Source organism: Maledivibacter sp., from assembly GCA_025210375.1.
GTDB lineage: Bacteria > Bacillota > Clostridia > Peptostreptococcales > Caminicellaceae > JAOASB01.
The window spans coordinates 115,343-160,124 of record JAOASB010000022.1 but is presented as its reverse complement, the minus strand read 5'-3'; the positions used below and the strand labels follow the sequence as shown (position 1 = coordinate 160,124).

At 32.1% G+C, this 44,782-nt stretch carries 55 protein-coding genes and 1 riboswitch (1 of these 56 only partly in view); of the genes, 19 read left to right on the top strand and 36 right to left on the bottom strand.

The features are described 5' to 3' along the window. Positions 1-265 precede the first annotated feature (265 nt). Positions 266-643: a DUF1292 domain-containing protein gene (locus N4A68_07685; protein MCT4564190.1), complete on the top strand. Its 378-nt coding sequence runs from the start codon at positions 266-268 to the stop codon at positions 641-643. A 213-nt stretch (positions 644-856) separates the two neighbouring features. Here N4A68_07685 and N4A68_07680 read toward each other — a convergent pair whose 3' ends face one another. The 3 genes from N4A68_07680 to N4A68_07670 all read right to left on the bottom strand — a co-directional run bounded on the left by N4A68_07680 (position 857) and on the right by N4A68_07670 (position 3,743). Beyond that, on the bottom strand, positions 857-1,804 hold the full coding sequence (locus tag N4A68_07680; protein MCT4564189.1) for a copper oxidase: 948 nt from the start codon (positions 1,802-1,804) through the stop codon (positions 857-859). Positions 1,805-1,888: 84 nt separating this feature from the next. Further along, positions 1,889-3,118, bottom strand: coding sequence for an MFS transporter (locus tag N4A68_07675; GenBank protein MCT4564188.1), 1,230 nt, complete (start codon positions 3,116-3,118; stop codon positions 1,889-1,891). 13 nt (positions 3,119-3,131) lie between these two features. Then, positions 3,132-3,743, bottom strand: a complete 612-nt coding sequence (locus tag N4A68_07670) for a glycerol-3-phosphate acyltransferase (protein ID MCT4564187.1) — start codon at positions 3,741-3,743, stop codon at positions 3,132-3,134. 388 nt (positions 3,744-4,131) lie between these two features. On the opposite strand from N4A68_07670, the gene N4A68_07665 reads away from it, so the two are divergent. The 3 genes from N4A68_07665 to N4A68_07655 all read left to right on the top strand — a co-directional run bounded on the left by N4A68_07665 (position 4,132) and on the right by N4A68_07655 (position 7,296). Beyond that, positions 4,132-5,259, top strand: coding sequence for a hypothetical protein (locus N4A68_07665; protein ID MCT4564186.1), 1,128 nt, complete (start codon positions 4,132-4,134; stop codon positions 5,257-5,259). 299 nt (positions 5,260-5,558) lie between these two features. Then, complete coding sequence (locus N4A68_07660; GenBank protein MCT4564185.1) at positions 5,559-6,866, top strand: phenylacetate--CoA ligase; 1,308 nt, start codon at positions 5,559-5,561, stop codon at positions 6,864-6,866. Between the two features lie 4 nt (positions 6,867-6,870). Next, positions 6,871-7,296, top strand: coding sequence for an acetolactate synthase (locus tag N4A68_07655; protein ID MCT4564184.1), 426 nt, complete (start codon positions 6,871-6,873; stop codon positions 7,294-7,296). Positions 7,297-7,425: 129 nt separating this feature from the next. Here N4A68_07655 and N4A68_07650 read toward each other — a convergent pair whose 3' ends face one another. Then, positions 7,426-8,250 carry an MBL fold metallo-hydrolase gene (locus N4A68_07650; protein MCT4564183.1) on the bottom strand — a complete coding sequence of 275 codons (825 nt, stop codon included), beginning with the start codon at positions 8,248-8,250 and terminating at the stop codon, positions 7,426-7,428. 206 nt (positions 8,251-8,456) lie between these two features. On the opposite strand from N4A68_07650, the gene N4A68_07645 reads away from it, so the two are divergent. The 14 genes from N4A68_07645 (at position 8,457) to N4A68_07580 (ending at position 23,549) form a co-directional block, all read left to right on the top strand. After that, positions 8,457-10,385: a hypothetical protein gene (locus N4A68_07645; protein MCT4564182.1), complete on the top strand. Its 1,929-nt coding sequence runs from the start codon at positions 8,457-8,459 to the stop codon at positions 10,383-10,385. Positions 10,386-10,520: 135 nt separating this feature from the next. After that, complete coding sequence (locus N4A68_07640) at positions 10,521-10,757, top strand: helix-turn-helix transcriptional regulator (protein ID MCT4564181.1); 237 nt, start codon at positions 10,521-10,523, stop codon at positions 10,755-10,757. Beyond that, positions 10,758-11,207, top strand: a complete 450-nt coding sequence (gene def / locus N4A68_07635; GenBank protein MCT4564180.1) for a peptide deformylase — start codon at positions 10,758-10,760, stop codon at positions 11,205-11,207. 110 nt (positions 11,208-11,317) lie between these two features. Beyond that, complete coding sequence (locus N4A68_07630) at positions 11,318-12,298, top strand: AraC family transcriptional regulator (protein MCT4564179.1); 981 nt, start codon at positions 11,318-11,320, stop codon at positions 12,296-12,298. 169 nt (positions 12,299-12,467) lie between these two features. After that, positions 12,468-12,617 carry a hypothetical protein gene (locus N4A68_07625; GenBank protein ID MCT4564178.1) on the top strand — a complete coding sequence of 50 codons (150 nt, stop codon included), beginning with the start codon at positions 12,468-12,470 and terminating at the stop codon, positions 12,615-12,617. Beyond that, positions 12,610-13,965 carry an MATE family efflux transporter gene (locus tag N4A68_07620; GenBank protein ID MCT4564177.1) on the top strand — a complete coding sequence of 452 codons (1,356 nt, stop codon included), beginning with the start codon at positions 12,610-12,612 and terminating at the stop codon, positions 13,963-13,965. Before N4A68_07625 ends, N4A68_07620 begins: the two co-directional genes overlap by 8 nt. Positions 13,966-14,177: 212 nt before the next feature. Continuing rightward, the gene (locus N4A68_07615) at positions 14,178-15,479 is read left to right on the top strand and encodes a hypothetical protein (protein MCT4564176.1); all 1,302 of its coding nucleotides are present in this window, start codon (positions 14,178-14,180) and stop codon (positions 15,477-15,479) included. 285 nt (positions 15,480-15,764) lie between these two features. Next, complete coding sequence (locus N4A68_07610; GenBank protein ID MCT4564175.1) at positions 15,765-17,294, top strand: AbgT family transporter; 1,530 nt, start codon at positions 15,765-15,767, stop codon at positions 17,292-17,294. Between the two features lie 35 nt (positions 17,295-17,329). Beyond that, complete coding sequence (locus tag N4A68_07605) at positions 17,330-18,523, top strand: amidohydrolase (GenBank protein MCT4564174.1); 1,194 nt, start codon at positions 17,330-17,332, stop codon at positions 18,521-18,523. Then, a complete protein-coding gene (locus N4A68_07600; GenBank protein ID MCT4564173.1) occupies positions 18,523-19,830 on the top strand; it encodes an amidohydrolase in 1,308 nt (435 codons plus the stop codon). Before N4A68_07605 ends, N4A68_07600 begins: the two co-directional genes overlap by 1 nt. A 101-nt stretch (positions 19,831-19,931) precedes the next feature. Then, positions 19,932-20,107: riboswitch (Lysine riboswitch) on the top strand. A 132-nt stretch (positions 20,108-20,239) separates the two neighbouring features. Continuing rightward, positions 20,240-21,961, top strand: coding sequence for a Na+/H+ antiporter NhaC family protein (locus N4A68_07595; GenBank protein MCT4564172.1), 1,722 nt, complete (start codon positions 20,240-20,242; stop codon positions 21,959-21,961). Positions 21,962-22,360: 399 nt separating this feature from the next. Beyond that, a complete protein-coding gene (locus tag N4A68_07590; protein MCT4564171.1) occupies positions 22,361-22,861 on the top strand; it encodes an AAA family ATPase in 501 nt (166 codons plus the stop codon). A gap of 79 nt (positions 22,862-22,940) precedes the next feature. Next, positions 22,941-23,411: an NUDIX domain-containing protein gene (locus tag N4A68_07585; GenBank protein MCT4564170.1), complete on the top strand. Its 471-nt coding sequence runs from the start codon at positions 22,941-22,943 to the stop codon at positions 23,409-23,411. A gap of 3 nt (positions 23,412-23,414) precedes the next feature. Continuing rightward, a complete protein-coding gene (locus tag N4A68_07580; protein MCT4564169.1) occupies positions 23,415-23,549 on the top strand; it encodes a hypothetical protein in 135 nt (44 codons plus the stop codon). 435 nt (positions 23,550-23,984) lie between these two features. On the opposite strand, the gene N4A68_07575 is transcribed toward N4A68_07580, so the two are convergent. From N4A68_07575 to N4A68_07440, 28 genes are all read right to left on the bottom strand, one after another. Beyond that, entirely contained in the window at positions 23,985-24,596 is a 612-nt protein-coding gene (locus N4A68_07575; GenBank protein MCT4564168.1) for a glucosaminidase domain-containing protein, read from the bottom strand. After that, a complete protein-coding gene (locus N4A68_07570) occupies positions 24,596-24,748 on the bottom strand; it encodes a YvrJ family protein (protein MCT4564167.1) in 153 nt (50 codons plus the stop codon). Before N4A68_07570 ends, N4A68_07575 begins: the two co-directional genes overlap by 1 nt. Positions 24,749-24,921: 173 nt before the next feature. Then, positions 24,922-25,182, bottom strand: a complete 261-nt coding sequence (locus N4A68_07565) for a hypothetical protein (protein MCT4564166.1) — start codon at positions 25,180-25,182, stop codon at positions 24,922-24,924. Positions 25,183-25,184: 2 nt separating this feature from the next. Then, positions 25,185-25,574 carry a hypothetical protein gene (locus N4A68_07560; GenBank protein MCT4564165.1) on the bottom strand — a complete coding sequence of 130 codons (390 nt, stop codon included), beginning with the start codon at positions 25,572-25,574 and terminating at the stop codon, positions 25,185-25,187. Positions 25,575-25,640: 66 nt separating this feature from the next. Further along, positions 25,641-26,168 (bottom strand): hypothetical protein, encoded by a 528-nt coding sequence (locus tag N4A68_07555; protein ID MCT4564164.1) that lies wholly within the window; start codon positions 26,166-26,168, stop codon positions 25,641-25,643. 13 nt (positions 26,169-26,181) lie between these two features. Then, positions 26,182-26,355: a hypothetical protein gene (locus tag N4A68_07550; protein ID MCT4564163.1), complete on the bottom strand. Its 174-nt coding sequence runs from the start codon at positions 26,353-26,355 to the stop codon at positions 26,182-26,184. Positions 26,356-26,391: 36 nt separating this feature from the next. Then, positions 26,392-26,868 carry a hypothetical protein gene (locus N4A68_07545; protein MCT4564162.1) on the bottom strand — a complete coding sequence of 159 codons (477 nt, stop codon included), beginning with the start codon at positions 26,866-26,868 and terminating at the stop codon, positions 26,392-26,394. Next, positions 26,869-27,258 carry a hypothetical protein gene (locus N4A68_07540; GenBank protein ID MCT4564161.1) on the bottom strand — a complete coding sequence of 130 codons (390 nt, stop codon included), beginning with the start codon at positions 27,256-27,258 and terminating at the stop codon, positions 26,869-26,871. It abuts the gene before it with no gap. A gap of 41 nt (positions 27,259-27,299) precedes the next feature. Then, positions 27,300-27,758 carry a hypothetical protein gene (locus N4A68_07535; GenBank protein ID MCT4564160.1) on the bottom strand — a complete coding sequence of 153 codons (459 nt, stop codon included), beginning with the start codon at positions 27,756-27,758 and terminating at the stop codon, positions 27,300-27,302. A gap of 14 nt (positions 27,759-27,772) precedes the next feature. After that, a complete protein-coding gene (locus N4A68_07530; protein MCT4564159.1) occupies positions 27,773-27,997 on the bottom strand; it encodes a hypothetical protein in 225 nt (74 codons plus the stop codon). A gap of 94 nt (positions 27,998-28,091) precedes the next feature. Further along, positions 28,092-29,111, bottom strand: a complete 1,020-nt coding sequence (locus N4A68_07525) for a hypothetical protein (protein MCT4564158.1) — start codon at positions 29,109-29,111, stop codon at positions 28,092-28,094. A gap of 143 nt (positions 29,112-29,254) precedes the next feature. Next, positions 29,255-29,500: a hypothetical protein gene (locus tag N4A68_07520; GenBank protein MCT4564157.1), complete on the bottom strand. Its 246-nt coding sequence runs from the start codon at positions 29,498-29,500 to the stop codon at positions 29,255-29,257. Continuing rightward, positions 29,497-29,682 (bottom strand): hypothetical protein, encoded by a 186-nt coding sequence (locus N4A68_07515; protein ID MCT4564156.1) that lies wholly within the window; start codon positions 29,680-29,682, stop codon positions 29,497-29,499. The genes N4A68_07520 and N4A68_07515 overlap by 4 nt, the downstream gene beginning before the upstream one ends. Continuing rightward, on the bottom strand, positions 29,675-29,893 hold the full coding sequence (locus N4A68_07510) for a hypothetical protein (protein ID MCT4564155.1): 219 nt from the start codon (positions 29,891-29,893) through the stop codon (positions 29,675-29,677). The genes N4A68_07515 and N4A68_07510 overlap by 8 nt, the downstream gene beginning before the upstream one ends. Next, entirely contained in the window at positions 29,894-30,538 is a 645-nt protein-coding gene (locus N4A68_07505) for a type IV secretory system conjugative DNA transfer family protein (protein MCT4564154.1), read from the bottom strand. Continuing rightward, positions 30,531-30,842 carry a hypothetical protein gene (locus N4A68_07500; GenBank protein MCT4564153.1) on the bottom strand — a complete coding sequence of 104 codons (312 nt, stop codon included), beginning with the start codon at positions 30,840-30,842 and terminating at the stop codon, positions 30,531-30,533. The genes N4A68_07505 and N4A68_07500 overlap by 8 nt, the downstream gene beginning before the upstream one ends. A gap of 11 nt (positions 30,843-30,853) precedes the next feature. Then, a complete protein-coding gene (locus N4A68_07495) occupies positions 30,854-31,126 on the bottom strand; it encodes a hypothetical protein (protein ID MCT4564152.1) in 273 nt (90 codons plus the stop codon). Then, positions 31,127-31,366 (bottom strand): hypothetical protein, encoded by a 240-nt coding sequence (locus N4A68_07490; protein MCT4564151.1) that lies wholly within the window; start codon positions 31,364-31,366, stop codon positions 31,127-31,129. A gap of 14 nt (positions 31,367-31,380) precedes the next feature. After that, positions 31,381-31,545 carry a hypothetical protein gene (locus tag N4A68_07485; protein ID MCT4564150.1) on the bottom strand — a complete coding sequence of 55 codons (165 nt, stop codon included), beginning with the start codon at positions 31,543-31,545 and terminating at the stop codon, positions 31,381-31,383. 755 nt (positions 31,546-32,300) lie between these two features. Further along, positions 32,301-33,215: a hypothetical protein gene (locus tag N4A68_07480; protein ID MCT4564149.1), complete on the bottom strand. Its 915-nt coding sequence runs from the start codon at positions 33,213-33,215 to the stop codon at positions 32,301-32,303. A gap of 35 nt (positions 33,216-33,250) precedes the next feature. After that, positions 33,251-34,018 (bottom strand): hypothetical protein, encoded by a 768-nt coding sequence (locus N4A68_07475; protein MCT4564148.1) that lies wholly within the window; start codon positions 34,016-34,018, stop codon positions 33,251-33,253. Between the two features lie 50 nt (positions 34,019-34,068). Then, on the bottom strand, positions 34,069-34,854 hold the full coding sequence (locus N4A68_07470) for a YdcF family protein (GenBank protein ID MCT4564147.1): 786 nt from the start codon (positions 34,852-34,854) through the stop codon (positions 34,069-34,071). A 23-nt stretch (positions 34,855-34,877) separates the two neighbouring features. Further along, the gene (locus tag N4A68_07465; protein ID MCT4564146.1) at positions 34,878-35,483 is read right to left on the bottom strand and encodes a pentapeptide repeat-containing protein; all 606 of its coding nucleotides are present in this window, start codon (positions 35,481-35,483) and stop codon (positions 34,878-34,880) included. A gap of 558 nt (positions 35,484-36,041) precedes the next feature. Beyond that, a complete protein-coding gene (locus N4A68_07460) occupies positions 36,042-36,761 on the bottom strand; it encodes a hypothetical protein (GenBank protein ID MCT4564145.1) in 720 nt (239 codons plus the stop codon). A gap of 151 nt (positions 36,762-36,912) precedes the next feature. Then, positions 36,913-37,290, bottom strand: a complete 378-nt coding sequence (locus tag N4A68_07455; GenBank protein MCT4564144.1) for a PH domain-containing protein — start codon at positions 37,288-37,290, stop codon at positions 36,913-36,915. 135 nt (positions 37,291-37,425) lie between these two features. Next, entirely contained in the window at positions 37,426-37,971 is a 546-nt protein-coding gene (locus N4A68_07450) for a hypothetical protein (GenBank protein MCT4564143.1), read from the bottom strand. A gap of 187 nt (positions 37,972-38,158) precedes the next feature. Further along, positions 38,159-38,452, bottom strand: coding sequence for a hypothetical protein (locus N4A68_07445; protein ID MCT4564142.1), 294 nt, complete (start codon positions 38,450-38,452; stop codon positions 38,159-38,161). 147 nt (positions 38,453-38,599) lie between these two features. Next, complete coding sequence (locus N4A68_07440) at positions 38,600-39,733, bottom strand: tyrosine-type recombinase/integrase (protein ID MCT4564141.1); 1,134 nt, start codon at positions 39,731-39,733, stop codon at positions 38,600-38,602. A 614-nt stretch (positions 39,734-40,347) separates the two neighbouring features. Here N4A68_07440 and N4A68_07435 point away from each other — a divergent pair. Then, on the top strand, positions 40,348-41,067 hold the full coding sequence (locus N4A68_07435) for a hypothetical protein (protein ID MCT4564140.1): 720 nt from the start codon (positions 40,348-40,350) through the stop codon (positions 41,065-41,067). Between the two features lie 291 nt (positions 41,068-41,358). On the opposite strand, the gene N4A68_07430 is transcribed toward N4A68_07435, so the two are convergent. From N4A68_07430 to N4A68_07415, 4 genes are all read right to left on the bottom strand, one after another. Next, positions 41,359-43,320, bottom strand: a complete 1,962-nt coding sequence (locus N4A68_07430; protein ID MCT4564139.1) for a DUF2075 domain-containing protein — start codon at positions 43,318-43,320, stop codon at positions 41,359-41,361. 115 nt (positions 43,321-43,435) lie between these two features. Continuing rightward, positions 43,436-43,903, bottom strand: a complete 468-nt coding sequence (locus tag N4A68_07425) for a hypothetical protein (GenBank protein ID MCT4564138.1) — start codon at positions 43,901-43,903, stop codon at positions 43,436-43,438. Between the two features lie 262 nt (positions 43,904-44,165). Continuing rightward, on the bottom strand, positions 44,166-44,483 hold the full coding sequence (locus N4A68_07420) for an iron-containing alcohol dehydrogenase (protein ID MCT4564137.1): 318 nt from the start codon (positions 44,481-44,483) through the stop codon (positions 44,166-44,168). 40 nt (positions 44,484-44,523) lie between these two features. Continuing rightward, positions 44,524-44,782, bottom strand: partial view of an MBL fold metallo-hydrolase gene (locus N4A68_07415; GenBank protein ID MCT4564136.1) — the final stretch only. 563 nt of this gene lie beyond the right edge of the window; only the last 259 of its 822 coding nucleotides appear in the window; the start codon falls outside the window, past its right edge; its stop codon occupies positions 44,524-44,526.

The following is a 44,782-nucleotide window of genomic DNA, read 5'->3' as shown; positions in this document are numbered from 1 at the left end:
TACTTGGCTAAGCCTGATATGCGAATATCATCCTATATTTAATTGCTTAAGATATAAGCATATTTGATGGTATAGTTCTTAAGGTTTTTTAACTATATATAGTAGATAGTTTTTGCAGAAGGTAATTATGCAATTTGCTCACCTGTTATTATATCTTAGAAGGATATACAATAATTATGAATTATGATAAAATATATTAATCATGGATATGTAATAAAAATAATTATGGAGTTATTGAGTAAATTATATTTGCAGGAGGGTTATAATGAATAAAGAAAAAAATCATAATTGTAATTGTGGACATGATCATCAACATGATGAAAAACATGGTTGTGGATGTCAGGGTAACCATCAACATGATGAGGAACATGAATGCGAATGTGGAGGTAGTTGCTCAGGACATTCCCATGAAGATGTAGAAATGATATATTTAACACTAGGGGATGGGGAAGAGTTAGCTTGTCAAGTATTAGCTGTATTTGAAGTAGGGGAAAAAGAGTACATTGCTTTACTTCCACAGGGCCAAGAGGATGTATACTTATATGGATATAAAGAAACTGAGGAAGGCCCTATGTTATCACAAATTGAAGAGGATAAAGAGTATGCTATGGTATCAGAGGCATTTTTAAGCTTCTGTGAATAAAGTATACTGAAAAAAGCTAGGGGAATCTCCTCTAGCTTTTTATATTATATATGCTTTTCAAAGGGAAATAACACCGAAATATAATATGATTATGGAATTAATACCGTATTTAAATTAACTGTAATTATATTATGTAAATTTATACAAATGAATTCTGGATAAGTGGGTATAAAGATTCCAGTCAAACCTTTAATTTAGTTGCCTATTTATAATTTAAGGTTTTTGATAAGGGCATGTTGCTTTTTTAATATGCTTTTCTATATCATAATCTTCATATACTACTGCCGTAGACATACCTCCGAAGGGAAGTGTTTTATTATTACTTACATGGTGGGGGAAATGACAATGAAGTGGCCAAACCCCTGGATTATTTGCCTCAAACTCTATATCCCTTGTTGTGCCCGATGAAATCAATATGGTATTTTTAATGAGTCTATTTTTCATAGGTATGCTATTTCCATCGGCAGCTGCTTCTGAAAACTGGTGACCATGGAAATGAATAGGATGATTTTTTATACCTATATTGCCGAATCTTATCCTCACTTTATCACCTTGATTTATTATTAAAGGAGCTGTATGGGGGAAAGAGACGCCATTCATCATAAAGAAGTTTGCATCCATAGAAAATGGATTGGTATCATAGGTGCCCTTTGGTAATGTAAAGGGTTTGATGTTTTCAAGTGTATAGGTGCTAAGCATAATAAAGAAATCCTTCTGAATATCATCAGCTTTTTCACAGGGATCTAAAATGATGAATCCCCCTTCAAGTCCCATCATATCTTGAACTACCGTATGGAAGTGGGAATGGTACATATGAGTACCGGGAGGATTAGTTATTCTAAATTTGTAATCAAAGTAACAGCCTGGATTTATTATGGGTGATGGTTCCATGGCTGGGACTCCATCCATGTTGTTAGGTATATCTAGACCGTGCCAATGGACACTAGTGGGGGTTGGCAGTCTATTATATACCCTAATACATACATTGTCCTCTGGATAAACTAGAATAGTAGGCCCCGGTGTAGAACCGTTATATCCCCATACATTCATATAGATACCAGGTAAGATTTCTCTTTTTACTGGCTCTGCTATAAGCTCAAAATACTTAACGCCATTTCTTTTAACATAGGGCAAAGTAGGAAGATTAGGTGAAATTATCATGTTAACCTCCGATATATATATTCATTTAATAGAATATATGATAACAAAGGGATAATTATTCTAGTCAGACTCAAAAACACTTTTCTAAGCCTCCACCTGTGTTTTTCTCAATAATACAAATCCTAGGGCGAATAAAACAACAAGACTTATAATCCCGTATCTAGAGCTTTTAGTAAATTGAGAAATAAGGGCAATCATCAAAGGGCCAACAATTGCTGAAAATTTACCGATAATATTATAGATACCAAAATAGCTAGAGGATTTTTCCTTAGGAATCATTTTGCAGTACATTGATCTGCTCAGCGCTTGCATTCCTCCCTGACATGTGGCAACTAATAGAGCTAATATCCAGTAGCCCGATACTGTTTTTATAAAGAAACCATAAATGCTGATACAGGTATATATAAAAATACCAATGAGCAGCATTTTTTTTGTAGACCATATACCTGCTAGCTTTCCAAAAAGTATTGCAAAGGGAAATGCCACAAACTGTGTAACCAACAATATTATCAATAAATCATTACTGTTAACTCCTATATCCCTACCATACACGGCTGCCATTTTGAATATAGTGCTTACACCGTCTATATAGAAAAAATAAGCTAGTAAAAACATAAAAACATTTTTGTTGCTTTTAACTGAAACAAAGGTTTCCCTTAATCTGATGAAGCTATGCTTTATGGCATTCTTAGGTTTATCAATATAATGTATCTGTTTAACATTAAGAAATAATGGTATAGAGAATATCAGCCACCATAACCCCGTGATTATGAAGGACAATCTTGTAGCAAATATTTTAGATTCTATACCAATTAATGATGGATATAGTATGATGACAATACTTATAATGAAAGGGATTGTACTTCCTATATATCCCCACGCAAATCCATTTGTAGACACCCAATCCATCCTACTTTCTTCAGTAACATCCACCAAAAATGAGTCATAAAATATATTTGCAGTAAAATAGGAAATTCCAGCAAACATATATATAACTAGACATAGTAATGTATCCCCTTCGCCAACTATAGATAAAAGACAGGAGGAAAAGGCTCCCATAAGAACAATTATAACCATGAATCTTTTTTTGTTGTTTTTATAATCAGCAAAGGAACCCAAAAAAGGTGATGATATGGCTACAATTAAAGCAATAATAGTATTAATATAACCCCAATATGCCGTTGAATATGAGGTTGATAATCCCTTAGCTACTACATCTTTAAAATATACAGGTAAAATAGCAGTAACGATTGTCACAACAAATGCCGAGTTCGCCCAATCATATAAAATCCAACTTTTTTCTTTTTTAGTCATATTACAGCCTCCATTATTTCTTTCTTCTTTTTATGGTTTTTCTCAAACCCGGTTCTTTTTTATTAATTATATTTTTCACATTTGATAAATGCTTATAAATAGATAATAATGCTATAAATATACAAATAACTACCGATTGAGTAGAATATCCAAATACATATGCTAATATGGGAAACAGTGAAACAACTATTATGGTTCCCACTGCAATATAATCTGTAATAATCGTAATGGAAGCTAAAAGTAGAAATAATAATATCCCTATTCTATAATCTATTCCCAATACCATCCCGATCAATGAAGCTGTTCCTTTCCCCCCTTTAAAGCCTAGCAAAACAGGATAAACATGGCCTAGTATCGTGAAAAGCCCAGCTAGGAAGAAAAGGACATCTGAATGAGGATACAACCTCCTTACTATAGCTACAGCAAAAACAGCCTTTAAAATATCCATAAGAGCAATTACAATTCCATATTTCCAACCTAAGGTTTTTGTTGCATTAGATGCTCCTGCATTGCCATTCCCCAACTGGCGTATATCTACCTTTTTCAGAAATTTTCCTAATATATAGGAGGTTTGAAAGTTACCTAAACAATAGCCAATTAATGCCGTGATTATAAATTCATTCATGTATAGTCTCCTCTTTATCTGACATTATAATATAAGTATAGAGATTCCAGTCAAAATCTTAATCCATACATATTTAAAATCCAAAAAAACATTAGATATCTTTATATGTACAAATTAAAATTCACCCTAAACTCTCTATATTATCCCCATTTTATGGTGAAACCTACTCATTGTCAAGAATAATTAAGACATACCCCTTTATTGAAGATAAAATATAAAACATATGAAGTTTTTTATTTTATAGGTACAGCATATTTATAAAAGGGAAATAGAAAACTTAAAAAGTGGAATACTACAAAAAAGAAGATTTATGGTTAGGATACTGTAAAAATAAGTAATGAATACGAAGACATATTTTTAACCTTTGCATAATGGAGGAATGAGATGAATGAGAAAAGTTATGATACTGACTGCTTCAACGGGAGGCGGTCATAATCAAGTGGCAAGTTCTCTTGAAGCCATATATAAAGCCAATGGTAATGAAGTTATAATAGTGGATTTTCTGAAGGTGATAGGGGAGGCCTTTGAAAGGGCAGTTATAGGTGGTTATTCCATTATATTAAGTAACCTGCCATATATATATAAAGGACTATATAGATATTACAATAATAAAGAAATTGATTCAAAAATGTCCCAATATGCTTTGAGGATATTTGAAAAAAATATATATGACAGAATTATTAAGGAAAACCCTGACTTAATTATTGGCACCCATGCCTTTAGTGTCACTATTATATGCAAGCTGAAAAAAGAAAAAAATCTATCTATCCCGTTTATCTCTGTGATTACAGATTTTAAGGCCCATAAATTTCATGTGAATAAATATGTAGACGCTTACATAGTAGCAAGTGAATATACTAAATTGGATATGATAAAGCGGGGTGTAAGCAAGGGTAAAATATATACCCATGGAATCCCAATAAAGCAAGAGTTTTTAAGAGAAAATAATGTCCGAAAACACAGGGAAAATAAAGATTTTACTGTATTGCTAATGGCAGGAAGCAATGGGTCTAAAGAAATTGAAATAGTACTAAGGAAGCTTATTCATTGTAAGAACACTATCAGGATAATAGTTGTATGTGGAACCAATGAAGTATTAAGAAAAAATATTGAATCAAATTATGGGACTAAGATAGGAAATAAAGAAATAACTATATATGGATTTACAAATAGAATTCCTAAACTCATGAATGAATCAGACCTAATTATATCCAAACCAGGAGGATTGACAGTATCGGAAGCAATCGTATCTAATCTGCCTATGCTAATCCCTTATATGGTACCGGGTCAAGAAGAAGAAAATGCAGTATTCTTAGTTGAATCTGGATGTGCTAGGGTAATAGATAACATGGATAGCTTAAAAGGGATAGTAGACTATTTAATTGAGCGTCCATATATATTAGAAGTGATGAAATTAAATATGCAAAAGCTTTCAAGATATTATTCATTGGAAAGTATTATAGAAATAAGTGATAAATTAATAAATGAGTATTTGGATATAAATTTTTCATATTAAATTTATAAATTGCAAGGGTATTAAACCCTTGCTTTATTTATTTTATAGGATAATCATAAAAAGTTTGTTCCTAAATTGATTGAAGATATGCAATTGATTTTAGATATATTAAAAAATTTTATGAACTTTAAAAAAATTCGAAAATTTGGACAATATTTTTGTGAGATGGTAATATTTAATAATTACATTCTTAAGAATTTGGAGATAGAGGGGTGAAAGGATGGATAAAATCTATTGAGGCTTTACCTATATTTGGGGATACAACAAAGTGTATAATAATAATGATGGCAGGTGATAGTATTATGATTTGGAATGAACGTTATGAATGTATGAGTAGAGATGAGATGACACATGTACAAAGTGAAAGACTAAAGGAAATGGTTGAAAGAGTTTATTACAATGTACCCTTTTATAGAAAAAAAATGCAAAATCTAGGTATAGAACCCTCTGATATTAGAGGTATTGAAGATTTATCTAAGCTTCCATTTACTACGAAGCAAGATCTTAGAGACAATTATCCCTTTGGACTATTTGCCGTTCCTAAAAGTGAAGTAGTACGTGTTCATGCCTCATCGGGTACAACAGGAGATCCAACGGTTGTAGGTTATACTAGGAAGGATATCGCCACATGGGCCGAGGTCGTTGCAAGAACTCTTTCATCCTGTGGAGTTTCAAGGGACGATGTAATACAAGTGGCCTATGGATATGGTCTATTTACTGGGGGCTTTGGAATACATTATGGTAGTGAAAGAATTGGAGCTACTGTGGTGCCTATCTCTGGAGGAAATACAAAAAAGCAAATCAAACTATTGAAGGATTTTGGAACAACAGTACTTGCTTGTACCCCTTCATACTCTTTGTATATATCAGAGGTTTTAGAGGAAATGAACATTACCCCTGAGGAATTGCCACTTCGTGTTGGAATTTTTGGGGCAGAACCGTGGACAAATAGTATGCGAAAAGAAATTGAAGAAAAATTAAAAATAAAAGCCTTTGATATCTATGGATTAAGTGAAATCATAGGACCCGGTGTGGCTTGTGAGTGTGAGCATCAAAATGGGTTACATATTATAGAGGATCACTTCATCCCAGAGGTAGTGGATAGTGATACACTTAAGCCATTGGGATATGAAGCAAAGGGAGAATTGGTGTTTACAACTGTAACTAAGGAGGCTTTGCCACTGCTTAGATATAGAACAAAGGATTTAACTATATTACATCCAGATAAATGTGCATGTGGAAGAACTAATGTAAGAATGGAAAAGATTACTGGACGTGCAGATGATATGTTAATTATACGTGGAGTTAATATCTTCCCATCACAAATAGAAAGTATTTTACTGGAAATGGGAGAAACAAAACCCCACTATATGTTAATAGTTGATAGAATAAATAATTTAGATGTATTAGAGGTATGGATAGAAATCAATGAAGAGTATTTCTCTGATAAGATAAAAAAATTGGAATCATTAACTAAAAAAATTAGACAGGCTATAGAAAGTACCCTAGGTATTAATGTAAAGGTAAAGCTTGTTGAACCTAAGACAATCCAGAGAAGTGAAGGAAAAGCTCAAAGAGTCATTGATAGAAGAAATAGAGAGGAGTAAGGGTATGATTATTAAGCAATTATCTATATTCTTAGAAAATAAAGCGGGTAGATTAACTGAGGTAACTGAAATTCTTGCTGCACAGGAAATTAATATTGCTGCATTATGCATTGCGGAGACATCGGATTATGGGATACTACGCTTGATTGTTAATTCACCGGATAAAGCAATTGAGGCTTTAAAATCAAAAGGTTTTTCCGTTAGCTTAACCGATGTTCTTTGTATATTAATACCCCACGAAGTAGGGGCCTTAGCCAGTGCGGTTAAAAAGCTTTCAGATAATAGCATAAGTGTTGAGTATATGTATGCCTTTGCTATGGGTGATAAAACTCCTGTAATAATTCGTGTTGATGAGATAGAGAGAGCAAACAAGATCATTGGAAAGCTTGGAATACAGCAGATTAGTACAGAGGATATATATAAGCTGTAAATTACAGGCTACTGTAAAATATCATTCGTGGTGGCCAGATCACTAATCTCTTCTGAAACACTCTAGTTATAAATTCAGGGGATTGCACCTTGAAACAATCCCCTGAATTATCATTAATAGAATTAAAAACTAATCTATGTCAAAAACATCTCCTACAGTCCCTATAATACATCTATCCTTAAAGGCACGCTTTATATCACACATAGCCTCAAATCCTGTACAATGAAGTGGAATAATCCTTTCTATATGTTTAGATTTTAAATAATCGATTGTTTTGTTTATCCTATCAGTTGTGGCACTATTTAGGTGCATACCCCCAATTAGCATCAATATCCTTTCATTTGGAAATAAACTAACTGCATATTCTGTGCAATTTACAACTCCAGGATGACTACAACCTAATACAATAATAATACCCCTTTTTTCCCGTATGATAAGTATTTGTTCGTCAATTATATTATCTTGCTTAAGCTGGCCCTCTTCCTTCACCATTAATCCCCTAGGTATAGGTTCAAAATCATTATTTCTAGGTATTTCACCGGATAATAGAATGTTATCATATATATACAAAGGTTTATGGTTTAAATTAATCCTATTATCATGGACTACAGCTTTCTTTAAATCAAATGGGATACCCGCATATTTTAAATTGCCATTTTTCAAGCTGTATTTTTCTTGAAAAGCTAATGGGTGCATAAATATCTTTGACTCATTATTTAATTTTAGTAAAGACTCTAGGCCTCCTGTATGATCATAATGACCATGACTTAATACGATGGTTTCAATAGAAGCTAAATCCACTTCCAATACCCTTGCATTATGAATAAGGGCAGAGGTTTGACCCGTATCAAAAAGAATCCTTCTTCCATGGGCCTCGATATAAAAACAAAGTCCGTGTTCAGCTAAAAGCTTACTTGATGTCACATAATTATTAACTAAAATACTTAATTTCATGGTTTTATCCCCCTTTAATAATATATATTATATTAATTATATCAATTTTAGATGTATATTCATCTAATTAGGTATAAAGAATTTTACTATATGTATTATTTTAGCGAAAAATTCCAATGGTTCACAACTAAATTTTGACATTTTATACAAGCTTTACATTATACAATATAGCTGAGGTCAAAATAATCGAAAGAGGAGGAATTAACATGAAAAAATTAACTGCATTTTGCTTGATAATAGCATTAATACTATCAAGTGGATGTATTGGATGGGCCGATGAAGATATTATAGAGGGCAAAAATACTAGGGATATTAAAAGTAGTGGCAATCCAATAAGTATTTGCCCATATGAAATTAGAGTATATGGTTATGAATTTAATGGTGCTAATATCTATAAAACTGTTACTATTAGTAACTATAGTAATTCTACAGCCGAGGTAACATGTAAGACTAAAATCAATTGTAGCACATATCATATTTCAGACAGTGATATATTAATGATGGGGGGAATTATAACGGTTCCTCCTAAGTGTAGCGCAACCGCTCAAATTGGTATTGATTCATCGGTAGTTGGAGACTTTAAAGCGGAACTTCAATTCAGCAGTAATTTAAGTAGTTCAACAATAAAGATTCCAATCTATACTAAAGATGTCAGTGATGATGATTATACGCCTCCTAACTATAAGCAACTAACCATTTCTCCAAGTGAATGCAATTTAACTGGAACCCCTGGGAATCAATTAGTTGCAAAGGCTATAGAAATCACTAATAATAATGAATCTGGGACTGTATATTTAAAAGCAAAGCCTATATATGGTTGTACTTGTGGAATTATAGACCATACAAAATCTTTACATATAAGTAAGGATAGTACTAAGAAGGCTTATTTTACTGTTAAAATGCCTGAACATGGTGATGGCTTTCATGTAGATTTAGAGATGTCTATAGGTAGTAGCAATAATAAAACCATTCTTCCAGTTTATAATATAACTAAAATGTTATCTATAAAAAATGTGAAGTGTGTATATGATTATTATAATAAAAATATCATAATAACATGGGATAGATTACCCTATATAAGCAGATATAGGATATATAATGGGAATGAATATGAATTAGCAAATGCCATGGAAGAAGATAAAGGAAAACATATTATAAGAAATGTTGAGCCAAGTGAAATCTTGAATTTCAAAAGAAAAATAATTGCTGTAAATCAAATAGATGAAAAAATATCCTATGATCAAATGGTATATTATTTAGAAAGCAAGAAGCCTTATTATCCAGCACCTACAAATGTAAAAATAGAGTATGATGATATCAAGGGACAACATGTGATTACTTGGGATCCCCCAATTGGAGAAAATCCAGATAAATACCAAGTTTATTATCGCTATAAGAAGTACGGTCAAATAGTTAGTGAAAGAAAAACCGTAAATGGTAGAGCTTTTAAAGCAAAAGCTAGTCCTACTGAAGATAGGATTTATGAAATTAGGGCACAAAGTCCAAGTCATGGGTGGGGTATACCAGTCACAGCTCAATATATTCCAGCTCCTGAAAACATGGTTTGTATCCATAATAGTGCAAGGGAGCAATGTAAATTAACTTGGGATAACCCATCATCTAGTGTAGATAAATTCATGGTATATTCATCATATAATGGAGGCCCATATCAATTTGAACAAGAAACTGGTTCCCTTAGCTATACTAAAAATGGTGTAAGTTCCAATCTTAAAAATAAATATAAGTTTAAGGTTGTATCAGTACATAATAGTGGACTGATTGGAGAAGATGCAGAAATTCATTTAATAGATGAAAATTTAGTACAACCAGAAACTTTAATGGGTCATATTAATATTCATGAAAATACAGCTAACATTAGTTGGAGTGCAATACCTAGTGCTGAAGGGTATAATGTATATGGTGCATTAAATGGTGGTAGTTACAACCTATTAAGAAGAATCACAGGAGCAACGGAATGTTTTCTAGAATCACCACCCCCATACGATCCTCCTAGAGATATGCAACTAAAAATTAAAGTTAAAGCAACTAATATATATAAATGCGGGCAGAAGGATATAATAGAAATGATAACCTTCCCTGCAGATTCAATTCATCCTCATCCAGGACGTCCATAGAATATAATATTTTATAGTAAATACGCATCTAGAGTAATAACTCTAGATGCGTATACTTATGTAAGGTTAACTTGACTCAAACATAAAATATTGATATATTGGTAATATAAGTTAATCAAGTAGAGGAGAATATCGATGAAAAATAGATTAAGACAATTACGTGAGTCACTTGGTTTGACACAAAAACAATTGGGGGAGCTTGTAGGGGTTTCAAGGCAAGCAATTAACTCCATTGAAACAGAAAAGTTTGAACCATCCATATGGTTAGCTTATGATATTAGCAAGATATTTCACTGTTCAATAGAAGAAGTTTTTTTGTTTGAAGAAAGTAAAAGAAAATCAAGATCTGAAAAAAGTAGGGGGGATATATAAATGGCAATAAGAAGAATTAGACTTTCTGATGATGAGATTCTTAGAAAAAAGTGTAGGATTGTTGAGGTAGTAGACGATAAAACAAGACAAATACTTAATGATATGGCTGATACCATGTACAATACAGGGAATGGTGCAGGCCTGGCAGCTCCCCAGGTGGGTATCCTAAAACGATTGGTTGTAATAGATATGGGACAAGGACTTATAAAATTAGTTAATCCAAGGATAATTGAACATGAAGGGACACAAGAAGTTGTGGAGGGTTGTTTAAGTATCCCCGATACATGGGGAAAGTTAGTACGACCTGCCAAGGTGACTATAAAAGCATTAGACGAAAATGGTGGGGAAATTACATTAACAGGTACAGGGGATTTAGCAAAATGCTTCTGCCATGAAATTGACCATCTAGAAGGGATTCTATTTACTGATTTAGTCACTGAGTATATATAATAATATGCTGTAAGCACCACTAGAAGCAGAGTAAAGATGATCTAAGTAATTTATAAAAACTGTATTGGTATTTTAAAATGCATTTATCACAATGATAGTTGGTGAAAATTATGCGCAAACTTGAAGAAAAAAACTTAATAGTTGGCAAAATTATTAATTCACCTCAGATTTATGGTGACAAAATGGTAGCTACTGTATCATCAAAGTACGGTGAAGGAACTTTTATAAGTTATCAAGTTATGAATGGAGTAGATATAACATATAATGATTTTAAAACATATAGACCTTTTCATAAGGAAATGAAAGTAGATTATAAGAAAAATGTAATAATAATGAATTACTGTGCAGAAGGCAAATTTAAATATGAGTTTACGGATAATAGAGAGGATTATATATGTGATGGGGATTTATGTTTTTGGGGATGTGAAAATGCAGTTAAATCCGCAGATTTTAGTCAAAAAAGATATAAAGGTATAACTATCATATTTACCCTAAATAAGCTTGAATCTTCAATTGTACAAATGCTAGGTACACCTCAAATAAATATACATATGGTTGCCAATAAAATATTTGATACAAACACTTGTTTCGTAACCACACCCAATGATGAAATAACAAATGTTCTAGGGAAACTATATTCTTTACCAAAGGAGTATACTATAGATTACCTAAAAGTTAAAACCATAGAGCTTCTTATATTGGTGTGCTTAAATTATACTAATTTTGAATATAGGGATAGGAATTATTATACAAAAAGTTTCATTGAAAAAATTGAGAAAATTAAAGATATAATTGAAGAACGATATGATGAGCATATTACCATAGAAGAATTAGCAAAAATGATAAATACTAATACTACGTATTTAAAAAAAGGATTTAAATATGTTTATGGGAACACAATTAATTTATACAGAAAAAAATATCGAATGCATATTGCAGAAGAATTACTTAAAAATACTGATTATAAAATAATTGATATAGCTACAGAAATAGGCTATTCTAGTCCTAGTAAATTTACAAGGGCCTTTAAAGATGTTTTTAGTATGACACCTACAGTATATAGAAAAACATACAACAAGTTCAGTGAATAACCACTGAACTTGTTTTTTTATTTCTGATCGGGCAAGGTCTTTTCCTTTTGGGATTGAAGAGGGAATTGTAAAAGTTTAGTCTAATAAAGAGGTTACTTTGATCAACAGCAATTGATTTTATTTCTAATACAGCTTGAAAATAAAAAAATGTTCAATTGCCAGAGAATAAATGAAAGGAAAAATGTCTGGAGCTAATCAAAAACTAGACCTAAAGGGCTTCACAGCATATTTAATAGATTCTCGTCTTGTAAAAGTTAGAAATGAGATTATTGAATTACTTCAAGGTCAAGTAGAGGGGAATGAATATAAAAATGAATAATCAGAGAGAACAATTATTAACTTCGGATATAAAAGGCTTGTTCTATAGGTTGTCGATACCAGGCATGATTGGGCAGATTGTTGTTGGGCTGTATAATTTAGTAGATGCTATTTTTGTAGGTCAGCTAATAGGAAATGCAGGAGTTGGTGCAATCGCATTGGTTTATTCCGTTGTTTTAGTAAATCAATCTATTTTAACCCTTATTGGAAGTGGGTCAATGTCAGTATTATCAATATCAATGGGACAGAAGAAGCAAAAAACAATTGATGAATTATTAGGAAATCTAATTGTAAGTATATTAATTGGTTCTGGACTATTTATGATAGTTGTATTATTAAACATTGATAGTATAGTGAGATTTATAGGTGGACAGAATGAGGTTCATGAATATGCAGTAAGATACTTAAGGATACTATCACTTGGATTTATTCCTGCTGCTATGGGTCCTGCCATGAATTTTTTAGTTAGAGCAGAAGGGAAAATGAAAACTGCCATGATAATAGTGGGAGGGGCAGGAATATTAAATATCATATTAGATCCAATATTTATAGGTGTTTTTAAAATGGGTATAGAAGGTGCAGCTGTAGCCACAGTAATATCACAAGTATGTTGTATGATTGCACAATTAATTTACTTTTGGAAAGGTAAAAGCATAATAAAATTGAACAAAATAAAATTGAAAATTTCCAAGGCTATTATGCCACGGGTTATGAAAATAGGCTCTTCACAAATGATGATGTTACTTGTGGGTATGCTTAAACAGATAGCCTTATATAGGACACTTCGGATTTATGGTGGCAATGATCAAGTTGCACTCATGGGGGCAAGTTTTAAAACATTTCAGTTTTCATATATGGCTATATGGGGATTGGGTCAAGGGATGCAATCTGTTATAGGGGTAAATTATGGAGCGAAAAATTATATAAGGATAAAAGAAGCTTTTAAAATATTTACACGTAAGGGACTTGTGTTTTCCAGTGTTATCTGGCTTCTATTCATGATAATTCCAAATGAAATCCTTAGCTGTTTCATTAGAGATGTCCATCTAGTAAAAGGTAACGCAAATTTATTTAGAATAATGAATTGTATATTTTTCAGCTATATATACTTTTCAACTATTATAAACTTATTTGTTGGGCTAGGTAAATCAAAAGAGGTGCATAGAATTGTAATATGCCGACAGGTAATATTCTTTTTGCCATTAGTATACATATTATCAAAACTATTAGGAGTAATAGGGGTCTGGATATCGTTACCGCTTTCAAATATTTTTGCATTATTATTAGGAGTATATTATAAATCCCAAATATTTAATGGTGAACTAGCTGTAATGGAAGGACATGAATAACAACCTATAAAATCATTGTAGTAATGTGTGATAATCTAAAAATGATGAAGGATAACCCCATGATCTTTTTTGGTATCGGTATTAGAAATATATGTTATACTATTAAATGAGGAATTTGCATAATATGTCGAGAGTTTATGGTAAATCTTAATTTATACATATTAATTATGCAGGTTTTATAAATGATATTTTAAAATTTGAAGGTGGAACATATGAAAATAAAACTAGGGATTATTGGTCCAAAGGATTCTTTAGATAAAATTTGTAAAGTTGCTGAGGAATTTACTGATAAGGTAAGGATATATAGATTCGTTTATGAGAGTAAAGATGAAACCTTATCTTTAATTGAAGCTTGTCAAAAAGTAGTGGATGTCGTTCTTTTTTCAGGGCATATCCCATATTATATAGCAAAATATGGGAATGCTATATATAAGCCTACATTTTATGTACCTAGAGTTGGAACCAGCATATTAAAGGTGTTATTTGAGATTCACAAAAAGGACATGAATTATTCAAAAATAAGTATTGATTCAATACAAGAAGTTGCTTTAAAAGAAGTGGCTGAGGAAATGGATATAAAATTTGATGAATTCTATGTTATTCCCTATGAAGAAAATATTGAATATGAAGAACTGGCAGGTAGACATATTAAGCTTTGGGAAGAAGGAAAAATTAAGATTGCGATTACAGGTTTGACTAAAACTTATGAAAAAATAAAGGCGGCTGGGATACCTGCTTTTAAGCTTATACCAACAACTTTTCTGATTAGGGAGTACTTAACAAAGGCTATCTATGCAGCCGATGCTATTAAGAGTAGAGAAAAGCAATTATCTGTTCAAATTGTAAAAATAAAAAACGATAATAAATATTCCCATTATCAATTCATGGAAATGAAAAATGATTTCGAGAGATTTTTGATTAAGTATACTAAAAGTGTATATGGGTCCATATTTCCCTCTGGACGTGATGAATACATGATTTTTTCCAGTAGGGGAATTATCAATAGCTATAAATCAGATGGGTTTAAAAACTTTCTTGAAACAAGTGAGAATAAAAATATTGTTTTTGCATCCGGTATAGGATATGGGACAACGGTTTATAATGCAGAATGTAATGCAAAGATAGCCCTTGATTTTGCCATGACTAGTGATGGTACGTGTCTATATATTGTGGATGAATTTGGAAAGATAAAAGGTCCTATTGTGGATGATTCTTCTTATACACTAGAATATAATCTAGCTGAAACAGATAAGAATATTCAACAATTAGCAGAGGAAATAAATATCAGTCCAGCATATGTTTCAAAATTGATGGCCGTGATTAATAGAACAAATAGCTATATATTTGATGCTAATGATTTATCTACACATTTGAATATTAGTACACGTAGCGCAAGGCGGATACTTACAGCTCTAGTGAATTCCGGTTATGCTGAGGTTATTGCAAAGGAAAGCAATGCTAAAACCGGTAGGCCAAGAAATAAATATAGAATTGATTTTAAAGACAAAGTTTAGTAAAAAACATAGGCTATTAGGATATATGAACAAGGAGAAATCCTTGTTTTTTTTATTTTCCAGAAAGAAATTAGATCAAAGTAAGTTAATAGGCTAAGTGTAAATGAGCCCCTATCTCCAAAATAATAAAAGTCTTTATATGAATAGAAATAATATAAAAAATTTAGAAAAATCAAAAAAGACTTTTAAAAAAACAGTAGATATGATATAGTTTTAGTTAAGGACATGTCTATTTATATCCGAAACACCGGTGTGAAAAAATAATATCATTATGGGGAGGATTACATGTTAAAGGAAAAGGAATTGAAAAAATCTTGGTTCTATAGGTTTCTTGACTTTGTTGAAAGAGCAGGTAATAAGTTACCGCATCCATTCATAATGTTTGTTTGGATTACATTAGGTGTTATAGCGTTGTCATTTGTATTATCAAAGCTTGGAGTACAAGTTAAACATCCTGTTAAGGACGAAATGGTTATTGCTAAAAACCTTCTAAGTAAGGAAGGAATCCAATATATGGTTCTTAATATGATAAAGAACTTTGTAGGGTTTAAACCACTTGGATTAGTACTTACTATGATGCTAGGAATCGGGCTAGCGGAACAAACTGGACTTATGTCTGCATTTATGAAGAAATTTATTATGGGGGCACCACAAAAATTATTAGTAGCAGCAGTATTTCTAATTGGTATTTGTGGCAACTTAGCTTCAGATGCAGCCATTATTATAGTTCCACCACTTGCAGGGGCAATTTTTTATGGGGCAAAGAAAAATCCTTTAGTGGGGATTGCTGCGGGTTATGCTGCCGCCTGTGCAGGATTTAGTGCTAATTTAATAATTGCTGGAACGGATGCTTTATTAGCAGGTATCACAGAAGAAACTGCTAAAATAATTGATCCAGCCATTAGTGTATCTCCAGCTGTAAACTACTATTTTATGATTGTATCCACTTTAATTCTAACCATTGTTGGTGTGTGGATGACAGGAAAGTTAGAAAAACAAGTAGGACCATATAAAGCTAACAAAGGTGTAGTGATTGATGCAACTGAATTTGAAGTAAGTGAGAAAGAAATAAAGGGACTAAGAAGTGCAGGTGTTGTAACACTTATTTATTGGGGAATTGTTTTAGCTATGATAATTCCAGCATCATCTCCTTTCAGAAATTCTACCGGGGGATTGGTACCATCACCATTTTTAAAGGGAATCGTAACTTTTATATTATTTTGGTTTATAGCAGTTGGTATTGCATTTGGTAGAAAAACTGGGAAAATTGAAACCGGAGCTGATGTTCCTAAGCTTATGTCCACTGCAATACAAGATATGTCGGGATACATAGTTTTAGTATTTATCATTGCTCAATTCGTAAGTTATTTTACATGGACAAACCTAGGTCTTATTATAGCAGTTACACTGGGAGGATTATTACAGAGCATGAATTTCACAGGTATACCAATGATTATACTTGTTATAATATTTGCTATGTTTGTCAATTTATTCATAGGTAGTGGTTCAGCAAAATGGGCACTATTAGCACCGGTATTTGTACCGATGTTTATGTTGTTAGATTATTCCCCTGCTTTGGCTCAAGTCGCTTATAGAATAGGTGATTCTACAACTAATTCTATTACGCCATTATTTCCATATTTTCCAATTTTACTTGGGTTTATGAAAAGATATGACGATGATGCAGGAATAGGAACTGTAATGTCCATGTCTATACCCTATAGTTTAGCATTTGGTATAGTTTGGATTATTCAATTGATTATATGGATCATTTTTAAGCTGCCACTGGGACCAGGAGCGGGAATCTATCTATAAAATTATTTGTTACTAAATACCAAAGGAGTTTTAATATGATAGATGAGAGAATTAGCAATATGGTTGAAGGATTTGAAGAGTGGATAATTAATCAAAGACGAAGGATTCATCAAAATCCTGAATTGAGTAGACAGGAATTTGAAACATCTAGGCTTATTGTAGATGAACTCAGCAATATGGGTGTAAAGGTTGAAACAGGCTATTATAATACAGGTGTTGTGGGGATTATTGAGGGGCATCATGATGGGCCAACAATTGGACTAAGATTTGATATGGATGCCTTACAAATGCAAGAAATGACAGATTTGCCCTTCAAGTCAACTAAGGACAATGTAATGCATTCATGTGGACATGATGGTCATACTGCAATGGGACTGGGAGTAGCACGGGGGCTAATGAATATGAGAGATGAGATTCATGGCATAGTGAAGCTTATATTTCAACCAGCAGAAGAAGATGCCCCCAATGGTGGCGGTGCCCAGCATATGATTGAAGAAGGTGCCTTGAAAAATCCAGATGTTGATTGTATGCTTGGAATGCATATATGGCCGCAAATAGAAACAGGAAGTATTTCCATAAAGAAGGGTGTAATGATGGCAGCTTCAGATCCCTTTGTAATAAATATTAAAGGGAAAGGTGTTCATGCATCTCTACCAAGTTTGGGAATAGATCCAATTATCATTGGGGCTCAAATTGTGAATAATATACAAACAATTGTAAGTAGAAATATTGATTCCTTTGATCAAGCGGTTATTTCAATCGGAGTTTTTAATGGTGGAACGCGCTACAATGTTATTCCAGATAAAGTGGTTCTTGAGGGAACCGTTCGTACATTTGATGAGGACGTACGAAGGAAGATATATAAGAAATTGAAGTTAGTCGTTGAAAATACAGCAATATCCCTAGGGGGAGAAGCTACACTGGATTATAAATTCTCCTATCCGGCTCTTGTAAATGATGATAAAATTGTAGAAATTGTAAAAGACAATGCTAAAGAGATACTTGGGGAGGATCATTGTATACTATTGGATAGACCAACATCTGGGGGTGAAGATTTTGCATATTTTGCAAAGGCAGTGCCCAGTGCATTCATTTTTCTAGGAGCAAGTAACCCTGATAGTGAAGATTATCCACTTCACAGTCCGTATTTTAATTTTAATGAAAAAGCATTAGCAGTTGGTGTTAAAGTATTTATGACAACAGCGATTAAACTAGGGAGGACTCTTTGATGTATAGATTAATACAGCAAGAAGTTGATAGGATAAAAAAGGACATAATTAATTATAGAAGAGATTTTCATAGATATCCTGAAACGGGATGGACTGAAATGAGAACTGCATCATTAATAGCAAGTAGGCTAAGAAATTTAGGGTATGAAGTCCTTGTGGGTAGAGATGTTATGAAATCAGAGGATAGGATGGGACTACTTGATCAAGAAGTCCTTGACAAACATTATAGCAGGGCAAAGGAGCAGGGTGCTGACCCTTTGTACCTAGAAAAAGTTAAGGATGGATTCACAGGTGTTGTAGGAGTTCTTAATTGTGGCGATGGCCCTGTTGTTGGCATCAGATTTGACATAGATGCCTTGGAGGTTAATGAGAGTCATGATGCTGACCATATGCCAAGCAGGGAAGGATTCAGATCTTTGAATGAAGGGGTTATGCACGCCTGTGGACATGATGGTCATGGGGCCATGGGATTAGGTCTTGCTGATATTTTTATGGAAATGAAGGAAAGTTTTAATGGAACAATAAAACTAATTTTTCAACCGGCAGAAGAGGGCGTTAGGGGAGCCAAATCAATGGCTAATTCCGGAATCCTAGATGATGTTGAATATATTCTTTCTGGACACATTGGTATGATTGAAAATGGAAGTGGTAAAATATACTGCAGCATTGGGGAATTCATGGCCACTTCAAAGCTTGATGCCTACTTCCTAGGTACTGCAACCCACGCTGGTGGTAGTCCTGAAAAGGGCAAAAACGCTCTTTTGGCAGCGACGACGGCGGTCTCAAATTTGAATTCAATCCCTAGACATAGTAAAGGTCAAACAAGGATTAATGTTGGTAAATTGATTGCAGGAAGTGGTAGAAACGTGATTCCATCAAATGCTATGATGATGATCGAAACAAGGGGAAGCACCTCTGAGCTAAATAATTACATGAAGGATCATACTATTAGGATTTTGAAAAATAGTGCAGAAATGTATGATCTCAAACTTGAAATTATGGAGATGGGCGGTGCCCAAAGTGCCCAAAGCGACGGTTTGCTTATAGACATGATAAAAAGAATCGGTTGTAATATTGATAATATAAATGAAGTTGTTGACAAATCAGTTGATTTTGGTGGAAGCGAAGACTTTTCCTATATGATGAATAAAGTTCAAAACCAAGGTGGAAAAGCTATATATTTTATTATCGGAAGTGATATAAAAGCAGACCATCATAATGATAAATTTGATTTTATAGAAGAAGATTTGATATCAGGCGTTAAATTGTACAGTTTGCTTGTTTATGAGCTATTAAAGAAACACTAAGCTTTATATCTGTTATTGATATATTATAGAAATTTTTCTATTGACAAATACTTTCTTAGATAGTACTATGTAATAGTCACAATTAAATAGATCGTTTATTATTTCATGATAGAGGCGCGTAATTTAAGAGTACTATAGATGAGTTAAGCAACTGTGATTCTGTAGAAAAGGAAATTATGCCGAAATGTATGGTTAATAGCTTTAATATTATACGTTGGGTCTATACATAATATGTATAGGACTGTCACAAGTAAAATTGTGGGGGGCTATTGTTGGAAATAAAATTGTATAAATTGTATTATGTAATTTTTGCTCCTTAGACCCTTGGGTCTAAGGAGTTTTTGCTTATATTCATCAATACCATCATCCTATTAATAAACGGTTAATAAATCATACTAGGAGGACTAACATGAAAAGAAGAATCTTTATATCCACATTACTATGCATCTTACTTACTACTACTATCTCATTAGCTGTAGACCCTGAAGTGGCACAGGCTAATGCAGATAAATACGGTTTATTAACTTTATTACCACCTTTGATTGCTATTACTTTAGCATTTATAACTAAAAACGTTGTTCTTTCGTTGTTTGTAGGTGTATTTTCAGGAACATTTCTTATAGCTTTAAATACCAATAATTTATTTGGGGCTTTTATACATGGTTTTTTAAATATTGTACAACAAGTTCTTAGTTCTTTGGCTGATAGCTGGAATGCAGGAATCATTCTTCAATGTTTAGCTATTGGAGGTTTGATAGGAGTTATTTCTAAGATGGGTGGCGCACGTGCTGTGGCTGAGTCATTGGCAAAAAAAGCGAAAACACCAGTAAGTGCCCAAATCATAACTTGGGTCTTAGGTCTAATAGTATTTTTCGATGACTATGCTAACTCTCTAATAGTAGGGCCTATAATGAGACCAGTTACAGATAAATTTCAAATATCCAGAGAAAGACTTGCCTTTATAATCGATGGAACAGCAGCACCAATTGCAGGTATAGCACTGATTTCTACATGGGTAGGATATGAAATCGGACTTATAAGGGATGCATATAGTTCCATTGGGCAAAATATTAATGCATATGGGATTTTCATGCAGACTATTCCCTATAGATTTTATAATATATTAATACTAGTTTTTATAGTTGCTACGTCCATAACGCTAAAGGAATTTGGACCTATGTATAAAGCTGAAAAAAGGGCAAGAACCACAGGAAAGCTATTGCCAGATGGGGCATCTATAGCGGATCATGAAAAGGATGATAGTCTAGAACCTAAGAAGGACATCGTATTAAGTGTATGGAATGCAATTATTCCTATTGGAGTACTAATAATAACTGCATTCTTAGGGTTCTATTTTAACGGATATGGTGCATTAGATGAAGCGACTAAGCAATTGGTAGATGCTTCACCAATATCAATGCTTGCTATCAGAGAAACATTTGGAGCATCCGATGCTAGTATTGTATTATTCCAGGCAGCACTTATTGCCAGTGTAGTTGCAATAATAATGGCTTCTGCTAAAAAAATACTTACTGTATCAGAAGCAATAGATACATGGATACAAGGTACAAAATCATTGGTTATAACAGGGGTGATTCTTTTATTAGCATGGTCATTATCGTCAACTATAAAGGAATTAGGTACTGCTAAATTCTTGGTATCAGTATTATCGGATTCAATACCAGCTTTTTTACTTCCATCAATAATATTTATACTAGGATCAATTATCTCCTTTGCAACGGGAACATCGTATGGAACAATGGGTATATTAATGCCACTTGCCATACCCCTTGCCCATGCCATATCACCGGAAACGAGTTACGTAGTAATGAGTGCAGGAGCTGTTTTAACTGGCGCTATATTTGGAGATCATTGCTCACCGATATCCGATACAACTATTTTGTCTTCAATGGGAGCATCATGTGATCATTTAGAACACGTAAAGACTCAATTATACTACGCTATTACCGTTGGGGGGATATCAGTACTATTTGGATACATCCCCGTGGGACTTGGCCTATCAATTATAATTGCATTGCCTTTATCAATGGCTGCAATTATTGGAGCCGTTATAATATTGGGTAAAAGAGTTCCAGATGCAGTTTCTAATGTTGAACAGAAAATAGCATAAGTCTTATTGAAAGTTATAAATTTCAACAGTAGATAATTGAATTATAACTGATATAGAATTAAAAGTGGACAGTTCTGATGTTTAATCAAAAACATGGGAACTGTCCACTCGTTGTTTTTAGAAAATATTAAGTGGATACCTAAAGAATGAGAGTAAAGGAACAAAAATAGCTAGAAATGTTTACATAATATAAATATGGTAGCTTACTAGGAGAAGATGATATTATTTTGAATTAAATTTAAACATAGTATTATGAGATGTTTTTCATTCCTAAAATTACCATATAATGATATAATATGTAAGTGATTATATTATTTATAGGAATTAGTTCAATAGAATTATTAATATTAAACTAAGGAGAGAATCAATGACGGAACAGCCTTATGAGGAGAAAAAACAATGAATAAAAAGCTAATTATAATAAATGGAACAACGGGTGTAGGTAAAAGTGCAACCTGTAAAGAATTATATAAAAAGCTTGAAGGTTCTGTATGGCTTGATGGCGACTGGTGTTGGATGATGAATCCATTCATAGTAAATCAAGAAAATAAAAAAATGATTGAAGAAAATATAACATATCTACTAAGAAATTATTTAACTAATTCTTCTTTTAAGTATGTAATATTTAATTGGGTAATTCATTCAGAAGAAATATTTAACACTCTACTAGAAAGACTTAATGATTTAGAGTTTAATATCATTAAGATAACTCTTATATGTTCAGATAAAAGTCTTAAAAGTAGGATAATGAAGGATATAAAAAATGATTTGAGAAATGAGAAAAGCATAGATAAGAGCTTGGGTCGTCTTCAATTATATAAGAATATGGATACAATAAAGATTGATACTAGCAATATTTCTATACCAGAAACAGTTGATAAAATTATTGAAATTATTTAAGAAACAGCTTTGATAGGCTAGCTTTGAATTACGCTATGACCCATATTAGCTAATCTAATATTGAAAATGGAGGGAAAAGATGATTTGTTTTGATAGAGATAATAAAAGATTTAACTATAGGATTGCGGGGGTTGTAATACATAATAACAGGCTTTTATTGCATAGAACGGAAAAAGATAGTTTTTGGGCTTTACCTGGTGGTCGAAATGAATTCAATGAATTTAGTAAAGATACATTGATAAGGGAAATAAAAGAGGAGATTGGTGAAGAAATAGAAGTAGAAAGATTATTATGGGTAGTAGAGAATTTCTTTGAGTTTGCTAATAAGGATTATCATGAGTTATCATTTTGCTATTTAATGAAGTTTAAAAATGATTCACATATTCTACATAAAGAGGAGTTTAATGGCATAGAAGGAGACATAAGATTAATATTTAAATGGTTTGATATAAATGAATTAGACAGTATTGAACTCTATCCATCATTTATCAAGAAAAAGATTCTAAACTTATCAGAGAACATTGAACATATTATGCATATAGGAGATTGATAAATGAATAGTGAAAACATAGAGCTTTCAGATTATCAATATCCCAATATGTTAGACAAAGATGTTGTGCAATTTTGCTTGAAAATTAAAGGGACGGATAAACCTTGGTCGCATGAAAGCTTAGGAGATACTAAATAAAATCAAGTAGTTAACATAAATAATAGAAATATGGATATCAAAATGGCTATTTTCAAATGTTAGTCATAATATTAATTATATTAGTAGCTACTAATATAATTAAATGTCAGCCCATAATGATCATATTGCAAATGTGATAAGCTTTTCAGAATGGATTAAATTATGAAGAACAAATAAAGAAATATATGTTTATTTTAAATAATGTGAATAGGGGCATTGAATCCATAGAAGTGGCTATAAATCATATACTATAAAATATTCTTTTTCTAACTATATCCTAAATATACATTTAAAATATAGTTGTAAATAGTTAAAATTAAAAGGTATTCGTCCCCAAATCCCTATTTCAAGTCTAAATTTATTTGGTTTTATTTGTTAATTAATATATTAGCACCAAATAAATTTATTTGCAAGGGTTTTTTTAGGAATATTTTTCTAATCATCAAACAAAGCTATCAATCCTAATGCAACAACGCCTGTAAACATGGCTATTTTAGAATCTTTATTTAAAATTACGTCATTAGGATTTTTTTTCATAGTTTCTTTAAATTCACCTACCTTATCTAGTTCTAAACTGGCATTATGTAAACCGTCGTATTTGGTTAAACCATTAGTCTTTATCATATCCATTATTGAACCACCAAAGACACCATTTTTCTTGTAATGAGTCCCTGCAAATGGGCTTTTCCCCAGTTCCCGAACATCATCATCAATCCCGGGAGTTTTTCCTGCTTCTCTGACAGCCTTGTAGTACCCTAAGTTCATTACATGGATATAATCATCTACGAAGCCCTCAACATCACGGTACACGTTATAATATGCACCTTCGGCTTTTGGTCTAGGCTCAACTTTATATGCCTTTGACCAGCTGTATGGCTTACCGCTAAAATTACTTATCCCTGCATGATTATTCCTATGCCTAGCACCCCAAGACCTACCATAGTCGCTTTCATGTGCCCATTGTGCCAATATAACACTTACGGGTATACCTAAAGCCTTAGAAGCACGCTGTGCATGGGGCTTCATTCTATCAAAGTAGTTAGACATTATTCAACCTCCTTAATTTCAAGTCTTTCACAAATCCGAATCATCACCCTAGTGTTTTCCTTCATAGTTTTTTCTAACCTTAATAAACTAAAAGTTGCCACAGCTATTGGGAAACCCACCTGACCAATTAATTGCACCAAATCCATATCCATAATGACCCCTCCACTTTTATATATTTTTAGAAATCAATTGACGCTGATGAAACGCCATTGATCACTTCCTCTTATAGTTGAAAAACTTTCCAATCTTCAAATTCTTAGTTAAAAAAGCCCCTGCTACAACTAGAGCTATAGCAGGGTTATCTATTGCGAAGTCAATTCCTTTATTAACCAACCCTAGTCCGCTCTGGACTGTGTTCTCCAATTGTCCCTTCACTGACAATCCTTTCACCTCTTCCCATATCCAGCTTAATCTCAATCCTTTCAATTTGTCTCTCCATCTTATCAAGCTTCGCCATTAGAAAAAGCATATTGATAAAACTTAGTATTGCAACAATACCAAGTCCAACCAATAGAATAATTTTTAAGGTGCTAAGTGTTTCCCCAATATTTACGATATCTTCTACTCCTCTCAAAACATCCTCCAATTTTAGACCTCCATAGTACGCCCAGAACTGCGTTCTCCACTTTTCTCTTGAGTGTTAACTTTACAATCCTTTTTCATATTTTTAATAATATGAATTTGCATACCAATACTTACCGAAACCATAACAAACAATACAACGATTAGAATAAATACAAAGTTTACTTTACTATTAAGCTTATAAACCTCATCATATAAAACATCAAGCCTGTTTTGATTCATAAATACAACATCATAGATGCTAGAAAGCGTATCACTAAAATTACTAAAACTTTCATCCATCCCCTCTGCTAATGCTTTAAATAATTCTGTAATCCCTTGATATAAGCTTTGCATGTATTCGGGCATATTATAACCATTATTCAAAGCTTTTTCTAATGCCAATAAAAAATCCATAATAACACACCTTTCGTAATATTTTACTTAATTTTACCATATTCACCTAAGATGTGTCATTTATTTTTAGTCAAACATACTTTTGACCACAACCAAACCTGCTAAAATCCCACCACCATACAAGAGCATTTTATTAATTCCTAAGCCAGTTTCTATGTTTACTAGATTCCTTTTTCTTGTGGACAAATCAGTTATATCTTTATCCATTCTATCAGCTTTTTCATCATAATAATTTTTCATACTTTCAACCTTTTGGTCTATATAACTTTTCAAATTATTTTCTGACCTTCTATCAAATTCCTGCTTTAATTCATTCTGCCACTTTCGATAATCGGGAGTTCCATAACTAGGATAAGATTTCCTTTCAAGCGACCTGCTGACCTCTTCCTTCCCTCCCCCACAAGAACCTCTACTACCTCTATCATACTTTAGGACAGACCACTTCCCACTGTCCCTGTCATATGAAGCACCATCAAGCTTTTTAGAAAGGTTTATATTATCCCTGTGAAGCTTATCCCTCTCGGATTGGCTCTTGGCAGTATGCCACTTTCTAGAGTTTTCAGCCATTTTTCTTTTAATTTGGTCAGCGTTCATTATTTATCACCTCTTATTCACTTTGAGACATTTTAAGCCTAATCAAATAGTCATTCAAGAACTGTATATTTGATTGCAATTGTTGCAAGGTATACGTTCCAGTTGGGTCTCCACCCATGATTATGGCGTTCATAAGTTCTCCTTCTTTTTTCTTTATAATTTGTTCTAGTTTTTCAATAGTAAGCATTTTTACCTCCTTAAATCAATAATGTTATAAATAATGTTATACAAGTACATCTTCGTTAGGCTTATTTATTTCAGTATAGCAAATCGCAAAATTTTTAACTTCTTTAAATTCTGCCGTATTACTTAAACCTTCTTCGAAAGTTATAACGTCACCTTTTGCAACAGGAAACTCAATTTCATACGTCCCAAAACTGCTGCCACTTATACTTTGTGACCGCTGAATAATCTCGATACCATTTACTTTAACTATAAATTTTTGATACCCTGTACTATAACCTAAGCCTTCAAATTTCAGCTTGTAACTACCAGTCATAAATGTTTTAATTGAGACTTTAAACAATTCAATATTGTTTATTGGAGTTGTCCCTACAACCACCTTTTGCACTTCATCACTTGCCTTGCAGAATAAATCAACACCGTTATCAATCATAGTTGTCATTTTGCCAACAAGTGCCCCTAGTTTAATACTTTGTTCGGCTAGTTGTTGTCCTAAAAACAATGTATTTATAGCCATCTATACGACACCCCCAATGACTCTTTTGTCTCCTGCGTAGTAGTCAACCTCTATATCTACGCTTAGCCTACTTGCTATTTCTCCTGTATTTTGGACTATTACAGCTATGTTATCGTCATTATAAACTGGAAATACTACATCAAATGGCATAGGTGGGTCATCATCACCAGTTATATAGTTATCAGTTCCCCTTGGATAAGTAATTAAGTCCACTAATTGTTGACCCTTCTTTTCTACACATGGTCTTATCCTCAATGAAAGTTGCTCCCCTAAATAAAACCTAATTATTATCTTTTCTACAGTTCCCGAAGCTTTGACTCTTTCTCTTATAATTTCTCTAACTCCCGGTTCTATCTTCTTCCTAAAAGATACTACTTCTTTTCTGTTCATTCTCTCACCTCATTCTAAAAAAGGTATAGCAATCGCTACACCTATTTAAGTAGTACCCTTGTTATGTCCATGAGGACTGTTGACTTAGCTTTGTCAACGGTCACTGACGAACCGTCGGGCTTAAAATTTACAGCATATTTCTTGTCCTCCGATAAAGCTATTCCTAAGTCATTAAAGGGTATTTGCTTTGTACGGTCGGATGATGATTGGTTTAGGGCTTCTGTCCTAGCTTCAAACAGAATACTTGGATTAAGGGGCATATCCTGTGGACTCAATGCCACCAGTCTAATAGTACCGCTTAAAGTAGTACCCGCCGAGTTTTTGAGTTCTATGTGGATGCGACCCTCTGCTCCCGCTTGGTCGCCTTGTAGATACCCAAGTTTGACAAGTTCCCCTGCCACTATCTTGTATTCTCCTATCTTTGTATATTGCCCTGCATTACAGGGCGTTGAGGTAAATAATAAATCCTCTTTTGTAAATGCACTTCTATATCCCTTCAAATTTCTACACCTCCCTATAAAATAGTATCGCTTCCAGTAATTCTTGGCTGATTAAACACTGGTTCTATATTTTCCTTCATTCCGGAAGGCAAATGCTTATTGCCCTCTTGATAGACCCTTTGCCCCCATCCAAAGGCAAATAACATCACCGCAGAACCTAGAATCATCTTTAACCAGTCGTCGACTTTAAAAATATTCCCCTTCTGACCTACTGGCGTAATAAATTCCCCGAATTTCACTAATAAAACCCCCTTCCTTTACTTTGTTGTTTACGGTGGTAGTTTATCACGTTTATTTGCAGAAAATCAAATCTCCAAATAAATACAAATAAATTTACCAGCCAAATGAGGGGATAGTATCTCGAATTGGCACTTCGACAAATGAATATTTTTTCCATATCTTTTTCTTAGTTTCCTCTATGGCAAAGAATAGGTCATCGAACATAAAAAGACCTACGTCAGCAAAGGCCATACGAACTTTTCTATTGTATATATCCTTCATACAAGTAAACACGCTATTCACAGCGTTTCTAATGCTTTGCTTAACCTTCTTATTCTCTACCTCATAATAATTAAGCTCAACTTTACCAATATACTCGTTTTCATATTCTCCATTATAAGAATGAAAGTCCTTAAGCATTGCAACAAGGGAAGTATACAATTCTTCATCAATCAGTAGCTTATACACCTCTGGGCGGTTTAGCCCCCTGGAGCATGAGTATCTCTTACTATTAAGCATTTCCTTCTCCTTGTATAGGTCGTAATTATCCTCACCCTTTGAATTTTCCTTGCTTATGTACTTTGCAACATAGATTGCAAAGTCCTCAATATCACCTTTTTTGGATACACTTTCAACCCATGCCCAACCATTGCCCCATATAGCTTGAAGCTTCTTTTGTTCCACATATGGCATGTTGAAATAGAGAACATGAAAATGCACTGCACCCCTCTTCTGAAATTCCGGAATACATATGTATTTTAGGACATTTTTATGTACCCCATAAAGGCTATATGACAGCCTTTTATTAAACTTTGTAAACTCCTTGTTTGCTTCCTCTAAGTCGGTTACATTTTCAGCAAAAGTAAGCGTCCAAAACTTTGGACGCTGTATGTTGCCGTAAAAATCAGGAATCACGTTCACATTGCAAGCAATAATGTCAAAGACATTTTTCCTAGCACGGACTATTGATTTTATGAAATTTTCCCGAGAGCGCTCACTCTCCCCCTTTGTGGCTTGTATGGGAGGGTTTTTAACTTGATAATTAAAGAACTTAGGTTTCTGAGTAAATCGTTTCAAAGATACATTTTTACCCGCTATTTTCACTTCTAAGTTATACGACATATGATCAAGCATATGAAACCCTCCCCTTTGAAATAATTTCCAAAAATTACCAATACCGTCGCATTAAGTGTGACGTTACTCAAGTGAAGTCATTCCCGCCGAACTTTGACGGCGGGGCATATTTTTATATCCTTCAAAATTTTATCTGAGACCCTTTAACAACAACTACGAATAGCCAAAAAAGCTTTATGAAGGTTTTCCACTGCGTTTAAGCGAAATTTCTTTTGACTAACAGTTACTGCTTCTTCTTCACCTAACACAATATCACACCAATACAAAAACCACTTTTCAAGGTTTTCATGAGACCTGATATCTTCACTTATCATGTATTCAGCAACAAAAAATTCAATACTATTATGCGGAGCATTCCACTTTATTACCTGCATCTTCTTTAAACTCATTTAGAACCCTCCAATTTCTCTATTTTTTTAGATAAATACTTTTTCATAAACCTTTTTTCAAATGTCAAAATCAAACCACAATCCATACATACAAGCAACTCTTTATCCCCAAACAAGCCCAACTGTTCCACACTCTTATACTTAGCACCACCACATACAGGACAACACAGCTTCCTAGACAACTCTCCTCACCCTCTCCATGTAATCCATTTGCACCATATTAAACAGCTTTATAACCATTTGCTCTAGCTCCTGTATTCTCTCATCTTGTTTCTGTACAATATCCTCTAATTCCTTAACCTTAACAGCAGGATTCCCAACTTCCCTAATACTTGGGAGAGGTTGACCGTTTCTCTCTTTCATCTTCCTAAGTAGTTCTTGATTTACTCCCACTTACAATGCCTCCTTATATGGCCCATTTATACTAGCTCCATCAAATTCCACGTATGAATATTCCCCCCCCTGCTCTATAAGGTCTTTAACTCTATCGTATTTAATCCCTTTCCTAGTAAAATACTCCTTCTCCAGTCCAGTCTTAAATATATAATGCTTATCTGCTTGCGTAACTATTGTTAAAGGCACGTTAGCAGGTCTTTGACTTATAAACACCGCATGTATACCGAAGGTTAACCCCCTATTAGCCACTTTCTTCAGTGCCTTTTTCCCTTGCTTGTAATCATTTTGTATGTGAACTTCATCTATGGCAAATATAATAGGGTCTTGCTTTGTGAACCCTGCTCGAAATAAGTTATCAACAAGATAGTACAGTTCCCAAGACGCTTCTTCATCATCTAGCGACGCCCTATAGTCAACACGTAGCCCCATCTTTAAAGCCCTTATAATCTGACTTGGTTTATGGTCTATATTAGCAAGGACAAAGCCCTCTACCTTCTCATGTTGTGGGTTGAAGAATAGAACTGGTTGCCTTGTTTGCTTTAGCTTTTCAACTGTAAAAGCAGTTTTGCCATTTTGAGTCATACCGCACACAAAAGTATGATGTCCCTTGAAGACCTCTTTTTCCCCTATAGGCTTAACCATTATTACCCCTTCTTTCCTTTGCAAATTCAGCTATACCAAAGCCTATATCAATCACCGCTAGCCTTAAATTGCCAAGTATTCCAGTTAAGCCCCGCAGTATTCTACCGACTGCAACGGAATTATTAAAGTTAAGGGGATGCCCTAAATATTCTTCAATTTCACCTTCCCCAGTTTCAGCCTTTAAAAATCCAAAGTTCCACGAACTCCCATTTTCCTCTGCTACTGGCATTCCCTGTAAAGCTTCATCAATTGGAGCATCACCTCCCTGCTCCTCTCTAATTATTTCGCTCATTGTTTTATCCATCTACAAACCTCCTATTTTAAAATTTGTTCAAGTTTCGACTTGCCGGCAATGTCGGAAATCATGGTATACCCCGCATCAACAGCCTTTTGCTCCTGCGGGTCGGAGGGATTTAAAAACCTCCACTTAGTATCACATCCCCCTTCTTTCTCTTTACTAGAATTATCCTGTTTTTTTATACCATGAGTTTTATATAAATGCAATGCCAATGCCCCTGCAGCACCACTACCCTCTGTCTCAAATTCCTTTCCACATATTTGGCACTTGGTTTTATGTATTTTAGCCATCTACTCTCCCCTTTCCATAGCTCCTAAAAGTGCATCAAACTTCATTTTTACAAACATATAATTAATCTTTCTAATTCCAAGATACTCAATTTCCAAGTCTCTTTTCCTTGACCCCTCAAGACTACCTGTGATGTCAAATCCTAAATCTACCTGTGAAAGCATTAAACCCAATTCCCTAATTTCCTCATCTAATAATTCACCTTCAAGCTTCTTGACATATTCTATTGCTACTTCGAACATATCACTAACCACTTTTACTTCGTCTTTTCTAAGCTCGATTGAAATTTTTTCGATATGTCATCTACCCCCTTACTTATTTGTCTTTGTATAAACTTTATTAGTAATCCAATAAATAAAAATCTGCTTAACCATTTCAATATTAGATACACAATTATTAGCACAATTCCCTTTAATACCATATCTAACCCCCTTTTTTTGACAAAAAAAATCCCCCAGACTTGAAATATTATCATTTCAAATCTGGAGAATTTCGGCAAAACAAAAAGAAGCCTTAGATACCCTGCTTCTAACTATTCCCGGAATATACATTTAAAATATAGTTAAAGAACTTAAAAAATATATATTTTACATACCTCTATCGAATTTCTTATTATATATAATAGGCATTTTCTCTACTACTTATATAATATAAATTTTATATAAGTATAATTCATTTATTTGTTTCATAATTATAAATACACAGTTATAGGTATTATGATCTATGCAACAAGTAAAATGTATATACTATTAATCAATATTTTCTAAAATATATTTAATTAATCGTTTTGAACATCTATATACAAATCGTATAATTGATAATAATTATCTTTTATAAAACTATTGTCTTTCTTCTTAATTTCACTTTAAATTGACATTTTTTTAGTCCATCTATAAGGAGATTGAAATAAATTGTAGTATTATTACTATTGCCGAGGCAATTGAAGAATATTTATTTGAGGAATCAAGTATATTTATCCCCTATTCTTATCAATAAAAACACAAGATTTTTTAATTTTATATCTTTCTTACAAATATACCAAGAGTATTTGAATTAGAATTAAGAACCTCCCCTTTTAAATTCTTATATAACATTGGATTTCTCTAAGTTGAAATTTAAAAGACAGTTCAACTTTATTGAAAAGTTACAACTGTCCTATAAACATATTTAACATTGTTAATTTTGTATATGATTAGATAAAAATTTATACTCCATCCAGTTTACATCTATCCAGTCTTTATCTTCATCTTTACCATTATAGTATACATATTCTTCATAGATATTATTTTTATCTTGAAATTGTAGTACTATCCCAAGATATTGAAAATTAGTATTATACTTGGCGATGGCTTCTTTTTCTAAGGCAGGTGCTAGATTATATTCTATTGCCTCTTTCATTTTTTTCATATATCTATCGCTAGACCTTTGATTACCCTTTATCTTTACTATTATAACCCCATCATGCTTAAAGGTTTTTCTAATATTGATAGTTTTCCCTAAACTCTTATTATTCTTGATGAAAGCTTCTGCAGATTCTGTTTTTAGGGCTTCGAAATCATGGTCTTTATAAATGTTCTCCCAATATTCGCAGGATGCTAGCTTCAAATTTTTAAATGTGTAATCATATCTAAATGCTTTAACATCGTCAATATATACTCGTAAACTTAGTTTTTCGTAGGGTTCATCCTTAGATTCTAAAATGCTATTCTTGCCCATAATTAATTGAGATTCATAGGGGAACTCTGCTATTGAAGATGGGTGCATACTGATAAATAACCGAGAAAAATACGACATGAAGCTATCTATTTCTACACCAGTTACTGAGCTATTGAAATTAATCACAAAATTATATTGACCCGGAGAATAGTAAAATATGTGACTATTTATATTCTTTAAATCAAGTTCTTCTTTGAAAATAGACTGAGCTAATTCAGTATCTCCGATAATATTAGTATATTGAAGTTTATCTTCTCTAAAATGTGAATCTATTTCGCTTGTGGTGTTCTTAAGATTATCTGTATCTTTGAAACAACTACATAACGATACACTAAGAAGAAATATGATTATGGCAATACCATGTTTGGTTTTCATATATAAAACCTCCCCCTTATACATATGATCCGGAGCTAATTTTCCTCGAAAAAGTAATACTTAAATTTTCCATTTGAATCGGTATAGGAGCATAAACCTCCTAAATTATTAATTTTGTAGCTTTTGAGGATGCCCTTCTCAAATACAGTTTGAATATTTTTATCATTTCTTATGTCCTTTATATTTGTTATATTCCCTGTATATATATTTACTAAATAGATTTCTATATCATTATCATTGTTAAAAATTGTATGATAAGCTCTAGGCATTAAATCTATATGAAGTCTATCTTTTTCTGTATTTATATCGTCAATGAAGGATTCCCTTAGATTTTCAATAAGGGCTGATATAGAATCTTGATGAAAATAATGCTCTGCATACAATCCCTTGCGTTGGTTCCTAGTGTTTCTTACATTGAATATTGAAAATATATATTCTTTTATTGAAAAATCTTTACCATCATCTAAGGATTCATTTTTGACTATGAGTGTATCATTTATACCATATAGATGGACATTAGTTTTTTCACGTCCAAAGCCTCTATCTTCAAAAAAGGAAAAATTTAAGCTAACTACATTTTTTTTATCCGTTACGGTCATAGAAAAGTCTTCAAAAAATAAATCTGAATTTGATGGATCGTCGCCGGTGACTTTTTCCAATACATTGTACAGGTCAAAGCTTTGTATATTCATTTTACCTATACTGACCATGTTCTTTTGATTGTCTTCAGATGGTTTTAAAAAAAATAGAAATGATAATGTAGCTATTAATAGGATTGATATGGCTATAATTATTTTTTTCATTGCGTTTACCAACTTTCTTATAAAATAGTTTGAAAATTACAGTGATTTATTCAAAAAAGAGTACTTTTTACTATAGCAAAGTATTCCCTTACATGATGATTTGGGATTATATACAAGGGTGTCTTTGAAGGTAAGCCCGCAGCTATAAACCCAAATTTCTTTGCAATATACTTTGCTCTAAACAAGTGAAAATCGTTACTTGATATGGCCACTTTGATATTGTCACGGGAATCTATTATCTCAATAGCCTCTTTAGCATATTTTATATTTTCATATGTACTTGTAGATTGTTCCTCTTTAATAAGCTTGTTTTTATTGATTCCATGGTCAATTAAATATTTTTCCATTACATAAGCTTCAGAAAACTTTTTACCCCTTCCTATCCCACCACATAATATCACTTTTTTTACCTCTGTATCCTTTTTTATGAAGCTGATGGCTTTATCAAGTCTATATCTTAGCTCAAGGGACGGCCTATCATTAATAATTCCAGCTCCAAGTACTACTACATAGTCAACATCCTCTGTATCGTTTATGTAAGCACCAGTTAAAATAAGGCTCTCCATTATAATGCAGCATAAAAAGCAAAAAACTATACCACCACTTATTAACCTTCCAAATAAACTTTTTTTATAGGAACTATTATAGATTCTAAGAAATCCATGAATCAATAGGAATATTCCTGAAAACATTAATACCTTTAAACCGAAATAAAAGCCCCACCCAAGGGATAACCCCAAAAAGCAATATAGGATGTTAAGGATACCTATAATAATTAATGCTTTATTAAAATACTTTAAAGAAGTATTTCTACCCTTCTTTATATGAAATCTCATCTAATCTTCCTTTCTTTAAATACTTATCCAACTATTGCGCCATATGCTTGTGCTACCATGATACTCTGAGGTATATCAATGCGTACACCCTTGAGGTCTATGTTTACTAAATCAATTCCATCTATTTTAGAATTACGCAAATCGGCGCCTTTTATTTTGGCCTGCACTAAATTTGCATAGCTTAAATCCGCACCATAAAATTTAACATTCTCTAAATCACAACCATACAAATCTGCTCTTGTTAATTTAACATAGCTGAAATCGATACCTTTCAGATTATTTAGTCGCAAATTAGTATAGGACCAATTACCATAGGATACCTCTACTCCAATCATATTTGCTTCTTCAAAGGTTGAACCTGTCATTTTACATTCTACGAATCGGGCACTGAATAGATCGGCATAGGAAAATCTACAATTGGTAAAGGCCGATGTGTTATGTATTGAGACATTAAATCGTACTCCCCTAAAATCACATTCAGTAAACTCGCATCTGTTAGTTATGGATTCTTCAAAGTGGGTGCTGTGAAAGGTACACCCAATAAATCTACAATTATTTATTTCCCTCATATCTAGATACATATTATCAAAATTACAGTTAGTGTATTCTTTGCCATTAACTATTTCCATATGATTTACCCCCTCTTTGTAGATAGCTTAAATTCTAATTCCTTGTTATCCCTTAGAGATATTATTTTTCCTTAAAACAATTGTATAAACAGAAGCCCAAAATACCACCTAGTATATTTAATATTATGTCATCTATATCTGTAGTACCAACCCCTAGAATATATTGGGTGATTTCGATAGTAAAAGATGAAAGAAAAATAAATATAGTGACTCTCTTGAAGCTATTGATTTTTTTGAATATTAATGGCAGTAATAACCCCATGGGTAAAAATGCAGCTATATTTCCAAGTAGGTTTATTATAATGCTTTTTATGCTATGGTTTGAATGAAGGTATTCTACCATTGTCTTAAAGGGGAAAAGGTTTATGTTCCTATGGAAATAATTACGACCATAGTAAGAACTAAATAATGTTAGGTAAAGTAAGTATAAAATATACATGGCAAAAAAGAATTTAGCAAAGATCCTATATCCATTACGATTCATTATTATTCCCCTTTTGTAAATTGATATTTACTAAAAAACTTAATAAAAAACGCTCCCCTGTAATCACCTGCAAATCAGTTTTTTAATTCTTCAATCCCAATAATACTTCCATTTTTATAATGGTAAATATATGCCTTTCTATCTTGCTGACCTATACTAACAAAAACTCTTTTTTCTTTTCCTGTAGAAGAAGTCAATCTTCTTAATTCCATTATATCATTTTCATTATAGCCTTTTTTCTCTAGTAAATAATTTTTAACAATGCATTCCTGTTTAGATATCCCATCAAATGGTTCATTAAAGCAATAAAACATTATTATTATTGCAATCACACCCAATAAGTTTGCAAATAATATTGATATTTGAGAATTATCATTCTTATTGAATCCTTGTCTTAAGTTCAAGATAAAGATAACTATTATGCAATTATGTGCCATAGGTAGTATTAAATGTCTATTTGCCTCTCTCACAACTAAGAAAATTAGTATATACATGGAAAAATGAAGAATTAGCTTTATTTTATTATCTTTAGGCATTCTTTTATCAATAATAAATATTAGGCCAATAATTATAGTAAATATCATATTTACGTATACGAAATCCCAAAATGAATCCGATGAATGATATGTTAGTAATAAGAAGGATAAAGCAATGGGGATATATATAAATGTAATCTCAAACTTTTTTTTATGAGTTTTAAAAAATTCCCTCTTGGAGTATCTCAAAATATTTCCTATTATAATAGCTAAGAATAATAGAGAAAGTACAACGATTAATACAGTATTTTCTTTCATTATATTACCTCCATATGATTCAATCCATGGTGCTATGCTAGTTTATGTTTTTAAGTTATTAATTAGTTGGCAAGAAATATACAGGTTCAAGACCATGCATTAACATAATCCTGAACCCTATAAAAGCGAAATAATACTTAAAATAAATTATTTACTTTAAAACATATGTAGCTAAAGCCTTCTGAACATCATATATACTCTTATCTTTTCTAAACTCTTTCTGAATTGGGGTTTGAGTGCCTGAAAGCCATATTTTCAGTTCAGCATCTAAATCGAAATGGCCTGCAGTTTCTACGCTAAAACGATTAATTTTACTATAAGGTACTGAAAGATATTCTACTTTTTTACCTGTAACACCTTGCTTATCTACTAGGATAAGGCGTTTATCAGTAAATACAATCAAATCTCTTATTATCACAAAGGCTCTTTCTAATTGTTCACCATCAGCAAGTATATGCTCAAATTCTTGTTCAACATCTTTAATATTTTTTTTCGATGCATTACCCATTAATCCACTTAATAATCCCATATATATTACCCTCCTATTTTATATGATTATTTCAAAGTATTATTTCACCGGGTCATGAATTTTTAATTTTCTCTTTAGTACAAATTTATACTATTAGTTTTTATATAATACTATTAAAATGAATATCCTTTACCTTTAATGCTGATCACTAAATTTAATGTCTAATAGCTTTTGATCATAAAAAACTCTTTCGGATATTATTTTCCAATCACCGGATTCTTTAATTAGTACTATTATTCGACGATCTTTTAATTCTGTAGTTTTATCCATATTTAATATTTTTGAATCAAATGATATTTTGCAATCTATAGTGATACTATTTTTTTCTTTGTCAAACTTAATATCCCTATAATCAATGTTTTTAAATTTTACTGTCATATTTTCATGTCTATATGGAACTATAGCTCTATTCAACATAAATGTCAAAAATGCTTTTTCAGTGAAATATTGTTTGTAGGATGATAGATATCCTTCTAGGTCTTCATCATATTTTTCAATGTCTATAGTGCTTGATTTTTTTCCTATTTCAAAAAAATTATCATCGCTATTTACATTATAAAGATCCATGGCATAGCTATTTACTACTTCCTGTGCAAGTTGTTCATCTGAAACTTTTTCGCAACCTAAAAAAATAAGTAAGGAAATGAGAAATGATAATATTAAACAAAAACATTTCTTCATGATCTATCTATTTACCTCCCTTCTATATACACTCATACCTGAAAACACTCAATATCTTCTATTATAATATAGAAATATTAATATATAATTACAAATTTACCATTAACAATAAAGTTTATCCTTAGAGATAAAAATTACTGATTCAAAAAAATCAAATCAGTAATTTTTATAAATTTTAATAATATTATCATTTATTATAATTGGGAGCCCTTTCTCTTGTCCATTCCGTTGGTCCTTCATTTGGAGGTGCAAATTTTCTCCAATATTTACCTGTTTTTCTGTCGAATATTATGATATTACTATCATTAACTGGGACCATCTGATACCTATATAATTCGGCTAAATTATTTATATGATCTTCATTATCTGGGCTAGATATATTCTGACTTAAATCCTCTATTGCTAATCTTATAGTAATTCCTAAAATTATAAATCCCAATAAAATTGCAGTAGCTAATATTATACAATTTCTTTTATTCACTTAAATACCCCTTTCAAAATATTTTAAGAACAGCCTTATTTATTTCATGATAATTATTACCGATGTCATTAATTAATAACATTATCAGTACTATCATTATTGATACTTTTTAATTTCTATTTGATGTATTCCTTAAACCTTTTTTGTTTAATCATAATTTATTGCTGCGGCTATTTCTCTCTTGAATTTTTCATCTTCTTTTAAATACCTTTGGGTGGTATTAGGCGAACTATGGTCTAGATTTTTTTGTACCTTGTAAATATTGCCGGTAATATCTATGGCTTTTGTTGCGAAGGTGGATCTTAATTTATGGGGAGATAGCTTGGGATTTCCGGATACCTTAACGGCATATTTTTTCACGATCCTCCTTATTTGTCTGATACATAATCTTTTATGTTCTCTTGTACTAATAAATAATGCATCTGTATCTCCTGTGGCTATGTTTTCCTTTGGTCTTTCTAATTCTATATAACTTTGTAAAGCATTTTTCGTATACTTAGAAAAGTACATGTTTCTTTTTTTGTTCCTCTTTCTGTATATCTCAAAGTAATCCTTTTCGAAATATAATGCAGAGAGGTTTAAATGGTAAAGTTCATGTATTCTTAAGCCATGATATACAAACATACTTAGTATCGCTATATCTCTATGTTTAGTTTTACTATGGGTTTCCATTTCTTTTTTAGTAAGCTCTATTGTATTATCATAAATATTTGTTTTACCACATTCAGCAAGCTCAAGCATTGCTCTAACTTCATCATCGGTTAAAGCTATGACGGGAGGAAGCTCGGGGGTAATAACCTTTCTTAGTTTTTCCGTTTCATTTCTTTCGATGTAATTATTTTTAAATAGCCATGTAAAAAAACCTCTAATACAGGAACCTTTAAAAAATATGGTTCTAATACTATTACTGTATAATACCTTTTCCCCCTTGCTATTTATTTCTGTATGGCTTCCCCATGAGTCAAGATATTGTTGAATATCATCGCATTCAATGTTATTGAGATCATGCTTATTAATACTTTGTATGTCGGGCTTATTAATAATTCTTTCTTTAATTAGCCACTCCAGAATCTTAATTATTTCCCTTGTGTATTTTAATGCTGTATTTATATTTACACTTCTTGCTGTTTCATTAATATAAAGGAAGTTCATATACCTAACTAAAATTGGCGGAGCAGAAGATTTTATTTCTTCAAGTTTCTCCCTTAAGATTTCCCTTTCTATTAAGATGTTAGTAGGAATATCACTTCGTATTTTATCAGATACTATTATTTTCGACATAAAAATTTCCCCCTTCAAAAAACGGCTTTATATTTTTAGTTTTAAGCGATTTTTTTCGACAACATAATACTATTGTTATCCTTTAGACTTCAACTTCTTTAAAATTGATATTGTGACCCATATTGACAAAATTAGCGATTCTAAAGATTTTGTCGATAAGATAAATTGTATTTTTCTACAAAAACATCTCCGAGTAGAGAATTGTCAAAATTCATCGCTTGTATATGTCGATTACATGTATTGTAGATGAAAAAATGTGTTAAATTATTAACGGTTTCTACATATATATAATCTATTTTCCTCTGCCGCAGGATTATGTATTATGATTTATTGTATAACAACACGTATAAAACGTTGAAATTACAAGACCTAAAGCTGAATACTAATAACCTTCCCCTATATACTATAATATCACAAACCTAGTCCTACAATCTACATTTACGGACTAGGTATTTTATTTTTTTATAAATCTATAAATTTGATACTTTTGTCTTCATTAATTTGAAGAATTTTTTATTGATAATTAGCAAAAAATACTTTAAACAGGTTTATTTAAACACTTAATTTATATAGTTTGCTTCTTAAATTTATTAGAAAAATATTGAGGTGGTAAAATGAAGTCCTATAAAAAATGGTTCTATTTAATTGCAACTTGCTGTATAATTACACTAGTTCTTATATATAATTATTCAAATATTGATAAACTCTTTTCATATGGAACGAATAAACTTGAAGATGAAAATATAAATAAAGAATATAAGGAGTGTAAAAATCGTTTAGATTCTTTAGAACCAAATGAACCAATAAATATAGATTCTTGGCCCATATATAATCTATCATTACCTTCAAATATTCAACCTGTATCTGAAGTTATAGAAAAAGGAAAAGAGATTCCTATACAATTTGCTTACAATGATGTGAATTGGAAAAGACCTGCATATAAAACTTATTGGCATTCTACTAAATTTGGTGGACGATGGAGTTATGTGCCTACGAGGGTTAACTATGCACTTCATCGTATATTTACTACAGTTCCAACAGCATCTATATATTATGATTTTGTACACAACTTAGGCGTTGCTGAAGAAAGTAAAAATTTTGATTTTGATTATACAAACATAAATCAAATTGTTTTGGTAGCTATGAATTCTAATGTAAAACAAATAATAACGTTAGGAAATCAAGTAATAGTAATTGTTGAACCTAGAAGAACAGGACTTCAAGCTTTAATCATACCTAAAAATATAATACAACCTTCTAATATAGATGAAGCAATTATTTTCCAGATGGTTACACCTGATGGATATGAAATAGATTACTCACTATTTAAATAGAAGAGAGTATATTCGCCTTAGATATTATGGTCTTTTAGGTAATAGAAACACAAAGACTAAATTGAAAGTCTGCAAGTAGCTTATTAACACGCCTATTTTATTAAAAGATAAGACCTCTCCTACTTGAATTAATCAACACTATTATTGGATAATAGGAAGTTGAATTTTATTACAAGTTAAGAGATGTGCGTAGCGAACGGGAGTATTTTATTATGTGAAGTTTGCCCCACGCCCTAAGAGGAATCCATGAGAAGGTTCTCATTTTTTACTTATGATTAAGAAGTAATTTTATTATATTTCTATAAAACCTATCTTTTTTAAATATTCATATGTCCCATCATAAAAATCTTTTTGCCTAGTGTAGTCTTTTTCATCACCTTCTGGAACAAATATAATCATTCCTTGTCTAGCCCTTGTAAGAAGAACTCTATACGTATTTTTCAAATATGTTTTCTGAATTATATTATTAATATTCTGCCAACTAGTTCCTCTAAATCTCTTATATTCCCAGGTGTTTTGAGTATATCTCAAATTTGCATCCCAAGCAACACAAGTCCAATCAAGTTCAAGTCCTTGAACATCAAATTCGGTGGCAACATCTTCAAGAAAAAATGAAGACCTTACATCTGTTTCATCATTTAGAAACCACATTTTAGCATCAATTTTATATTGGACATTTATACCGAACTTTTTTAATCTTTGTGCTCCTGAACTTGCAATAATGCCATATCTTTCACTACCTCTAGCTTTATTTCTAAGCCAATCTTTAGCTTTACAAATATGTCTAGTTATACATATTGGATAATTATCTCCGATTAATCCTTTTATTTCTTTTGTTTTTTTAATATCACAATCCAGTAAGTATTTAACTAAATCTGAAACATTTTCACTTCTGAAAGACCTTACGGATGTTGCTAAATGTAAATTATCACAAAAACGATAATTAAGCATACTTACATAATCTACAATATCTTTATTACCAACATATTCATTATCTTTAATTTTACTAGATAAGTATACATCCCAATCATTAAATTTCTTAAGAGCATTAAACCATTCCACAAGACCAGCTTCTCCAACATTAATCTCTTGTCCGCCACCAATTAGACATACAATTGTAGTCCAATCTTCATGTCTATCCATTACACTTATTAAAAATTCAGGTTCAGACATATCAAATTCTAATACGCCTTTTTTTCTTTGCATAAAATTGGAAGTCTTATGTTTATTCCACGCTCTCTGAGCCTCATCAAATATAGCTACTTTTTCAAGAAGGGCTTTTTCATTTCTTATAGCGTCATCTCGAAAATGATGAATATTTTGAATAAATAATTTTGATTTTCTAATAGCCTCTGTTTTATATATCTTAACATCAGAATTAGTTACTTCATCTCTTGCTAGGGCTTCTTGAAGAACATCAACTAAAGGACCATTGCCTGATAGAAACACTGCATGCTCTTCCTCGTTATACTTTTGTCTAGAACATGCAATATTTAATCCAGCTAATGTTTTACCCGCACCAGGGACTCCGGTAATAAAACAAATAGCCTTTCTGTTATGTGCTTTACTATAATCAATTATTTCATTTATGTTTTGTGTAGTAATGCTAAGATTAATTGCTCCTGAATCGGAACGAGAAATATCTTTGACACTATGTCCTCTATATAGCGCTTGAGCTGCTTCAACTATAGTAGGAGTTGGCTTATACCTTGATTTCTCCCACTCGTTAGGATCTATATTACTATCACAGAATTTTTGCGATATTTCATAAATCAAATTACTTAATTCTCTCGTATTACAACATGATGGACATATGAGTTTGTCTTGATAGCAGTCAATATTATTCTCATGGATTTCTCCATTTGTTGCAACTAAAATTGGAGCTATATATCTATCGTGACTACCTTCATGGAAATTTTTCAAATCTAATCCATAATCAAATACTTGGGCTATATTATGTTTAAAATATTGAGTTTCTCCAACTTTGAATTCTAGAATGAATATTATCCCTTTATATATATAAATATTGTCTACCCTTTTTCCCATTCTTGGAATAGTATATTCAAAGAGAATATGTCCATTATCAAACCGAGATAAAGATATTTTAAGTATCTTTATTTGCTCAACCCAAGCATTTTTTTGAGTATCTTCAAGAGAAAATTCATTATTTCTAGTGATATTTCCTAATATTGCATCATTTCTTTGATTAAGGAATGCTTCTAACGAATTAGAATAATATGACCTGTTTAACATTTTTACCTCCAGTATAATTGCAGTATTTTTTTCCGAAAATAATTCTAAGGCTTTTGTTAGATGATGTTGACTCATTCAGCTCCAAAGTATATTCCTAAATATTTTGTGCACTTAGTTATTTAATCAACTTATTATCGCCTTCAAAACGCAAAGGACATTCTTTGTGTTTTTGAATTTTTATATTGGTTTTTTGGTTAAATCGTGTGTACCAAATCTCCAGCTTTTTAGGTCCATGAATAGAATTAATTTTTCTTGAATTTTTACCTGATTTTAGACCTGAAATATATTGCTCTCTTTCTGGCAAAAGAGGAATAATATCTTCGGCATCTTTTCCATCAATCCAAGTATGTAAAGCATACACGCCGTCTTTACAAATGCCAAATTCCACAGGCTTGCACATGTTGATATCAAGCTCCGATACCTTCTCAAGCATAGAAAATAAGGTTTTTCTTGTTTCAAAACGTTCTATGGGAGTAATGCGAAGTAGATATCTTGTGCCGTCTTCTTTTGTAACACAGTACTTTTTATCTTCTGACCAACCTTTTTTGATTGGCACCATAGAAGTAAAGTTAAATTCAGTCATGTGACTAACCTCTCATTCTATAAATAATCTACATATCAATCTATCAACTATATTACTTATGTAGATTTTGTAAAAATCCTTTGACTATTTTTGTCGATATTTAAATTACTTTTGTAAAATCGTCATGTAGAACCCTATTACTCCAAAAATTCCACCTAAAAAAGCCCTAAATTTATTGTGAAATTTAAGGTTTTTTTTATATCTAGTTCAAAGTTTTTCTTGTAACTTAAAATAGTATCTATAGCATAGCTTTTAACACAGTTTAAAAGGCTGCTCTAAATATATTTATAATGTCTTGATTATTTCCTGTTCTTGGATTGCTAAATGCATTTCCATCCTTTAATGCCATTTCTGTCATATATTCAAAGTATTCTTCTTTGATTCCTTTTTCTGATAGTTTTGCCGGTATACCTATATCTTTGAAAAGGTTAAATAAAGATTCTATTGCTTTATCAGCTGCTGATAATCCAGTTATATTTTCTCCCATGAATTCTACTATATCTGCAAATTTCTGAGGATTTGAAATTAAATTGTATTTACAAAAATGTTGAAATATAAATAAAACAGTATTTCCCATAATTCAAAAATGGAAATACTGTTTTGTGTTTGTTGACTTCGTGTTATACTGATAATTTTTCTAGCATTTCATTACTCAATGTACGAAATACCTGGCAAAAATTTTGAAATCCATCCTGCCCGATAATATAGATATTGGGCATATAGTCCATTCTTGTTTTTGAATACATGATACGTTCCAATCCATTATCTATAGCAGTATGATTGCTTAAAGCCACATCTACTTTTTTACGCATTGCTTCACTGATAAAGTAATCCAATGACTTGAGATATTGTTTAACACCATTGTTTTCCCATGGTGGT

Excerpts from the sequence above, each read along its gene's own strand:
- N4A68_07665 (MCT4564186.1), top strand. The coding sequence starts at position 4,132 with ATGAGAAAAGTTATGATACTGACTGCTTCAACGGGAGGCGGTCATAAT.
- N4A68_07595 (MCT4564172.1), top strand. The coding sequence starts at position 20,240 with ATGAAAAGAAGAATCTTTATATCCACATTACTATGCATCTTACTTACT.
- N4A68_07630 (MCT4564179.1), top strand. The coding sequence starts at position 11,318 with ATGCGCAAACTTGAAGAAAAAAACTTAATAGTTGGCAAAATTATTAAT.
- N4A68_07455 (MCT4564144.1), bottom strand. The coding sequence starts at position 37,290 with ATGGGATTATTAAGTGGATTAATGGGTAATGCATCGAAAAAAAATATT.
- N4A68_07540 (MCT4564161.1), bottom strand. The coding sequence starts at position 27,258 with ATGAACAGAAAAGAAGTAGTATCTTTTAGGAAGAAGATAGAACCGGGA.
- N4A68_07475 (MCT4564148.1), bottom strand. The coding sequence starts at position 34,018 with ATGAAAAAAATAATTATAGCCATATCAATCCTATTAATAGCTACATTA.
- N4A68_07600 (MCT4564173.1), top strand. The coding sequence starts at position 18,523 with ATGTATAGATTAATACAGCAAGAAGTTGATAGGATAAAAAAGGACATA.
- N4A68_07460 (MCT4564145.1), bottom strand. The coding sequence starts at position 36,761 with ATGAAAGAAAATACTGTATTAATCGTTGTACTTTCTCTATTATTCTTA.
- N4A68_07590 (MCT4564171.1), top strand. The coding sequence starts at position 22,361 with ATGAATAAAAAGCTAATTATAATAAATGGAACAACGGGTGTAGGTAAA.
- N4A68_07640 (MCT4564181.1), top strand. The coding sequence starts at position 10,521 with ATGAAAAATAGATTAAGACAATTACGTGAGTCACTTGGTTTGACACAA.
- N4A68_07585 (MCT4564170.1), top strand. The coding sequence starts at position 22,941 with ATGATTTGTTTTGATAGAGATAATAAAAGATTTAACTATAGGATTGCG.
- N4A68_07555 (MCT4564164.1), bottom strand. The coding sequence starts at position 26,168 with ATGAACGCTGACCAAATTAAAAGAAAAATGGCTGAAAACTCTAGAAAG.
- N4A68_07425 (MCT4564138.1), bottom strand. The coding sequence starts at position 43,903 with ATGACTGAATTTAACTTTACTTCTATGGTGCCAATCAAAAAAGGTTGG.
- N4A68_07435 (MCT4564140.1), top strand. The coding sequence starts at position 40,348 with ATGAAGTCCTATAAAAAATGGTTCTATTTAATTGCAACTTGCTGTATA.
- N4A68_07500 (MCT4564153.1), bottom strand. The coding sequence starts at position 30,842 with ATGGATAAAACAATGAGCGAAATAATTAGAGAGGAGCAGGGAGGTGAT.
- N4A68_07545 (MCT4564162.1), bottom strand. The coding sequence starts at position 26,868 with ATGGCTATAAATACATTGTTTTTAGGACAACAACTAGCCGAACAAAGT.
- N4A68_07680 (MCT4564189.1), bottom strand. The coding sequence starts at position 1,804 with ATGATAATTTCACCTAATCTTCCTACTTTGCCCTATGTTAAAAGAAAT.
- N4A68_07580 (MCT4564169.1), top strand. The coding sequence starts at position 23,415 with ATGAATAGTGAAAACATAGAGCTTTCAGATTATCAATATCCCAATATG.
- N4A68_07575 (MCT4564168.1), bottom strand. The coding sequence starts at position 24,596 with ATGTCTAACTACTTTGATAGAATGAAGCCCCATGCACAGCGTGCTTCT.
- N4A68_07605 (MCT4564174.1), top strand. The coding sequence starts at position 17,330 with ATGATAGATGAGAGAATTAGCAATATGGTTGAAGGATTTGAAGAGTGG.
- N4A68_07625 (MCT4564178.1), top strand. The coding sequence starts at position 12,468 with ATGAAAGGAAAAATGTCTGGAGCTAATCAAAAACTAGACCTAAAGGGC.
- N4A68_07505 (MCT4564154.1), bottom strand. The coding sequence starts at position 30,538 with ATGGTTAAGCCTATAGGGGAAAAAGAGGTCTTCAAGGGACATCATACT.
- N4A68_07615 (MCT4564176.1), top strand. The coding sequence starts at position 14,178 with ATGAAAATAAAACTAGGGATTATTGGTCCAAAGGATTCTTTAGATAAA.
- N4A68_07670 (MCT4564187.1), bottom strand. The coding sequence starts at position 3,743 with ATGAATGAATTTATAATCACGGCATTAATTGGCTATTGTTTAGGTAAC.
- N4A68_07685 (MCT4564190.1), top strand. The coding sequence starts at position 266 with ATGAATAAAGAAAAAAATCATAATTGTAATTGTGGACATGATCATCAA.
- N4A68_07550 (MCT4564163.1), bottom strand. The coding sequence starts at position 26,355 with ATGCTTACTATTGAAAAACTAGAACAAATTATAAAGAAAAAAGAAGGA.
- N4A68_07645 (MCT4564182.1), top strand. The coding sequence starts at position 8,457 with ATGAAAAAATTAACTGCATTTTGCTTGATAATAGCATTAATACTATCA.
- N4A68_07495 (MCT4564152.1), bottom strand. The coding sequence starts at position 31,126 with ATGGCTAAAATACATAAAACCAAGTGCCAAATATGTGGAAAGGAATTT.
- N4A68_07520 (MCT4564157.1), bottom strand. The coding sequence starts at position 29,500 with ATGAGTTTAAAGAAGATGCAGGTAATAAAGTGGAATGCTCCGCATAAT.
- N4A68_07655 (MCT4564184.1), top strand. The coding sequence starts at position 6,871 with ATGATTATTAAGCAATTATCTATATTCTTAGAAAATAAAGCGGGTAGA.
- N4A68_07620 (MCT4564177.1), top strand. The coding sequence starts at position 12,610 with ATGAATAATCAGAGAGAACAATTATTAACTTCGGATATAAAAGGCTTG.
- N4A68_07450 (MCT4564143.1), bottom strand. The coding sequence starts at position 37,971 with ATGAAGAAATGTTTTTGTTTAATATTATCATTTCTCATTTCCTTACTT.
- N4A68_07490 (MCT4564151.1), bottom strand. The coding sequence starts at position 31,366 with ATGTTCGAAGTAGCAATAGAATATGTCAAGAAGCTTGAAGGTGAATTA.
- N4A68_07610 (MCT4564175.1), top strand. The coding sequence starts at position 15,765 with ATGTTAAAGGAAAAGGAATTGAAAAAATCTTGGTTCTATAGGTTTCTT.
- N4A68_07480 (MCT4564149.1), bottom strand. The coding sequence starts at position 33,215 with ATGAAAACCAAACATGGTATTGCCATAATCATATTTCTTCTTAGTGTA.
- N4A68_07470 (MCT4564147.1), bottom strand. The coding sequence starts at position 34,854 with ATGAGATTTCATATAAAGAAGGGTAGAAATACTTCTTTAAAGTATTTT.
- def (MCT4564180.1), top strand. The coding sequence starts at position 10,758 with ATGGCAATAAGAAGAATTAGACTTTCTGATGATGAGATTCTTAGAAAA.
- N4A68_07430 (MCT4564139.1), bottom strand. The coding sequence starts at position 43,320 with ATGTTAAACAGGTCATATTATTCTAATTCGTTAGAAGCATTCCTTAAT.
- N4A68_07465 (MCT4564146.1), bottom strand. The coding sequence starts at position 35,483 with ATGGAAATAGTTAATGGCAAAGAATACACTAACTGTAATTTTGATAAT.
- N4A68_07440 (MCT4564141.1), bottom strand. The coding sequence starts at position 39,733 with ATGTCGAAAATAATAGTATCTGATAAAATACGAAGTGATATTCCTACT.
- N4A68_07560 (MCT4564165.1), bottom strand. The coding sequence starts at position 25,574 with ATGGATTTTTTATTGGCATTAGAAAAAGCTTTGAATAATGGTTATAAT.
- N4A68_07485 (MCT4564150.1), bottom strand. The coding sequence starts at position 31,545 with ATGGTATTAAAGGGAATTGTGCTAATAATTGTGTATCTAATATTGAAA.
- N4A68_07675 (MCT4564188.1), bottom strand. The coding sequence starts at position 3,118 with ATGACTAAAAAAGAAAAAAGTTGGATTTTATATGATTGGGCGAACTCG.
- N4A68_07650 (MCT4564183.1), bottom strand. The coding sequence starts at position 8,250 with ATGAAATTAAGTATTTTAGTTAATAATTATGTGACATCAAGTAAGCTT.
- N4A68_07570 (MCT4564167.1), bottom strand. The coding sequence starts at position 24,748 with ATGGATATGGATTTGGTGCAATTAATTGGTCAGGTGGGTTTCCCAATA.
- N4A68_07525 (MCT4564158.1), bottom strand. The coding sequence starts at position 29,111 with ATGCTTGATCATATGTCGTATAACTTAGAAGTGAAAATAGCGGGTAAA.